General features: G+C 40.3%; 55 protein-coding genes (1 of these 55 running past the window's edge). 19 read left to right on the forward strand and 36 right to left on the reverse strand.

What is annotated here, in order from left to right:
* Positions 1-195: 195 nt before the first annotated feature.
* The 4 genes from AAEZ22_RS03440 to AAEZ22_RS03455 all read left to right on the forward strand — a co-directional run bounded on the left by AAEZ22_RS03440 (position 196) and on the right by AAEZ22_RS03455 (position 4648).
* Positions 196-1623 (forward strand): amidohydrolase family protein, encoded by a 1428-nt coding sequence (locus AAEZ22_RS03440; RefSeq protein WP_352296171.1) that lies wholly within the window; start codon positions 196-198, stop codon positions 1621-1623.
* A 93-nt stretch (positions 1624-1716) separates the two neighbouring features.
* Positions 1717-2571 carry a carboxylate/amino acid/amine transporter gene (locus AAEZ22_RS03445; RefSeq protein WP_011328843.1) on the forward strand — a complete coding sequence of 285 codons (855 nt, stop codon included), beginning with the start codon at positions 1717-1719 and terminating at the stop codon, positions 2569-2571.
* Positions 2572-2612: 41 nt separating this feature from the next.
* The gene (locus AAEZ22_RS03450) at positions 2613-3854 is read left to right on the forward strand and encodes a glycerophosphodiester phosphodiesterase family protein (protein WP_352296174.1); all 1242 of its coding nucleotides are present in this window, start codon (positions 2613-2615) and stop codon (positions 3852-3854) included.
* Positions 3855-3913: 59 nt separating this feature from the next.
* On the forward strand, positions 3914-4648 hold the full coding sequence (locus AAEZ22_RS03455) for a dienelactone hydrolase family protein (RefSeq protein ID WP_352296177.1): 735 nt from the start codon (positions 3914-3916) through the stop codon (positions 4646-4648).
* Positions 4649-4706: 58 nt separating this feature from the next.
* Here AAEZ22_RS03455 and AAEZ22_RS03460 read toward each other — a convergent pair whose 3' ends face one another.
* Positions 4707-5630, reverse strand: coding sequence for a LysR family transcriptional regulator (locus tag AAEZ22_RS03460; protein WP_011328846.1), 924 nt, complete (start codon positions 5628-5630; stop codon positions 4707-4709).
* Positions 5631-5773: 143 nt separating this feature from the next.
* Here AAEZ22_RS03460 and AAEZ22_RS03465 point away from each other — a divergent pair, with 143 nt between their 5' ends.
* The 3 genes from AAEZ22_RS03465 to yghU all read left to right on the forward strand — a co-directional run bounded on the left by AAEZ22_RS03465 (position 5774) and on the right by yghU (position 8067).
* The gene (locus tag AAEZ22_RS03465) at positions 5774-6457 is read left to right on the forward strand and encodes a type 1 glutamine amidotransferase domain-containing protein (RefSeq protein WP_086998826.1); all 684 of its coding nucleotides are present in this window, start codon (positions 5774-5776) and stop codon (positions 6455-6457) included.
* A 113-nt stretch (positions 6458-6570) separates the two neighbouring features.
* Complete coding sequence (locus AAEZ22_RS03470) at positions 6571-7155, forward strand: rhomboid family intramembrane serine protease (RefSeq protein ID WP_086998823.1); 585 nt, start codon at positions 6571-6573, stop codon at positions 7153-7155.
* Positions 7156-7227: 72 nt separating this feature from the next.
* Complete coding sequence (yghU, locus tag AAEZ22_RS03475; protein WP_011328849.1) at positions 7228-8067, forward strand: glutathione-dependent disulfide-bond oxidoreductase; 840 nt, start codon at positions 7228-7230, stop codon at positions 8065-8067.
* Between the two features lie 75 nt (positions 8068-8142).
* Here the strand turns inward: yghU and AAEZ22_RS03480 are convergent, their stop codons facing one another.
* From AAEZ22_RS03480 to AAEZ22_RS03510, 7 genes are all read right to left on the reverse strand, one after another.
* A complete protein-coding gene (locus tag AAEZ22_RS03480; protein WP_208834129.1) occupies positions 8143-8598 on the reverse strand; it encodes a hypothetical protein in 456 nt (151 codons plus the stop codon).
* A 12-nt stretch (positions 8599-8610) separates the two neighbouring features.
* The gene (locus AAEZ22_RS03485) at positions 8611-8889 is read right to left on the reverse strand and encodes an EF-hand domain-containing protein (protein ID WP_352296180.1); all 279 of its coding nucleotides are present in this window, start codon (positions 8887-8889) and stop codon (positions 8611-8613) included.
* Between the two features lie 209 nt (positions 8890-9098).
* Entirely contained in the window at positions 9099-9779 is a 681-nt protein-coding gene (locus tag AAEZ22_RS03490) for a response regulator (RefSeq protein ID WP_089368620.1), read from the reverse strand.
* 8 nt (positions 9780-9787) lie between these two features.
* On the reverse strand, positions 9788-11239 hold the full coding sequence (locus AAEZ22_RS03495) for an ATP-binding protein (RefSeq protein ID WP_011328853.1): 1452 nt from the start codon (positions 11237-11239) through the stop codon (positions 9788-9790).
* Entirely contained in the window at positions 11239-11769 is a 531-nt protein-coding gene (locus AAEZ22_RS03500; protein WP_011328854.1) for a hypothetical protein, read from the reverse strand. Before AAEZ22_RS03500 ends, AAEZ22_RS03495 begins: the two co-directional genes overlap by 1 nt.
* A 9-nt stretch (positions 11770-11778) precedes the next feature.
* The gene (locus tag AAEZ22_RS03505; protein ID WP_352296183.1) at positions 11779-13431 is read right to left on the reverse strand and encodes a YHYH protein; all 1653 of its coding nucleotides are present in this window, start codon (positions 13429-13431) and stop codon (positions 11779-11781) included.
* A gap of 33 nt (positions 13432-13464) precedes the next feature.
* Entirely contained in the window at positions 13465-14073 is a 609-nt protein-coding gene (locus tag AAEZ22_RS03510; protein WP_208834128.1) for a flavin reductase family protein, read from the reverse strand.
* Positions 14074-14193: 120 nt separating this feature from the next.
* Between AAEZ22_RS03510 and AAEZ22_RS03515 the strand changes: the two genes are divergently transcribed.
* The 4 genes from AAEZ22_RS03515 (at position 14194) to AAEZ22_RS03530 (ending at position 17528) form a co-directional block, all read left to right on the forward strand.
* A complete protein-coding gene (locus AAEZ22_RS03515) occupies positions 14194-15705 on the forward strand; it encodes a cryptochrome/deoxyribodipyrimidine photo-lyase family protein (protein WP_352296186.1) in 1512 nt (503 codons plus the stop codon).
* Entirely contained in the window at positions 15695-15829 is a 135-nt protein-coding gene (locus AAEZ22_RS03520) for a DUF2256 domain-containing protein (protein ID WP_352296189.1), read from the forward strand. Before AAEZ22_RS03515 ends, AAEZ22_RS03520 begins: the two co-directional genes overlap by 11 nt.
* A 127-nt stretch (positions 15830-15956) precedes the next feature.
* Complete coding sequence (locus tag AAEZ22_RS03525; RefSeq protein ID WP_197182172.1) at positions 15957-16385, forward strand: OsmC family protein; 429 nt, start codon at positions 15957-15959, stop codon at positions 16383-16385.
* 369 nt (positions 16386-16754) lie between these two features.
* Positions 16755-17528 carry an EAL domain-containing protein gene (locus AAEZ22_RS03530; RefSeq protein WP_352296192.1) on the forward strand — a complete coding sequence of 258 codons (774 nt, stop codon included), beginning with the start codon at positions 16755-16757 and terminating at the stop codon, positions 17526-17528.
* Positions 17529-17610: 82 nt separating this feature from the next.
* Here the strand turns inward: AAEZ22_RS03530 and AAEZ22_RS03535 are convergent, their stop codons facing one another.
* On the reverse strand, positions 17611-19104 hold the full coding sequence (locus AAEZ22_RS03535) for a dipeptidase (protein ID WP_352296195.1): 1494 nt from the start codon (positions 19102-19104) through the stop codon (positions 17611-17613).
* A 175-nt stretch (positions 19105-19279) separates the two neighbouring features.
* On the opposite strand from AAEZ22_RS03535, the gene AAEZ22_RS03540 reads away from it, so the two are divergent.
* Complete coding sequence (locus AAEZ22_RS03540) at positions 19280-19468, forward strand: DUF2986 domain-containing protein (protein ID WP_011328862.1); 189 nt, start codon at positions 19280-19282, stop codon at positions 19466-19468.
* Between the two features lie 147 nt (positions 19469-19615).
* Here the strand turns inward: AAEZ22_RS03540 and AAEZ22_RS03545 are convergent, their stop codons facing one another.
* On the reverse strand, positions 19616-21742 hold the full coding sequence (locus tag AAEZ22_RS03545) for a TonB-dependent receptor plug domain-containing protein (protein WP_352296198.1): 2127 nt from the start codon (positions 21740-21742) through the stop codon (positions 19616-19618).
* Positions 21743-22108: 366 nt separating this feature from the next.
* Between AAEZ22_RS03545 and AAEZ22_RS03550 the strand changes: the two genes are divergently transcribed.
* Complete coding sequence (locus AAEZ22_RS03550; protein ID WP_011328864.1) at positions 22109-23311, forward strand: MFS transporter; 1203 nt, start codon at positions 22109-22111, stop codon at positions 23309-23311.
* A gap of 60 nt (positions 23312-23371) precedes the next feature.
* Here AAEZ22_RS03550 and AAEZ22_RS03555 read toward each other — a convergent pair whose 3' ends face one another.
* From AAEZ22_RS03555 to AAEZ22_RS03570, 4 genes are all read right to left on the reverse strand, one after another.
* A complete protein-coding gene (locus tag AAEZ22_RS03555; protein ID WP_179807884.1) occupies positions 23372-24418 on the reverse strand; it encodes an NAD(P)-dependent alcohol dehydrogenase in 1047 nt (348 codons plus the stop codon).
* Between the two features lie 158 nt (positions 24419-24576).
* Complete coding sequence (locus AAEZ22_RS03560; RefSeq protein ID WP_086998780.1) at positions 24577-25290, reverse strand: DUF1499 domain-containing protein; 714 nt, start codon at positions 25288-25290, stop codon at positions 24577-24579.
* An 83-nt stretch (positions 25291-25373) separates the two neighbouring features.
* Positions 25374-26714, reverse strand: coding sequence for a DUF1501 domain-containing protein (locus AAEZ22_RS03565; protein WP_352296201.1), 1341 nt, complete (start codon positions 26712-26714; stop codon positions 25374-25376).
* A gap of 10 nt (positions 26715-26724) precedes the next feature.
* The gene (locus tag AAEZ22_RS03570) at positions 26725-28632 is read right to left on the reverse strand and encodes a DUF1800 domain-containing protein (RefSeq protein ID WP_179807882.1); all 1908 of its coding nucleotides are present in this window, start codon (positions 28630-28632) and stop codon (positions 26725-26727) included.
* Between the two features lie 170 nt (positions 28633-28802).
* On the opposite strand from AAEZ22_RS03570, the gene AAEZ22_RS03575 reads away from it, so the two are divergent.
* A complete protein-coding gene (locus AAEZ22_RS03575) occupies positions 28803-29018 on the forward strand; it encodes a hypothetical protein (protein WP_011328869.1) in 216 nt (71 codons plus the stop codon).
* A 135-nt stretch (positions 29019-29153) separates the two neighbouring features.
* On the opposite strand, the gene AAEZ22_RS03580 is transcribed toward AAEZ22_RS03575, so the two are convergent.
* Together AAEZ22_RS03580 and AAEZ22_RS03585 are read right to left on the reverse strand one after the other, a co-directional pair.
* Complete coding sequence (locus AAEZ22_RS03580) at positions 29154-30284, reverse strand: S-(hydroxymethyl)glutathione dehydrogenase/class III alcohol dehydrogenase (protein WP_011328870.1); 1131 nt, start codon at positions 30282-30284, stop codon at positions 29154-29156.
* A gap of 135 nt (positions 30285-30419) precedes the next feature.
* Entirely contained in the window at positions 30420-30746 is a 327-nt protein-coding gene (locus AAEZ22_RS03585) for a DMT family transporter (RefSeq protein WP_011328871.1), read from the reverse strand.
* Positions 30747-30913: 167 nt separating this feature from the next.
* Here AAEZ22_RS03585 and AAEZ22_RS03590 point away from each other — a divergent pair, with 167 nt between their 5' ends.
* Positions 30914-31780 (forward strand): LysR family transcriptional regulator, encoded by an 867-nt coding sequence (locus AAEZ22_RS03590; RefSeq protein ID WP_352296204.1) that lies wholly within the window; start codon positions 30914-30916, stop codon positions 31778-31780.
* 75 nt (positions 31781-31855) lie between these two features.
* On the opposite strand, the gene hrpB is transcribed toward AAEZ22_RS03590, so the two are convergent.
* Positions 31856-34282, reverse strand: coding sequence for an ATP-dependent helicase HrpB (gene hrpB, locus AAEZ22_RS03595; RefSeq protein ID WP_193038695.1), 2427 nt, complete (start codon positions 34280-34282; stop codon positions 31856-31858).
* Between the two features lie 149 nt (positions 34283-34431).
* A complete protein-coding gene (locus AAEZ22_RS03600) occupies positions 34432-34845 on the reverse strand; it encodes a group II truncated hemoglobin (RefSeq protein ID WP_011328874.1) in 414 nt (137 codons plus the stop codon).
* A gap of 265 nt (positions 34846-35110) precedes the next feature.
* Here AAEZ22_RS03600 and AAEZ22_RS03605 point away from each other — a divergent pair, with 265 nt between their 5' ends.
* Positions 35111-35308 (forward strand): CsbD family protein, encoded by a 198-nt coding sequence (locus AAEZ22_RS03605; protein ID WP_011328875.1) that lies wholly within the window; start codon positions 35111-35113, stop codon positions 35306-35308.
* A 64-nt stretch (positions 35309-35372) separates the two neighbouring features.
* Here the strand turns inward: AAEZ22_RS03605 and AAEZ22_RS03610 are convergent, their stop codons facing one another.
* Positions 35373-35984, reverse strand: coding sequence for a hypothetical protein (locus tag AAEZ22_RS03610; RefSeq protein ID WP_352296207.1), 612 nt, complete (start codon positions 35982-35984; stop codon positions 35373-35375).
* A gap of 345 nt (positions 35985-36329) precedes the next feature.
* Positions 36330-37304 carry a transposase gene (locus tag AAEZ22_RS03615; protein WP_352296210.1) on the reverse strand — a complete coding sequence of 325 codons (975 nt, stop codon included), beginning with the start codon at positions 37302-37304 and terminating at the stop codon, positions 36330-36332.
* A 137-nt stretch (positions 37305-37441) separates the two neighbouring features.
* Between AAEZ22_RS03615 and AAEZ22_RS03620 the strand changes: the two genes are divergently transcribed.
* A complete protein-coding gene (locus AAEZ22_RS03620; RefSeq protein WP_011328878.1) occupies positions 37442-37930 on the forward strand; it encodes an Sbal_3080 family lipoprotein in 489 nt (162 codons plus the stop codon).
* A 136-nt stretch (positions 37931-38066) separates the two neighbouring features.
* Here AAEZ22_RS03620 and metH read toward each other — a convergent pair whose 3' ends face one another.
* The 3 genes from metH to metA are packed head-to-tail and all read right to left on the reverse strand — an operon-like array spanning position 38067 to position 42726.
* Positions 38067-40697 (reverse strand): methionine synthase, encoded by a 2631-nt coding sequence (metH, locus tag AAEZ22_RS03625; RefSeq protein WP_352296213.1) that lies wholly within the window; start codon positions 40695-40697, stop codon positions 38067-38069.
* Positions 40698-40709: 12 nt separating this feature from the next.
* The gene (locus AAEZ22_RS03630; RefSeq protein ID WP_011328880.1) at positions 40710-41789 is read right to left on the reverse strand and encodes a homocysteine S-methyltransferase family protein; all 1080 of its coding nucleotides are present in this window, start codon (positions 41787-41789) and stop codon (positions 40710-40712) included.
* Positions 41779-42726, reverse strand: a complete 948-nt coding sequence (gene metA / locus AAEZ22_RS03635; RefSeq protein ID WP_182684505.1) for a homoserine O-acetyltransferase MetA — start codon at positions 42724-42726, stop codon at positions 41779-41781. Before metA ends, AAEZ22_RS03630 begins: the two co-directional genes overlap by 11 nt.
* Before the next feature lie 240 nt (positions 42727-42966).
* On the opposite strand from metA, the gene ettA reads away from it, so the two are divergent.
* Together ettA and AAEZ22_RS03645 are read left to right on the forward strand one after the other, a co-directional pair.
* Complete coding sequence (ettA, locus tag AAEZ22_RS03640; RefSeq protein ID WP_011328882.1) at positions 42967-44640, forward strand: energy-dependent translational throttle protein EttA; 1674 nt, start codon at positions 42967-42969, stop codon at positions 44638-44640.
* Between the two features lie 86 nt (positions 44641-44726).
* Positions 44727-45635 (forward strand): histone deacetylase family protein, encoded by a 909-nt coding sequence (locus tag AAEZ22_RS03645; protein WP_011328883.1) that lies wholly within the window; start codon positions 44727-44729, stop codon positions 45633-45635.
* A 154-nt stretch (positions 45636-45789) separates the two neighbouring features.
* On the opposite strand, the gene cyoE is transcribed toward AAEZ22_RS03645, so the two are convergent.
* The 13 genes from cyoE to AAEZ22_RS03710 form a co-directional block, all read right to left on the reverse strand.
* Positions 45790-46674 (reverse strand): heme o synthase, encoded by an 885-nt coding sequence (gene cyoE, locus AAEZ22_RS03650; RefSeq protein WP_192532400.1) that lies wholly within the window; start codon positions 46672-46674, stop codon positions 45790-45792.
* Positions 46675-46683: 9 nt separating this feature from the next.
* A complete protein-coding gene (cyoD, locus tag AAEZ22_RS03655) occupies positions 46684-47043 on the reverse strand; it encodes a cytochrome o ubiquinol oxidase subunit IV (protein WP_011328885.1) in 360 nt (119 codons plus the stop codon).
* Positions 47043-47690 (reverse strand): cytochrome o ubiquinol oxidase subunit III, encoded by a 648-nt coding sequence (gene cyoC, locus AAEZ22_RS03660; protein WP_011328886.1) that lies wholly within the window; start codon positions 47688-47690, stop codon positions 47043-47045. Before cyoC ends, cyoD begins: the two co-directional genes overlap by 1 nt.
* Positions 47687-49690, reverse strand: coding sequence for a cytochrome o ubiquinol oxidase subunit I (gene cyoB / locus AAEZ22_RS03665; RefSeq protein ID WP_179807874.1), 2004 nt, complete (start codon positions 49688-49690; stop codon positions 47687-47689). Before cyoB ends, cyoC begins: the two co-directional genes overlap by 4 nt.
* A 2-nt stretch (positions 49691-49692) precedes the next feature.
* Complete coding sequence (gene cyoA / locus AAEZ22_RS03670) at positions 49693-50607, reverse strand: ubiquinol oxidase subunit II (protein WP_086993897.1); 915 nt, start codon at positions 50605-50607, stop codon at positions 49693-49695.
* Positions 50608-50922: 315 nt separating this feature from the next.
* Positions 50923-51342, reverse strand: a complete 420-nt coding sequence (locus AAEZ22_RS03675) for a hypothetical protein (RefSeq protein WP_041454755.1) — start codon at positions 51340-51342, stop codon at positions 50923-50925.
* A gap of 452 nt (positions 51343-51794) precedes the next feature.
* A complete protein-coding gene (gene nqrM, locus AAEZ22_RS03680; RefSeq protein ID WP_011328891.1) occupies positions 51795-52007 on the reverse strand; it encodes a (Na+)-NQR maturation NqrM in 213 nt (70 codons plus the stop codon).
* 94 nt (positions 52008-52101) lie between these two features.
* Positions 52102-53133: an FAD:protein FMN transferase gene (locus AAEZ22_RS03685; RefSeq protein ID WP_352296249.1), complete on the reverse strand. Its 1032-nt coding sequence runs from the start codon at positions 53131-53133 to the stop codon at positions 52102-52104.
* Positions 53134-53292: 159 nt separating this feature from the next.
* A complete protein-coding gene (gene nqrF, locus AAEZ22_RS03690) occupies positions 53293-54525 on the reverse strand; it encodes an NADH:ubiquinone reductase (Na(+)-transporting) subunit F (RefSeq protein WP_011328893.1) in 1233 nt (410 codons plus the stop codon).
* 18 nt (positions 54526-54543) lie between these two features.
* On the reverse strand, positions 54544-55152 hold the full coding sequence (gene nqrE / locus AAEZ22_RS03695; protein ID WP_011328894.1) for an NADH:ubiquinone reductase (Na(+)-transporting) subunit E: 609 nt from the start codon (positions 55150-55152) through the stop codon (positions 54544-54546).
* 10 nt (positions 55153-55162) lie between these two features.
* A complete protein-coding gene (locus AAEZ22_RS03700; RefSeq protein WP_011328895.1) occupies positions 55163-55795 on the reverse strand; it encodes an NADH:ubiquinone reductase (Na(+)-transporting) subunit D in 633 nt (210 codons plus the stop codon).
* Positions 55795-56568, reverse strand: coding sequence for a Na(+)-translocating NADH-quinone reductase subunit C (locus AAEZ22_RS03705; protein WP_011328896.1), 774 nt, complete (start codon positions 56566-56568; stop codon positions 55795-55797). Before AAEZ22_RS03705 ends, AAEZ22_RS03700 begins: the two co-directional genes overlap by 1 nt.
* Positions 56561-57671, reverse strand: the 3' portion of a protein-coding gene (locus AAEZ22_RS03710) for an NADH:ubiquinone reductase (Na(+)-transporting) subunit B (protein WP_011328897.1). The gene runs 92 nt beyond the window's last position; 1111 of the gene's 1203 nt are visible here — the last part of the coding sequence; its start codon lies beyond the right edge, outside the window — the gene reads right to left on this strand; it ends in the stop codon at positions 56561-56563. The genes AAEZ22_RS03705 and AAEZ22_RS03710 overlap by 8 nt, the downstream gene beginning before the upstream one ends.

A 57671-nucleotide genomic window follows, 5' to 3' on the forward strand; every position in this document is an offset into this window, starting at 1 on the left:
TTCCACGATGTGTGAAAAAGAAACCATCTAAATATCCGTATAAAAAAAAGCCAGTCAGTGTTAACTGACTGGCATTAGCCCGCTTGCGGGCTTTTTTATTGCCATTAACTTAACCCACTTTTATAACCTTTTAACTCAAAGAAAATACCACTTTAAACAACTATGTTAATCTGAATAAAAAATTCAGGTGCCGCTATGAAACTCATATTAATACTCCCCATCACGCTTATTTTAGCTGCTTGTAACCAAGTGACTCAAAAACAACAAGCCGACATTATTATTAACCACGCCAATGTAATTAATATGATGACAGGGAAAATTACGGCTAATCAATCCATTGTTATCAAAAACTCTACTATTGTAGCCCGCGGCGGCAATGAGCTAAATTTACGTTACAGCGCTACGAGTCAAATTGATGCCAGTAGTCAATATGTAATGCCTGGGCTTTGGGATATGCATGTACACTTTGGCGGCGGTGAGCAACTAATAACAGAAAACAAACAGTTACTGCCGTTATATTTAGCCTATGGCATAACCACAGTGCGCGATGCAGCCGCTGATTTAAGTGAATCGGTATTACAATGGCGCGAGCAAATTAATCAAGGCACATTAATAGGCCCTACTATTTATACCTCAGGGCCAAAGCTAGAAGGTAAAGACTCAATTTGGCCTGGCGACTTAGAAGTAGAAACCAGCGCAGAAATGCACGCCGCCATTGATAAACTTGAGGCCATGAATGTCGATTTTATTAAAATTACCGACAGCGCTTTAACGCCACAGTTATACTTACAAGCAGTAAAAGAAGTTAAAAAGCGCGGTTATCAAATTTCGGGGCATATTCCTTTTTCGCTTTCGGTAACCGATGTGTCAAACGCAGGGCTTGATGCGATTGAGCATATGACCTACATGTTAAAAGCCGCCGCCGATAACGAACAAGAAATTTCTGCTAAGGTAAAATCAGGTATACTGAGCTACTCCAGTGCGCTGCCAATTATTACTGAGCATGTTGACAAAGCCACAGCAATGAAAAAATATCGCGTACTCGCAAAAAATAATACCGCTGTTGTGCCTACCTTAATTGGCGGCCAAATTACGGCCTACATTGATGAAAACGACCATCAGCAAGACGAGTACCTAAATTATTTAGGCAAAGGATTAAAAGCCACCTACCAATGGCGAGTTGATCGCGCAAATAAAGATACCCCTGAGCAAATAACACAACGCAAAGAGCGCTTTATAAAAACGGCAAAATTACTCCCTTGGGTGCAGCAAGCTGGCGTATCAATTATTGCAGGTACCGACGCCGGTTTTTTAAATTCTTATATTTATCCGGGATTGTCGTTGCATCAAGAACTCGCTATTTTTAGTGATTACGGGCTTACCCCGTTACAAACACTACAAAGTGCCACAATAGCTGGGCCTAAATTTTTAGGTAAAACGCAGCAATTTACCAGTTTAGAGGTAGGTAAAGTGGCAGATATTATTATTTTAGCGCGCAATCCGTTAGTTGATATTAGTAACACGCAATCATTACAAGGCGTTATTAGCCATAACCGCTACTACAATAAAAAAGCGCTAGAGCATTTAAAACTACAAGCAAAGCAATTTGTAAGTTCACAATAGTTACTTTTTAGTCCACTTGTTTTATCAAGTGGACTATTACCCTTTTTTATTATCTAGGTTAAACTCGTTGTTTTATTTGGAGTTATAAAAACCATGGCTTACTTGTTTGCCGTCACCCTATTATGGGCGTTCTCGTTTAGCTTAATTGGTGTGTATTTAGCAGGCCAAGTTGATGCATGGTTTAGTGTGCTAATCCGCATTGCACTGGCTGCATTAATCTTTTTACCGTTTTTAAAGGTTAAACAGACTCCTAAACCATTGGCGTTAAAATTAATGCTTATTGGCGCAGTACAACTTGGCGCTATGTACAGCTTTTACTATCACTCCTTTTTATATTTAAGCGTGCCTGAAGTACTACTATTTACAGTAATGACCCCGCTTTATATCACCCTACTAAACGATGCTTTAGAAAAACACTTTAACCCTCGCTTTTTTATTGTTGCTATTATTGCCATTGGTGGCGCGGTAGCCATTAGGTATGAAGGCATAAGTAGCGACTTTTTGCTTGGCTTATTATTAGTCCAAGCGGCTAACCTGTGCTTTGCCATTGGCCAAGTGGCCTATAAACGCTTAATGAGTAACAGTACCCTTGAGCACAAATCGGTGTTCGGTTGGTTTTTTATCGGCGCTTTGTGCGTTGCTTTAGTGTGCTACCTGCTGTTTGGCAATACCGATAAACTACCGACAACCACAACTCAATGGAGCGTGCTTATTTATTTAGGAATCGTAGCGTCTGGGTTTGGTTATTTTGTTTGGAACAAAGGGGCTACCTTAGTAAATGTGGGGGCGCTGGCGGTAATGAATAACTTACTGATCCCTGCTGGTATTATTGTTAATGTGCTTATTTGGAACAGAGATGCCGATTTATTCAGGCTAGCTATTGGTGCTGGAATTATTTTAGCTGCATTATTGGTGAATCAATACTTTAATAAAAGTGCCATAAAATAGCGCTACACTTACATTATCTTAATAATTTAAAGTTGTTTTAAATGCTCGATAAAATAATTTTAGTCGCCTGTTTTATTTTTATAATTACTGGCTGTAGCAATACACTAATTAACAAACAAAATACTCAACTGGGTACGCGTCCTTATTATTTAATTAACGATATGGACGCTGGTGATTTAAAGGCACAATTAGAATCGTGTAGTGAAGGCCCTTTTTATCGCACCGACTTTTCAATTGGGCATCGCGGTGCGTCTATGCAGTACCCTGAGCATACCAAAGAAGCCTACACTGCTGCTGCAAGAATGGGCGCAGGTGTTATAGAGTGCGATGTTACATTTACAAACGATAATGAGCTTGTATGTCGCCATTCACAATGCGATTTACACACCACAACCAATATTTTAGCCATTCCTGAATTAGCGGCTAAATGCAGCGAACCATTTATCCCCGCCGACGCTAAAAATGCAGTAACCGCCTCTGCAAAGTGCTGTACTAGCGACATTAGCTTGAGCGAGTTTTTAACGCTTAAAGGCAAAATGGATGGTGCAAACATGCAAGCAACTACTGCTAAGCAGTATATGCAGGGCACTCCCAATTGGCGCACCGACTTATACGCAACTAATGGCACATTAATGACGCATAAACAAAGTATTGCGTTATTTAAAGCACTCGGGGTAAAAATGACTCCTGAGCTTAAATCACCAGAAGTTAGCATGCCTTTTAAAGGCATGACACAAGAGCAATACGCGCAAAAAATGTTAGATGAATACATGCAAATGGGTATACCGGCATCGCGAGTATACCCGCAATCATTTAATCTTGATGACGTAAAATATTGGATAAACAACAATCCTGATTTTGCTGATCAAAGTGTCTATCTTGACGGGCGCGATAGCGATGCTGGGTTCGATCCAAGTAATCCACAAACATGGCAACCTAGCATGGATGAACTGGTTACTAATGGGGTGAAAATTTTAGCCCCACCTATTTGGATGATGTTAAAAATAGATAAAGAAAGCAATATTGTGCCATCACAATACGCAATTGCCGCTAAAGCTGCAGGCTTAGAGCTTATTGCATGGAGCCTTGAGCGCTCAGGTCCACTTAACCAAGGTGGTGGCTATTATTATCAATCAATTGCTGATGTAATAAATAACGATGGCGACATGATGAAAGTAGTTGATGTACTTGCGCAAGATGTTGGCGTAATGGCTATATTTTCCGACTGGCCAGCAACCGTAAGCTACTACGCAAGTTGCAATAAAATGCCTGCTAGTCTTTAACTAGTCGTATATTTTATCGCGCTCAGTTACCATATAAATTTATATAACTGAGCGCAATTATGATCATCGAACAACATAACGCCGACTTGCCTACCCCTACAGGGTTGATGCGAACCACTATATACCGCCCTCAGGCGCAAGGGTTGTTTCCTGCACTTATTTTTTACTCTGAAATTTTTCAGCAAACCGCCCCTATTGCCCGCAGCGCCGCTATTTTAGCAAGCCATGGCTTTGTAGTATTAGTACCTGAAGTATTTCATGAGTTAAATCCTATTGGCACTGTGCTCGCTTACGACGACGCAGGTAAAGACAAAGGTAATGCCGACAAATGGGCTAAACCTTTAGAGCATCACGATAGCGACACCCAAGCCATGATCGACTTTGTAAAACAACAAAACTATTGCACAGGTACGCTTGGTGTAATGGGTGTATGTATTGGTGGGCATTTAGCATATAGAGCCGCATTAAACCCTGAAATTAAAGCTGCATTTTGTTTATACGCAACCGATATTCACAGTAATACATTACCGGCAAAACCAGGTAATAACTCATTTGAACGTATAGCAGATATACAAGGCGAAATTCACTTTGTATGGGGTAAACAAGATCCACATGTGCCGCAAGAAGGCCGCACTAAAATTTATCAGCAATGCGTTAATACGGGTATAAATTACCAATGGCAAGAAGTAAACGCACAACATGCCTTTATGCGCGACGAAGGTGAGCGATACGACGCAGCGCTTGCAATAAGTATGTATCAACAAGCTGTGGCATTATTTAACCGCACTTTATAAATTAGATGTTTAAATTAATCCAAACGCTGGATAATAAATCTTTTAACCAGCGTGCATGTTAAATATTTTTTAGCATGCCTAAAGCAGTATGTTGTTTTACAAAGTAGGCTTTTAAATAATCTATAAATAGCCGCAATTTTTTAGAGCCTGCTGCGCCTGGCGGAAACACCCCATAAAGCTCAATATCTTTGCTTTTGTAATCGTCTAATATAATTTCTAACAACCCTGCTTGCACTTTAGGCCACGCATCGTACAGTGGAATACGGCCTATGCCATGCCCGGCTTCAACAAAAGCAGTACGGGCAGCAGCGTTATTGGTACTTAAACCGCCTTGCATTGTAATGTCGTGTTTTTTACCTTCTTTTGAAAGGGTTAACGTTTTACTGCCCAATTGATACACCACCCATTGATGCTGAGCTAACTCAACAGGGTTTTTAGGTTTGCCAAAATGAGCAAAGTAATCTGGCGAGCCACAAATACAGGTACTCATTGTTGTGAGTTTCGTTGCTTGTAAATTAGAGTCGCTTAGCGCCACCCCACGAATGGCAAAATCAAAACCATGCTTTATAATATCAACTACATCATCGCTAAGTTGTAGGTCTATGTTAATTTTGGGGTATTGGCGTTTAAAGCTATTAATAGCAGGCACTATTAATTGCATCCCTACATTTACCGGACAACTAATTTTGAGCAGCCCCTGAGGCTCACTTTTTATATTTTCTATTTGTTGATTTGCCGCATTGGCTTGCTCAGTAATTATTCTGCAGCGCTCGTAATACGCCACTCCCGCCTCTGTTAATGCCATAGTGCGTGTTGAGCGATTTAGTAGGGTAATTTCAAGTTGGGTTTCTAATTTTTTTAAATGGTAACTTGCCACCGCACGCGTTAAACCTAAATGCTTAGCCGCAGCGGTTAAACTACCCTGCTCTACAATTTGTGCAAACACCACCATACTTTTTAACTGCTCAAACGACACTTTCATAACATCTCCTAAATCCACTGCATTATTGTATCAATTATTGAACCAATAAAGTTAAATTTATCATCGTTGTTTAAAGCATTATTAGTGCATATAGTAGTTGGTAGCAAAATTAACTAATTTAAATCATCAAAAGGAATATTCTAATGGCTAAAAAAATACTTATGGTTTTAACCTCACATGCAGAATTGGGCAACACAGGTGAAAAAACAGGTTTTTGGGTAGAAGAATTCGCAGCCCCTTATTACGCATTTAGAGATGCAGGCGTTGAAGTCACTCTTGCATCGCCAAATGGCGGCCAGCCCCCGATAGACCCTACAAGTACTCTTGCTGATTTTCAAACTGATGCAACTAAACGCTACGACGCAGACAGCGCCGCACAAGCATTAATGGCCAATACCAAAGTGCTTAGTGAAGTAAATTCGACAGATTTTGACGCGGTATTTTACCCAGGCGGCCACGGCCCACTATGGGACTTAGTAGAAAACACCGACTCTATTGCACTTATTGAAAGCTTTATTAAAGAGCAAAAGCCAGTAGCGGCTGTTTGTCATGCCAGTGCCGTATTTTTGAATACTAAAGATGCCGATGGTAATGCACTTGTTGCTGGTAAAAAAGTAACTGGTTTTACTAACAGTGAAGAAGCGGCAGTACAACTTACCGACATAGTGCCGTTTTTAGTAGAAGACGAACTGATTAAAAAAGGCGGCGACTATCAAAAAACGGATGACTGGGGTGTACTTGTACTCGAAGATGGCCTAGTAATTACCGGTCAAAACCCAGCAAGCTCAGAACTTGCTGCTAAAAAGCTACTAACCAAACTAGGTTAATAACGATTTATAAGTAAAAAGCACAGCATTTAATGCTGTGCTTTTTTAATTGCTTTGCATTAGCAAATACAATTCCTATACTGGCAACTATTAAGCTCAACTAGGACTATTATATGGCAACCACACGGTCATTACTAACAAGCAAACGCTTCGCTATTTTTAGTATTGTTACAATTTGCTTTGTGTTACAGCTAATTAATAGCTTACCTGGCATTAACCTTAATGGTTTTGGCATTTATCCGCGCAGCATTAATGGCTTAATTGGCATACTGAGCGCGCCATTTTTACATGGCAGTTGGTGGCACTTTGCCAGTAACATGCTGCCTTTTATGGTTTTAAGTTGGTTAATTTGCCAATACAGCGTTAAGCGTTTTTATAACGTATTTATTTTTACCGCATTAGTAGGTGGTTTTTTAGTATGGGCACTTGGTCGTAGTAATATTCATGTTGGTTTAAGTGGCGTTATATATGGGTTGTGGGGTTTTATACTTTGCTATGGCGTAATTAGACGTTCATTTAAATCCATTGTTATTGCTGTTGTCGTTGCCCTACTTTACAGCGGATTTGTTTGGGGTGTACTACCACAGCGCTTGCATATTTCGTTTGAAAGCCACTTATTTGGAGCATTGAGCGGATTGTTTTTAGGCTATAAATTAGCAAAATCCGACAAACTTAAAAGTCAAAAAACTCGCCTTTAATTTATTTTAATGGCCACATTTATTAATACATATATTTTTTATATGTATTTCATTTAAACAGAGGTTATTTTTATGAGTGATCAAAATCAATACACCCCACCCAAAGTTTGGACATGGGACAGTGAGAGTGGCGGTAAATTTGCCAGCATTAATCGCCCCATTGCCGGCGCAACTCATGACAAAACCTTACCTATTGGCGAGCACGCATTTCAGCTTTATTCGCTTGCTACACCAAATGGTCAAAAAGCCGCTATTATGTTTGAAGAGCTGTTAGAGCTGGGCTTAACCGATGCAGAATACGACGCATATTTAATCAGCATAGGTGATGGTGATCAGTTTGGTTCTGACTTTGTTGATATTAATCCAAATTCAAAAATTCCAGCGTTAATGGATCATTCAACCACGCCGCCAACGCGTATTTTTGAATCGGGCTCTATACTGCAATACCTAGCAGAAAAGTTTGATGTGCTTATACCTAAAGATTTAAAAGCTAAAACTGAATGTCGTAACTGGCTATTTTGGCAAATGGGCTCAGCGCCGTACTTAGGTGGTGGCTTTGGCCACTTTTATAGTTATGCACCCACTAAAATGCAATATCCTATTGATCGTTTCACCATGGAAACCAAGCGCCAGCTTGACGTGCTAAACCGCCATTTAAGTGCAAACGAATACATGGCAGGAGATGAGTACTCAATTGCCGATATCGCAATTTGGCCTTGGTATGGCTCTTTAGTGCTTGGCGACATTTATGATGCAGCTGAATTTTTAGATGTTGCCTCATACACTCATGTTGTACGTTGGGCTAAACAGGTTTCAAAACGCCCTGGCGTAAAACGTGGTCGTCGCGTTAACCGCACATGGGGACCTGAAGAAGAGCAACTAGCAGAGCGCCACAGTAGTAGTGACTTTTAACCTTGCTGTTATTGATAAACTAAAAAATCAGCTGTAATAGCTGATTTTTTAGTTTAGGTGTTGCCTTATTTATAATTACGCTTTAACACTCAGTATCGAATCACCTTGTGATAAAGCAAACTTTTCTTGAACCGCCGATAAAATAGAACTTTTATCTTCGTCATTTAACTGGCTTGAATACTGCGCTAACAACTCATCTAAATAACTAACTACATCTTTAGTATTTACTTGCTCAATTGAATTTTTAGGCGGTGGTGGCGGGCGCTGACCTTCAGGTCGAGCATCATCACCTATGCTTTTAGCGTCAAACTCCAACTCGTCCATTAGCTCAGCCAACTCTTTTGTTGGCGCTATACCTTGCTCTTTAAGTGCAGCTTGAATACTTAGCGCGTTTTCTGCCGTTAAATTTTCGGCATCGAATTCAGCGAGTGTTTGTTTTACAAAGTCACTTTGTGCTGTTGTTAACTTTGCGGTTTGGCTACTTTGTTGCAGCACCAGGCTTGCAGAATTACTGCTAATATTATTAATCATTACAGTATCCTTTCAACGCTTACGACGAGGTGGTTTATGATCATTTACTTCTTGCTCACTAATTTCGCCATTACCATCTGAATCTATTTCGTCAAAAATTGTTTGTGCGTCTTCGCCGTGTGGTGGTTTTTTAGCGCTAAACTCTGCATAGCTAATTACGCCATCGCCATTGGTATCCATGCTTGAAAAATCAGGTTTAGATGGTTTGCTATCGCTGCCTCTTGCTGCAACATTTACTGAAAAAGCAACCGACAATAGTGTAATAATTGTAAGTGATGATAAGTGTTTCATGCTCGTAACCTTTTGTTTAATTAATAACAAAAGATTACGCTGTAAAAATGCAAATAATGTGCAAATAATGAGGAAGTCAAAATAATGTATATCGCTAATGCATAAATTTAAAATGATAGCAAAATGCTAATGCGAGTAAAAAGCTAAAGTGGTTATTAATTACTTACGTTAACGCATCGTATTATGCTAATTAATCAAACATTTTGTTGTTAATTACACTGCTGTGGATTTACAAAGCGATAACCAACACCATAAACCGATTGAATAACGCTGTCGGTTTTGGTTAATTCGTCCAGCTTTTTACGCAATTTTTTTATATGACTATCAATAGTACGCTGGCTCACAATACGTTGATCGGCGTACATAGTATCCATTAAGCTATCGCGCGAATAAATACGGTTAGGGTTGTTAAACAAGGGCTTAAATAACTGAAACTCAACATTGGTAAGCTCAATACTTGCTGCTTTGTATTTTACACTGTAGGTGCTTTCATCAAGTTGCATAACATTGGTTTTTGGCTCAACGTTATTCAAGCGCCTTAAAATAGCTTTAACACGCGCCACCAGCTCCGCATAACTAAAAGGCTTACAAATATAATCATCGGCTCCTAATTCAAGCCCAAGTAATCGGTCAATCTCCTCTACCTTTGCCGACACCATAATGATAGGCACATTAGAGAACTGCCTAATTGCTTTACACAATTCAATTCCGCTTTGACCAGGTAGCATTATGTCGAGCAAAATCACACTAGGCTTGTTAATTTCAAGCCAAGGTAGTACTTCATTACCATGATGTATTTGATGCGTTATGTAATGATGGCTTGTTAAAAAATCGCTTATTAAGTTAGCCAGCTTAACCTCATCTTCTACAATCAGTATTTGCTCTTGCATAGTGTCCTCTAAGCTTTAAATAAGGGTAATTTAATAATGATAGCAAGACCGCCTAAACTAGATTTTTCAGCTTTAATCTCGCCTTTATGACCTTTAACTATGTGCTGACAAATAGATAACCCCAAACCCGAACCGCCCTCTTGGCGATTTCGCGAACTATCTACTCGGTATAAATACTCAAATAAGTGCGATAAATGCGATGGCTCAACCCCCACGCCATTATCTTCAATAATAAGCTGTAAATACATTTGCCCTTTAATACTTATATTACTCGCCGTTAATGAAATAGTAGAGCATTGTGCGTAATGCACTGCGTTCATTAAAATATTATCGAATAACTGTAAAAGGCGTGTTTTATCTGCTTGAACGGTTATATTTTTTGCAGCATTTAATAGGTAGAGCTTTATATTATGTTGCTCAAGTATAACCTGATATTTTTGCTCAATAGTATTTAATAACAATGCCATATCAGTAGCTTGCATAGTGTAATGCATGCCCCCTAACTCTGCGCTATTGAGCATATGCAAATCGTCTATTAAGCGCTTTAAATGCAGGGCTTCGTCGTTGGCCGAGTTTATATTTTTTGCATTTGGCTCGCGTATGCCAAGTAGCATAGCTTCAAGCTCACCAAGCAAAATGCTCATTGGCGTTCTAAGCTCATGAGAAATATTGGCAAGCCAGCGTTTACGTACTTGCTCGTCTTTGGCGAGCGTAAATGCAAGCGTATTAAAATCCTCGCTTAACTGCCCTAGTTCGTCTTTTCGATCTAGGGTCAGCTTAGTCTCGTAATTGCCTTGCGTTAAGCGGTGCATACCGTTAGCTATTTGTTTTACTGGGCTAACTAAATGCCGAGATAATAAAAAGGTAACCAGTAATGTAAGCAGTACCGCCGCTAAAGCAATAAACCATAAGTAGTTTGTTTGCTGCTGTAAAAAATCAAGTTCGTAGCCATCAACTAAGCTATCTCTTTTGGATACAGCTAAATAACCAACCGCTTTATTATTCACTGTAATGGCTGTAGTCATATAGTTTAAATTACTTAAATACCTGCCCACTATTCGCTGTTTATTTTCGTCAAGCAAAGCATAATGAGCAATATTTTCAGGAGGTGGTCGGCGCGCGCCTAAAACAATATGCTCGGATGGTGGTGGCCGGCGCATCATTCGCCCTCTTGGATCAGGGCTTTTTGGTAACTTAGATAAAAACTGGCTGTTTTCTAGTTGCGATTCTATAAGCATTCTAAAGTTTTTGTCGCCGCCAATAACTAACTCCCACGAGGGCGTTTTTTGATACTGCTTTGCAAGTTGTAGCGTAAGTGGTTCTAATGCTTTTATCTCTTTTGCATTAACAAAATCAATAACGCCTTGCCCTATACTCCACTGTATAAGTATTACCATCCCTGCAATAACACTAAAGGTAAAACTAAATAGTATTAAAAAAAGTTTATTATGAATTTTCATTAATGCGTATTTTTAACCTTGCTAGGAAAGCTTTCAAATCGGTATGTTATAAACTCTTTGGTTTGATCATTAACATACAACGTAGCAACTATTTTTTTGCCCTGAGCGGTCCAATACATGTGACCATGATTATTTAAAGTAACCGATACGGTATTTATACCACTTTTAAATAAGTTAGCAGGTAAATGCAATGCATGTCCGTAAATTCGCTGTATTTTAACGCCATTAATATATAAATGAGCGTGGCCTTGTAAAAAACCGGTATTTTCGTTTGTTGTCGCGCTCATCATTTGTTGCATGTTCATGGCGCCCTCAGGAGGCACTGATAAATCATAACGCTGTGTATCTAGAATTAAGTTATAACCCGACATACTATCTTTTAATAACTTAAGGCTCAGTGCCGGTGTGGGTGCAGCGTTTGGTACTGCAATAGGCATATGGCTATGATCCATCATTTCCTGCTGCGCAAAGAGCTTAAAGCTCAATAGCACAGCAGTAGTTAGGATCAATGCGTATTTAAAATAGCGCATAGTTACTCCTTACCTTCTTGGTGGTGGACCCATTGTTTCGCCCGTATCACAGCGACCAATTGAATTATCAGCTAATTGACCTTTAAAACGTGGCCCAATTTGATAAGGGAACGAAGGCTGTAATTTACCATCGCTGTCTAACGAAAGTGTTATGTGGTAGTGATAACCTTTACCATCGTTGGTATCGTGGCCGTTATGCTCATCAAGTTGTGCACCTGCTACTGTTTTTTGGGCGTAGTAATAATCTTCAAAATAATAACCGTCGTCGGCATTTAATGTATTACCTGAAAGTGTTGTTACTTCTGCGCCAATAGCTGGGCCTGTATCGCTTATTTGTGTACCTTGGCTAATATCGTATTGATTGACTAAAGTACAGCTTCGCTCACCTTGCGTACCACAACCGCCCTCGCTTGTTGATGCACCATAATCGCGCATTTCCCAACCGCTTAATGCAAGTTGCCCGTTACTTTCATAAGGGCCATAAAGTGGGTAGCCATCAGCTGCAAAACCATAAATTGGTGAATGCGCATCGCCATCATCTTCAAGTAAATCAGCTAAGCAGCTCGTGTAAAAATGATGATGATATTCTCCGTTAGCAGCGTGTCCGCCACATACATCCACATCGTATTGTTCGGCAATTGGCGCTAACGTATACCAAACATTATTACCGTAGCTCATACCATCGCCCCAATTAAATATGCTGGTGCCATTAACCATTAAACCAACTGTACCTAGGCCAGTTTCACAGGTTTCGGTGTCAGGTAAATCGGTGGGTGTTATTGGAAAGTACGCTTCTACAGCTTGTTCAGTCGGACAACCAGGTCCTGGAGGCCAATAGCCTGCACCGCCTGTATCATTACAATTTTCAGTGCTGCTGTTATAACCTATGTCTTCACCAAAAGAGATTGTTTGCCCTACTGCTGCTGAGGTTACACCGTTATAAAAATCGGTGGCTGCACGTGGGCGGTTATTTAGCGCGTCTACTTGCTCTTGTGTAAGCGTTACGTCATATTTTGGAATATCTGTGGTTTGCACGTACATGTATTCAACGTGAGCATCATCTTGTGCAACGCTAACAACTTCAACTGATTGCACATCTTCAACCACTGCACCATTATTTTGTATATAAGTAGAAGTTGTATCCTTGTTAATTAGCCAACTAGCAAGCTTTGCACTGGTATTGCTAGTATAATCTGATGATGCACGCACAGTAATTGTTACACTATCTATAACAACATCATTAGTGCCATCATCTGCACTGAGTTCAAATATCAGTGCTTCGTCGGTTAATACCTCAGGTGCTACAAACTCTGTTGACGTTGCAGTACTTAAAGATAAACTAACGATTGTGCCCGATGTTTGCGACCAGCTAACCGATACTTCACCATCATCTTCAACCGTAGCGTTTAAATAAACGGTATCACCCGCATTAACTATTTGATCAATACCCGCATTAACTGTTGGAGCTGCATTACTGACTATTTCGCCTTCAATAGTTGCACTTGTTGAATCGCTATTACATGCGCTTAAAGCGATGCAAAGTGCACTTAATGCGAATAACTTAGCTACATTCGAGGTTTTTATTTTAGAGTGCGTTTTCAATGTTTGAACCTTTACATTAACGTTTAATAAAACAAAGTTAACAAGTAAAAGTGCAAACAATGTGCACAAACTAAGGAAGAATCTACATTAAAATTACAATTGTGGCCTTTTGAGCACAAATTTATCTTTGGTTGTACTAAAGTAATCGCCGCCCATTTTGCCCACTGCATTTAATAATTTGGGATCAATATAGCCATTACTCATCACGCTATCGTTTATACAAATACCCACTACATCCAATAACATCATTTTTCCGCCGCCAGGCTCATTGGAAATGCTAATAACCTCGCGTAACTTACATTCAAACCGTACTTTTGAACCGGCAACACTTGGCGCGTTAACTAACAGACTTGGAGCTTGGGCGATGTTAGCTGCATCAAATTCACTTATATCACTAGGATAATTTGCACAACTTTGATTCATTTTTTCAACTAGCTCTTGGCTAACTATATTAACCACACATTCTTTAGTTGCCATTAAATTACTGAGCGTATCTTTATTCGTTTTATCACTTGGGTTTACTTGCGTAACGCTTAAAACAGGTGGTTTGCAGCTAGCCACAGTAAAAAATGAATAAGGCGCAATATTCGCAATACCTTCACTATTTAATGTGCTTATCCATGCAATTGGTCTAGGGCTTATTGCACCTACTAAGTAAGAATAAACATTTTGACTGGTGTTTTCGGTTAGATCTAAAAACATACTTTTCCCTTTAATACATTAAAACTAAATCTTAATTCAAAGTAGTTACGTATAGGCTTGGCTGACTTAGCTAAATAACAAACTAATTTTTATCTCCATTTAAAGCAATAAACAAATTATATGAAAATAAACATAGTGTGGTTTAAACGCGATTTACGTCTTAGCGATCATCAACCATTAAAAAATGCATTTAGTAACGGCTTACCTACCCTACTACTTTATAACTTTGAGCCATTAATGCTTGAAGATGCACACTACAATGAGCGGCATTGGCGCTTTGTATATCAATCAATAGTTGAGTTAAATAATCAACTAACACGCTTTAATGCCTGCGTTTATATATTTAATTTAAACATGGGTGACTTACTTGAATCGTTAAAGACGCAGTTTGAAATAGTTAATATTTTTAGCCATCAAGAAATAGGTTTAAACAATACCTTTGAGCGCGATAAAGCCATTAAAGTGTGGTGCCAACATAACCACATTAATTGGCAGGAGTCGCAAACAGGCGCAGTAATTCGCGGCAAAAAAAATCGTAATAATTGGAACGAGCGCTGGCAGCAAACAATGCAAGCACCTATCGCGGTTCCTAATTGGAAAAGTATAAAAACAATTACCCTCAATAATTACCAAGCACCTGAGCTGCCAAGCGCTTACACCCAAAATCACGACAGTTTTCAACAAGGCGGCCCGCTGCAAGCACGCACTGTATTACAGAGCTTTTTTGCCGAACGTGGTAAAGGTTATCAAAAAGGAATATCAAGCCCAAGTTTGAGCCTAGTACATTGCTCTCGGCTTTCGCCGTATTTAGCCTGGGGGAACATTAGCCTTAGGCAAGTGTACCAAATGGCCTTTGACGAATATTATTCAAAACATCCTGATAAAAGAGGCTGGAAGCGCCCACTTGCTGCGTTTGTATCGCGCTTGCATTGGCACTGCCACTTTATGCAAAAGTTTGAAAGCGAATGCTCTATGGAGTTTTTAGCACTTAATCCGGGTTATCACGTATTTCCGTATCGTGATGACGAACATGTAAAAAGCGATATTGAACGCTGGGCGCAAGGTCAAACAGGTATTCCAATTATTGACGCTTGCATGCGCTGCTTAAAAGCCACAGGTTATATAAACTTTAGAATGCGCGCCATGCTTGTAAGCTTTGTAACGCATCATTTAAATATAAGCTGGCAACAAGCAAGCTTTCCTCTTGCTAATTACTTTTTAGATTTTGAACCAGGAATTCACTACCCGCAAATTCAAATGCAAGCCTCGGTAACTGGCATTAATACTATTAGGCATTACAACCCAATTAAACAATCGGAAGATCAAGACCCAACTGGCTCATTTATAAAAAAGTGGTGCCCCGAGCTTGAAAAACTCCCTATTGAATATTTACACCAGCCTTGGCAACAAACTCCAATGGAAGCGCTATTTAACGATTTTAAGCTAGGGGAAGATTACCCCGAGCCCATGCTTGATTTAACAGCTGCTTCAAAAGCAGCGCGCGAGCGCTTATGGCAATATCGCGAGCGAGCGGATGTTAAACGCGCCATAGGGAGTATTCTTAAAAAGCACGTTGCAATTACAGCAAAAACAAGCCAAGTAAAAAATAAAACCACTAACGATGGCTCATAAAAAGCAAAGCTTACCTCAAAAAACATGCCCCATTTGCAGTAAACATTTTACGTGGCGTAAAAAATGGCAACGCGACTGGGACAATGTTATTTACTGCTCAAAGCGCTGTAAGTGCAACAAGTAATAATAGCTGGCGCTTATCTTGCAATAACCTTATAAATACAACGCTTTTTAGCTATTTTGTGATTATTTTTGCAAATAACACTCACCTAGTATGAAAAGCTTACCGCCAATGCAATAAGGAGAAGATGATGACAATTAAAAAATCTGCAAACTCAAAATGGTCTGGTGATATTAAAACAGGTAAAGGCAGTATTTCTACGCAAAGTGGCGCGCTTAATAATCAACCCTACGGATTTAATACCCGCTTTGAAGATAAACCCGGCTCAAACCCTGAAGAATTAGTAGCTGCGGCGCACAGTGCATGCTTTAGTATGGCATTATCGCTAGCATTAGGTGAAGCAGGGTTTACCGCCGACAACATTGATACCAAAGCGGTGGTTAGCTTAGATGAAGTAGACGATGGTTTTGCTGTTACCCATATTGCGCTTGAAGTTAATGCTAAAATTGCTGATATTGCAAACGAGCAGTTTCAAGCTTTATGCGATCAAACCAAAAAAGGCTGCCCTATTTCTAAACTAATGAATGCTGAAATATCACTCACAGCAAACTTACTTTAAAGCCCTTAACCTAGCTTGCTAGTAATTACATAAATAATTACACCAATAGGCCAAGCATTATGCTTGGTCTACTTCCTAGTTAATCACCTTATTAATTAACCTTTTGATTAATTAAACAATTAACTCACTAAAGTAGTAAATACCTTTTCGTACTTTTATTATGTTTTGCGGAGTTATAATTGATACAAGGTAGATTTACTTAAATAAAAATGATCTTTCTAATACTGAGTAAATTTGTTACTTTTTATTAAAGCTGTTTTCGAATAACCTTCGTATATAGCAATTTTTATTACACTTGCTCCACCAGCTCTTCTATAGATAAAAGCGTAGCACAGTAATTACCCCCTCTAAATTGAAAGGACAATAATAATGGATGATAAAGCAAAAAATTGTGAAAAGGTCTCATGTAGTAATTGCGCAGATTTAGATGAGCTCGGATTTGATTTTACCATGGCTTTTCAACCTATTATTAACTGTAAAACCCAAAGTATTTACGGTTATGAAGCATTAGTTAGAGGGCTAAATAATGAGTCGGCTTATTCTATTATTTCTAAAATTACAGTCGATAATCGCTATACGTTTGATCAACTGTGCCGTATAAAAGCCATTGCATTAGCGGCAAAATTAAAAATAGACTCCATTTTAAGTATAAACTTTCTTCCTAATGCTATTTATAAACCTGAGCGTTGTATTCGCACTACATTAGAAGCCGCTGAAAAGTATAACTTCCCAACAAAAAATATTTTATTTGAATTTACCGAAGTTGAAAAAATTGAAGATACCGCCCATGTAAAACGCGTTGTTAACTATTATCAGTCTCTTGGGTTTAAAACAGCCACTGATGATTTTGGATCGGGTTATTCTGGCTTAAATTTATTAGCCGATTTTCAAACCGATATTATTAAGCTTGATATGGCACTTATACGCGATATAGATAAAGATGCAAAACGCCAAACAATTGTGACTCATTGCTTAAATATGTTTCGCGATCTGGGAGTTATAACATTGGCCGAAGGCATTGAAACATTAGAAGAATATACATGGCTTAAAAATGCGGGTATTGAGCTTATGCAGGGGTATTTGTTTGCTAAACCGGGATTTGAAAGCTTACCAGATGTAAACTTTGCTGACTTAAATTACTAACTTAAGTCAGTAATTTAAGTACCGGCTAATATTTATATTTAGCCGGTATTTTTATGCTCCTTTTATACTAAGGAGAGTAAAGTTACATATTACCTAGCTCTATCATCATCGCAGTGTACATGCGCAAGTTAAGCTTAAGCTGCTCAAGGGTAATAAACTCATGCTCAGAGTGTCCGGTGTAACGCTTACCTGGCATTGATGGGCCAAACGATACCGCATTATCAAATAACTTAGCGTTAGTACCGCCACCAATAGAGACAAAGCCGGCTTGTTGATCACCCGTAAAGTGCTTAAAAATATCAAGTAATTTTTGCGCATGCGGCGCGTCATCAAGTAGCATAGGCGTACCTATAATAGTTTTAACATCACTTAGTGTTACATTGTTAGTGGCTTGCCATTTTGCTAGTGCACTGTCTATTTGCTGCTTTAACACCAACTCTTCTTTGCCCATAGGACGGCGCGCATTTACACTAAGCGTTAGGGCATTTCCCTCTCGTTCAATCACAGTAGGTGCCACTGTCATTGGCCCCATAAAATCATGTTTATAGGCAATATCGCCAAACTGTTTGCCATGAATATCTAAACCAATTAGCTGATTTACAAAGTTAATTAACTGCCCATCGCTATTATTTTCAAGCACTAGACCTTTAAATATTTCGGCTAAATAAGCAATTGCGTTAACACCCGACTCTGGCTCTGATGAATGCGCCGATACGCCTTTTACACTAATTGCGACAGCAGTATCGCTTTGCTGAGCAAAGTTAAACTCTACTTGCTTAAGCGTACTGGCTTTGGCTTTTAATTGAGTAAGTAACTTAGCATCGGCATTATGCAGTACTAGGCTGGCGTCTTCTGGTATTTGGCTTACAAATGCACCACCTGCAACATCACTAACATAAACGCCTGTTTTTGCCGAGGTAGCATTGAACGTTGGCGCAATTAAACTCCAACCTTTTTCAGCCACCACTACCGGGTATGACGCATCAATTGTTACTGCGTACTTTGGCTGCTCATAGGTTTTCATAAACTCAGTAAGCGGGCCCCAATCAGACTCCTCAGCAAGGTAAATCATTAACTCAATACGGTTATTAAGCGTTATGCCTTTATCTTTAATGGCTTTCATGGCGTAAAGCGCTGTCGCTATTGCGCCTTTATCGTCTTCGGTACCGCGGCCAATTAAGCGCCCAGGCTCTGATGTTGTATCAATAATAAATGGGCTTTGCTGCCACTTACTCGCATTAGCTGGTTGCACGTCGCCGTGTGTTACTACGGTTACTTTATCGCTTTGCTCCCCAAGTCCAATTAATACTGTGTAGCCTAAATCCTGATAATCTAAACCCAGCTCGGCCGCTTTCATTTTGAGTAAGGCTTTAAAACCAATAAAGTCGGGATTTTGTGGTGCGCTAATATCGCTTTTATTCACAGTAGGAAATGATACTAAATTGGTTAGTGTATGTACCTGGGCGCTTTGGTAGGTATTTACGGCATAATTGGCAACACTATCAATATTTTTATTTAACTGTGCTTGGGCACTAAACGCAAATAATGCAACACTGGCTAACGCTAACTTTTTCAAAACAATTCCCATTTAATTAATCACTAAGAAACATAATTATAACCTTGTGCATCTCACACAAACAGCGCTTTGCGGTAAAGTCACATAACAACCAGTGCAATTAGTTAAATATTTATATAGTTGCTTTTATACTTGGTGCTATATAATGCGCGCCTTAAAATTATGAGTATTAAACATGAACCGTCGCAAAAAAATCGTTACTAAATTTCAAAAGAAAGACAAGCGCACCAATGCCAAATTACATAAAAGCAAAAAGCCAGGTTATGTATCAAAAGCTGAGCGCGAAAAACTTGAAAAACTTACTGACGAAAAAGTAGAACAAACAACTGAGCAAACCGCTGAACCTGAAGCTGAGCAACAATAAGCGCTTTTAGGCGCTTATTGCTTTAAGTTTTTACGGATCTATTGTGGTAAAAGTAGCGTATCGCTCAATAACCTACTACCACAGTGGTAACTATTAATTTAAAAGCCATAGTAAATTTATATAGCCTTTCTATTTACCGTTTCAACCTTAAAACGCGTAGCTTAATGCTAAATTTAATGATCTTCCTTGTCCTGCTAATTGTGTAAAGCCGGTTGCGTTATCTTGTTTAAACCCAGCAATGCTAACCCCACCTAATGGTAGTTGGTAATACTGATCAAATAAATTTGTTACCTCAACACTTAGCGTAAATGCATCCCACACTGTTTTAGAACTTAAATTAACTAAATGATAGCTATCGGTTTGGTTTTCAAAGCGGTTGTTATCTACTCTCGTTTTAGTATCGACCCATTGCCATAAAAGTGAGTTTTCAACATTACCAACTTGCTGGCTAATACCAAGCTGGGTTTGCAATGGTTTAATTTGATAAAGCGGCTGAGTGCTAGAGTTACCGTCGCGTTTGCCACGGGTGTTAGTTATATTTGCTTTTAACTGCCACTGACCTAACTGTTCAGATTGATAAATACTGGCACTTAAATCTACTTTAGCGCCATATAAAATGGCGTCTACATTAGTAAACTGCAAAATATTGCGACTATTACCGTCAATGCCTGAACTATTAAAGTTCCTTACTATGTCAGCATCAATATAATCACTCACATCGGTATACCAAATATTAGTGCTTAAACGCCAGCTGTCGTCTTTTGCCAATTTAGTATAAGTAGCACTCATTGTATGTGCGGTTTCAACGCCAAGATCTGGGGTGCCAATATAACCATTACCATCGCCGTACCAGCCAATCATGGTGGTTGCCATATTGCTACCCCCCCAACTGTATCGCTCGTATAAGTTTGGCGCGCGATTTTTACGAGCAATACCAAGTTGCAGTTCATCAACGTTAGTTATTTGGTAATTAATTAATACGTTTGCATCAACTACAGTATCGGTTTTATTTCTACTCCCTGCATTAAACGTATTTGCTGCTATAGCGTCACTTGGCCCTATATGCATACCGCCCATGTGCATACCTGTGTTATATGCCTGTACTTCACTTACTTGGGTATTTATATTTTCAATACGCACACCCGTGTTTAACCATAGTTTTTTACTATTTTGGCTTTCATATTCTGCAACAAGTGCAATGCGTTCACGCTTTCCATTATTAATATTTTTATAGTCGTTTGGCCCCATCATGGCCGAGCCTGTAATACTTGGCCACCAATCATCAATACTATAATGGTAATATTCTTGAGCTAGCAATATGCTGCTATCGTTATCTAAATTTATACGCCATTTTAACTGGCTGCTTATATCTTCTGCGTCGGTTTTCATTGGCATCATGCCGATTTTTTCTGCACTAAAAAATCCCATATCGTGTTTTACGCTATGCCAATTTACTTGTCCTGCAAACTCGCTGCTCGCAAATGCTCGTTTGTATTGCGCTGTAACCCCGTAACTGGTGTTATCTGTCATATCCATATACTGATTAGCAAAGCCTTGATACGGAATTTTTTGATGACTAAGCTTAACTACAACCTGCTGTTTATCGTCGCGTATAGCTGCGGTTAAACTGTGATTTTGGGCGCGATACAACGTATCAAGCACTACATCGCCGTTCCCGTCTTCATAGCTGTTTGCATCACTAAACGAGCCCTGATAATTAACGCTAAGTGTATTACTTGCTAAACGTGCACCTACTCCAAAATTACGACCATTGTCAGCAGTGCTGTACTTTGCCGATACATAACCAGAATGCCATGCTAAATCGCTATTTTGAGTGTATTGCGGTGCAATAGAGTTAACACTTATTACACCTGCTATATTATCGCCACCTGCACTTACCGGTGATACACCGGCAACCACATGATAAGACGTAACTTGGTTCGCCGAAATGTAAGACAACGGCGGATTCATTTGATTAGCGCATGCCGCCGTTATTTCTGCGCCATCAACTAATACTTTTACTCTGTCGCCCATTAAACCATTTAAAATAGGTAAATTAGATACGCCACCAGCTGCTGAAAAATCGACACCTAAATCACTTAATAGCGACTCTGTAGAGCCAAGTACTAAATGTTTATTTTGAGCATCCCCATGTACTTCAATCACTTCTAAAGATGTATCGTCGGCAAATACTAAAGGAGATAAAAGCCCACTTGTTAAAAACACTAAAGGTGAGAGTAAGTAAGGTGTACGGTATATTATTTTATGCGCCATTATTTTATTCTTTGGACTGCTATTATTAATGACGTAATTATACTGGATTCACCTTACTTGCATGCGCGACATAATGTCGCACTTTATTAACTATAATCAGCATTTTTAGCCAAGCTTATCTTTTTATATTAGGTTATTTGCCTCTCTAAATTAACCACACGACATTAAGATTTTATTAAAGTAATTAATTTACCTTTAACGGCCAGCTAATAGATGACGCCCTATGTTATTTGGCTTAAAATGGCCGCCTATTTATTCCCAGCATTTACAACAACACTTCTTTTGCTTTTTTCGCAGCAACAACACTTTACAGTTTGCTTGTTGCCCTAGTTTTTATGAATTAAACATTAATCTCAAAGGATTTTTATGACCGCTAATGTAGCGCCGCCATCTAATCAACTTAACCGAACAGCTATATTAATCGTGCTTGCGCTCGGTACTTTTATTTTAGGGTTATCTGAATTTTCGATGATGCCTATGCTGCCACTGATCAGTGAAACTTTTGGCTCAACGCCTTCGCAAAGTGGCTACGCTATAAGCGCTTATGCTTTAGGTGTTGTTGTTGGTGCGCCCATTTTAATGTTAACTACTGCGAATATGAGAAAACGCAAAGCGCTGCTTATATTTTTAAGCTTAATGTGTATTTCTAATAGCTTAAGCGCTTTTGCAACGTCACTTGAGCAATTGGTATTGTTTCGCTTTTTAAGTGGCTTGCCCCATGGTGCTTATTTTGGTGCAGCTATTTTATTAGCCTCTGAAATTGCCCCTGCAGGTAAGCGTGCAAGCTTTATGTCGAAAGTTTTTATGGGTTTGACCATTGCCACCATTGTTGGCGTACCTGTGGTAACTTTAGTAGGACAAAACTTAAGCTGGCGTTACTGCTTAGCCGGTGCAGGTGTTTTAGCTTTTATTGCTTTTATTTTTGTATATAAAGTTGTGCCAAATATTGAAAACACTAAACCATCTAATTTACTTAATGAGTTTGGAGTATTAAAAAACAAGCTGGTTTGGTCTATTTTGGGTATTGTAATTATTGGTTTTGGTGGGGTATTTTGTATTTATACCTATGTTGCCGATACTATTTTAGAAGTAACCGAAACAGCGCCCTACACCATTTCGATTGCTATGGTGATGTTTGGTATTGGCTCAACATTAGGTAATTATGTATTAGGTAAAGCGGCAGATAAATCAGCAATTAAAACAACTGGCTTAGTACTAGTTTGCACTATTGTATTTGCCTTTGCTTATGTAACCGCAAGCTATAACATTTGGCTGCTTTATGGGGTTATATTTTTTATTGGCTGCAGTTTAGGTTTAGCAACGCTAGTACAAACCTTACTAATGGATGTGTCTCCTAATGGGCATGCCATGATAGGCGCGTTAGTACAGTGTGCTTTTAATGTTGCTAATGCAATTGGCCCTTGGGTTGGAGGCATTGCAATTGCGCAAGGTGCCGCGCCAAATCAAACAGGCTATGTTGCCGCTGCTCTTTTTGTTGGTGGGTTTATTATGTGGTTACTTAGCTACTTACAAATGAGCAATAAATCGTTTGTAGCAAAAGAGGCTTAATAGTTAACTAAAAAGAGCCGCTAATTTGCGGCTCTTTTTATTTTTAATTACTAAGTGTAATTAAACACTTAACGATGCCATATCAATAACAAAACGATAACGAACGTCAGACTTTTCCATTCGCTCATAAGCTGTATTTATTTCATCAATATTGATCATTTCACATTCGGGTAATACATTATGCTCGCCACAAAAATCAAGCATTTGCTGCGTTTGTGCAATACCACCAATAAGTGAGCCTGCAATACGGCGACGCCCCATTAATAATGGCACTGTGCTTAGCTCATCAACCGGGCCAACCTGACCAACAATAACCAGCGTACCATCAATATCTAGCAGTGGTGTGTAAATAGATAAATCGTGCTTTACCGGTACGGTATCAATAATAACGTCGAAGGCTGACTGCGCACTTTTCATTGCATCATCGTTTGACGACACTAAATAATGCTGGGCACCTAGTTTAACCGCATCGTCTTTTTTAGACTCACTACGGCCAACTACCGTAACGCTTGCGCCCATAGCGACAGCGTTTTTAACCGCCATATGGCCAAGACCACCTAAACCAACTACAGCAACACGACTGCCTTTTTTAACGCCCCACTTATGTAATGGCGAGTAGGTAGTAATGCCTGCACACAACAGCGGTGCAACACGCGACAGCTCTAAGTTTTTAGGTACTGAGAGTACGAACTCTTCACGCACTACAACATGTTTAGCATACCCACCTTGGGTCATATCGCCGTTAACACGATCTGTTCCTGCGTATGTGCCTACCATGCCTTCACGGCAAAACTGCTCTTCGTTATTATCGCACTGATCGCAACTTTTACATGAGTCGACCATACAGCCAACAGCAACCGTATCGCCTTGCTTATATTTTGTAACGTCGCTACCTACCGACATAACCTTACCAACAATTTCGTGTCCGGGTACTAACGGGTAGCGACTACCGCCCCAATCATTACGTACCGCGTGCAAGTCTGAATGACAAACTCCACAGTATAATATTTCAATTTCTACATCGTTATTTCGTAAATCGCGGCGCTCAAAAGAAAACTCGGTGAGTTCTGAACCTTGGCTTTTTGCTGCATATCCTACTGTTTTCATAATAACTCCATAGTATGTTAAAAATATAAATACCAAATAAGTATACTTGCTTAGCTGTGAACACTAACTGATGATAAAAAACCCAAGCCGTACGCTTGGGTTCCATTTGATTGTTGGTAACTTAATTGTTAGTAACTTAACATTTAGGTTTGCCCTAATTATTTTGCCAGTACCGCGTTTAATTCATCTACAAATGTATGAATACGCTCTGCATTTTTACCTAAATCACTGCGACCAATACGCGACTTACTACGAATATCAACAAAACGCTGAGAGCCTTCATCTTTAATACGCACCACTATATCGTCTTTAAAACCAAACCAGGTGGTGGTCTCGGTTGCTTCAACAATCCCTTGGCTAGCATCGCTATTAACTAACTCCCAACCCAAATTTTTAATCGCTTGCACTGTAGCCACTACTAGCTCACTTTTTGGGTAAGCATAATTAAGGGTAGTCAGTTCTGGGTAAGCTTTAAGCTGTTGCGCAGCCGTTTCTGCCCCGGCATAGGTCACTGGGTTTGGCGCATCGGCACGCAGTGGTGCAATAGCTACAAACTTTGGTGGATTAACTACGTCTGTCGAAATATCATGAATTGGCGGCACACTTTTCGCTTTATCCATCATATTAAGCGGCATAAAAATAGCAATACCCGCAAATATAACAGCCACTACAGTGCTACTTACAGTGGCTGTTTTACGCATAAATATAACCTGCACCAAAAGTAATACAAGCGCAGCTCCCCCCACGTAAACACCAAACCTAAATCCAGCAAATGCAGTGCCTAACTCAACAACACCAAATTTATATAATGGCCCGGGTAATACAACCATTAAAAAGGCGATTAAACTCACCAAACTTACTAAAACTTTCATTAATTTACTCCATTACATGAATTTTTTATTCGCAAACAGTTTTATACTGTTTGCGATGGAATTTGGGTTACATTAATAACGAATTAAACCATAAAATCTAATGTCGACTGATTAAAGTATCTTAAGTTTGGAAATATATCACCTAATTCTGATGCAGGAACACCAAACCACTTAGCTAGTGTGGCAAAATATTGCTCATTTGCAACACTTGGTATTAATCGCCCTCGGCCGGTATCTTGTGGTCCGCCTAAATGTTGAGTTAATAACTCCCCATATATATTGGCGCCTTTAACTGCGCCTCCCATAACGATTTGGTTTCCTGCCCAACCATGATCCGTGCCATCGCCATTAGATGTTAGCGTACGGCCAAAGTCCGACATAGTAAACGACGTTACTTTGTCAGCCATATTCAGCTCATTCATCGCACTATTAAACTCGTTAAGTCCTTGTGCTAGTGTGCTAAGCAATGCAGGGTGAGTATTCAATTGATTATCGTGTGTATCAAACCCTCCCATAGAAACAAAAAACACTTGGCGCTGCGTACTTAACTTTGCTTGCACACTAATCGCCTTAGTTACCGCAGCTAGTTGCTTCGACAACCCTGTATCGCTAAATGAGGTAATAAGTTCAGGGGCGGCTTCAAGCGCACTATTCATTGTTTGGGTATTTCTAATCGCCGAATTAAAACTATTAGCGTAAGCACCCGTTAATGGATGATTCGTATTACCCATTATACGGTTCATAATATTGGTTACATGCTCAGTTCTTGGCTGATAACCGCCAAAAGCGTTTACTTTACTTATACCGCTTTTATTAAGCGAAAACGCCTTAGTTTGCGCGCCTGTTTGCCAAAGATTGGTGCCATCGAGCGATATGTTTGCAGCAAACTGATCTTGCTGATTTAAGCGCTCTAGCAAACGCGCTCCCCAACCATTATTTAGCGATTCCTTTTCACGACCATACATCCACGCTGCTTGTTGATTGTTATGTGAAAACAAGTGTTGAGGCAGCGGTACTGCTTTATTTTTATAATCGTCAAGCGTGGTTGGTGCAAGCAAAGTACCTACTCCGCCAACAAATGCCAAGTTAGCCGAATCAAACACACTTTGCATGGGTGCAAGCGCTGGGTGCAGCCCTACACCACCAGCAAACGACGAATTAGTATTAAGCGCAATAGGCGAAGCAACCGCCAAGTTTTGCCTGCTTTTTTCATACAAATTTCGTTGCTCGCCCTCTAACGGCATTAGCATATTTAGTGAATCGTTACCGCCATATAAAAATATACATACTAGGGCTTTATAATCACCCAATTCAATAGCATTTGTTGAACCCGCTAATGCTTGAAGTTGTAAGCTGGTTAGCGCCGCTGCCGACACCCCGCCTTTTAAACATAATGACAAAAATTGCCTTCTATTTATGCTCATTATGCCTCTCCTAATACTGCAAATTAAATTCAGGTGAAATAGCAATCATATAAAGTAAATACGATACCCGCTGACGATCTTGATTATCAATAAAATAGGCACTTAAATCGAGTAACGCCTGGCGTGTTTCGTGGCTCATTGAACCGGCAAAATACAACACATTGTACTGATCAAGTAACGACTCTATGCCATAATTTTTTAGATGGTTCATATCGTTTTTAATATAGACGTATAGTAATTTTGGACTTAAAGATGTTTTTCCTTCAGCCGCATTCCACACTAAATCTGCAAAGTGCTTATTCATTATGCCAATTATTGTAGAGTCATTTGCTATTTGTAACTCTGGAGCAACTAAGCCATCACTACGTAAATAAACAGGTTGGTAATCGGGCCTGTAAAAGTTAAATACTGAGGGCGACTTCATTGGCCCCTGTCCATAGGTATTGTATAAACCCCACGTGTTGTAATAACCGTTACCGGTTTTAGCATCTAGATTTCGCCAAAACTGTATTGTGGTTATCAGTGGCTCTTTTAGTTTCCCTTGATAATTTAAAACACTGCCAAAATGGCGTGCCTCATCATCTAAATAAATAGCCTTTATTACCGCGGCTAAATCTCCTCGTACTCCAGCGCCGTTATCATTAAAAACACGAGCAACACGGGTAACATATTGCGGTGTTGGGTTTGAGGTAATTAAACGCTGTATGAGTTGTTTACTAATAAATGGCGCTACATTATTGTGATTAAATAGGTTATCGAGCGCTATTTGCAGTGTTTCTTCTGGTCCGTAGCCCTCGGGGATAATTTCGCCATTTAACAATGTTTTTTGTTTACTAGAGTGATACTCGCTAAACGCTTTCATTGGATTTACATAATCACGTTTTTTTTTCTTAAAAGTTTCACTAGCTGCAAATGTCCACCCAGTAAAAACGCGCGCAAATCCTTCTATTTGAGCCTGACCGTAGGTGGCAATTGTATTACCTTGCGCATCAAGCTTTGGAGTAGCGTCTAAATTTAACTCTTCAAGGCCTATTGTAAATAACTGCATTACTTCGCGGGCGTAGTTTTCATCTGGGCGAATATTAAGCTCATCATTTGCCTTTTCATTCCCTAAATGGCTTAAAAAAGTACCCATAATTGGCGACAGCGTTACGTCTTCTAGTAGCTCTCTATAGTTACCAAAAGCATGTTTAAGCAAAATATCGTAGTAAGTGATCATGCCCTCGGGCTGATTACCTACATTACTACTTGCATCCGACACAACCAATATTTGACTCAATGCAAAGGCAACACGTTGGCGTAGTTGATCGTCGCTATGCAACACCCCCTTCCACCACGCATCAATCCTATTAATATACTGAAATTTGTTTTCATCAGGGCTTTTCACTAAATAACTACGATGGTAGTTAATTGGTAACGCCATTTGTTGCTCAAGCCACTGCTGTTCGCTTAACCCTTGAGCTTGGCGTATTTCACTTAATGTGGGGCCCATACTGCCTTGCTGTAATATACGTGCGGCAGCAGTTTCATCCATACTATTACGCGCAACAAAACTCACAGTTTTAACGTTGGTAGCCCCTTCATTATCGGTTGCCGTTACGCTAAAAGCGTACTCCATTGCTGCATGACTTTGCGCATCTGGTAAAGTAATAGTGATACTACTGGCATTTACAGGTGCATTAAGTACTTTAAGCCCCGCAGTTTGTTCCCACACAACACTACTGATAACGCCATCGGCATCGCCAACTGTTGCATTTAAATCAATAGTTTGACCTTTAACTATATCGTTTTTGATATTGGTTATTGATAGGGAGGGGATTTTATTTGTGCTTATAACTGGTGTCTCATCTGAGCCAGAGCCACCGCAAGCACTGATAAACAAAGCAGAGCTTGCTAGTAAAAAAGTTCTATAGTACATGTAAATTTGTTCTCACCTTTAATTAAAGCACAACAGTGCTTACTGCAATTAACACATCAATTGAAACATAAAAATTACATACTTACTCTTTATTTTTTGTAACCGAAACTTGACTAATTAGCAAAAATGCACAAACTACGGGGGTTAAACTAGCCAGAGCCTTATTATTTATGAAAACAGAAATTAGCTATCGTTTTGAATCTTCTCAAGTTGCCAACCGATTTATACATCTACTTAAAAATTGGCCCATTAATGATGTAAAAACAAAATTATTTAATGGCGGCAATTGCGTAAAGGTTAATTATGACTATGACGAGAGTGGTTTTGACTACACAGTTGCAGAGCTTGACGATTTAGCCGAAACACACGGCGGTAAAGAAATTTAAAAACAATGCTTATATATTTTGAAGTGTTTTTGGCTGGATCTACTTTTTTAAAACGGATGGATTGTTGATTAGTAACTATAAATTAAACAAAAAAAGCACTATGGTTTAATTAAACCATAGTGCTGCTGTTTATCGTTATTTATCGAAATGAATAACAGTGCGAATACTTTCGCCTCTGCGCATTAAATCGAACGATTCGTTAATATCTTCAAGTCCCATTGTATGGGTAATAAAGTCACTTAACTTAAATTCACCCGCTAAATAACGTTCTACATAATCAGGTAATTCGCTGCGACCTTTAACCCCACCAAATGCTGAACCTCTCCATACTCTACCCGTTACCAATTGGAACGGACGGGTTGAAATTTCTTGCCCCGCACCAGCAACACCAATAACCACAGACTCGCCCCAGCCTTTATGGCAGCACTCTAGCGCAGAGCGCATTAGGTTAACATTACCAATACACTCAAACGAGTAATCAACACCGCCATCGGTCAACTCTACAATTACATCTTGAATTGGTTTGTCGTAGTCTTTAGGGTTAATAAAGTCGGTAGCGCCTAGTTTTTTTGCTAATTCAAACTTACTTTCGTTAATATCTATAGCAATAATTCGGCTCGCTTTAGCCATAGTTGCGCCAATAACTGCCGACAGGCCTATGCCACCAAGGCCAAATATGGCTACTGTTGCGCCTTCTTCAACTTTTGCAGTATTCATTACCGCGCCCATGCCGGTTGTAACACCACAGCCTAATAAACACACCTCTTCTAATGGTGCAGATTTATTAACTTTTGCTAACGAAATTTCTGGTAATACCGTGTATTCAGAGAAAGTTGAACAACCCATATAATGAAAAATTGGCTGGCCGTCTTTGTAAAAACGAGTGGTGCCATCAGGCATTAAGCCTTTACCTTGAGTTTCACGAATTTTTTGACACAAGTTAGTTTTACCCGATAAACAAAACTTACACTCGCCACACTCTGGTGTATATAAAGGAATAACGTGATCCCCAACTTTTACACTCGTTACGCCCTCGCCAACTTGCTCAACGATACCACCGCCTTCGTGGCCTAAAATAACCGGAAAAATCCCTTCAGGATCATCGCCAGACAAAGTAAAAGCATCGGTATGACAAACTCCAGAGGCAATAACTTTAACTAATACTTCGCCCTTGCGCGGCAGCATTACGTCAATTTCTTCGATAGATAAAGGCTGTTTTGGACCCCATGCTATGGCGGCTTTCGATTTTATAAACTTATCTGACATCTCGTTCTCTCTTAATTAATAAATTATTTAATATAAATGAACGTAAACACGTATTTTAGTTTAGTTCAGTTACCTTAATAATGCGCTGCTGCATATTATTTTTGGCTTAGAATTATGCTATTCATTTTAAAGCAATTAATGGCTATGCCCTTGCGATAGGTTAATCATTGCAATGCCTATGGCCACCAATGCCATTCCTAACCAAGTGGATAGATCTAAATGCTGTTTATATACAAGGGTAGATAGTAGCGTAACGGTAACAATAGCTAACCCTGCCCACATCGCATGCACAATACCTACAGGCATGCCTTTCATTGCTTGGCCTAAAAAAACAAACGCAGCCAAATGGCCCAATAACACCACTATGCTGGGCAGTAACCTAGTAAAGCCATCTGTTTGTTTTAATGCCACATGCGACATTGCTTCTGCAATAACACCTAAAAATAAAAATACCCAACTCATATTTTTTCCTATTTATTTTGCGAGCTGTTGTATTAATGTCGATAACGTTATATCGACGATTTAACTTATTCACAGCATGTTTGTGTTGATGGCTGCTATTATATTTGTTTCTGTAAAAATGATAATATGCTATTTTTGAAATTAACTTGTACATATAGGTAACAATCATGCAGTGGGAAGGTATTAGTGAATTTGTACACGTTGCTGAAAATGCCAGCTTTACGCAAGCCTCAAAAAAAATGGCAATATCTACAGCGCAAGTAAGCAGGCAAATTAGTGCGCTCGAAAACCGGCTGAATGTGAAGCTGTTTTATCGTACTACGCGCAAAGTGTCGTTAACTGAAGAAGGCCGAGTGTTTTATCAGCATTGCCGCAGCGTGCTTGATGGCTTAGATGCTGCAGAGCGGGCTATAACTAATTTACAAACAACGCCCCAAGGTAAAATAAAGCTTACGGCTTCGGTAATTTATGGAGAGCAGCAAGTACTGCCTTTGGTTTCTGACTTTATGCTGCAATATAGTGAGGTCGCGGTTTCTGCTTACTTGAGTAATCAACAAATTGACTTAGTTGAAGGCGGATACGATTTAGCTATACGTATTGGTAAGCTGGCCGACTCGTCAATGATGGCAAAAAAACTCGGAACCAGAACCAGTTATGTGTGCGCATCGCCAGAATATCTGGAAAAACACGGCATACCACATGCAATTTCTGAACTGAGTAAACATAGTTGCCTACTAGGCACGCTTGATTATTGGCACTTTATGGAATCGGGAAAAGAAAAAAACATTCGCGTTGCCGGTAAGCTAAGATACAACAGTGGCTATAGCCTAGCGGATGCAGCATTAAAAGGATTAGGAATAGTACAACTGCCCGATTACTACGTGCAAAATCACCTGCAAAGTGGTGAACTAATTACCTTATTAGATAGCTATCGGGTGCCTGATGAAGGCATTTGGGCCATATACCCTCATAATCGTCACTTATCGCCAAAAATAAGGTTATTGGTCGACTATTTAGCAAAGCATCTTAGTTAGTATTTACGTACTTGAATAATATTAATCTCGAATTTAACTGTGAGGTTAATATTATTACTTCAACTAAGTACACGCTCACATTTTACTTTTCACTTTGTTAGTTGCAATACTGGTTGCAGGGCTATCGGGCCAAAAATGCTTGGGGTAACGCCCTTTCATTTCTTTTTGTACATCGCGATAACTGGTATTCCAAAAGTGCGCTAAATCTTGAGTAAGTTGCAACGAGCGTTTCCCCGGCGACAATAACTCCATCAGCAGTGGCAATTTCCCCTGCGCCAACAACGGCGTGCTGGTCATACCGTATACTTCTTGCATACGTACACTGAGCTTTGCAGGGCCTTCAAGCTGATATTCAATCCTAATATTAGAGCCGCTCGCTACCGTTAAACGCAGTGGCAGTAAGCTTTTTAAGGCACTTTGTTGTTGCCAGTCAAAACAATTTTGTAATGCCTCAAAGTAGTTAAACTTTTTAAGCTGCTCCAGGGTTTTAATATCTTGTAAAAATACACCTAGCCACTGCGGTGCCGTTTGAATAAGTTGTTGCTCGTTAATTTTCGGAAACTTTTCGCTCATTAGCTTACTTGCTAAGCTCATTCTAATTAATAGTTGCTCAGCGTCTTTTTGTTCATTAAACAGTGCAAAGCCATGTTTAGTAAATAAATTTAACCATGCTTTGGCGCGCTCACTTTTATCGAGTTTTTGCGCACTTGGCTGGCTAGTAAGCGTAATAGCGCCAAGTTTCACTTCATCTTGATGGATAAAGCGTGCGGTTTTTTCATCAAACTCACAGCGAGTTTGCATGCTAAATAAATGCGGCAAATAAGCTTGCAGCTCAAATGGGCTAAGTGATGTGGCACTAAAAATACGCCCGCCTTTGTGCCCGCCCATAGTGGCAATTGCAAGGTAGTCGTCGTTATGCCAGTAATCGCGGTTTAGCTCAGCGCCTGCACCATTGGCAAGTAAGTATCCACTGCCACGCTTTTTCGCGATTCGATCGGGGTAAGCAAGCGCCACCAGCAAGCTTAAGTGCCCGGTATTTAAATCGCCATTTGACTCTTTTACTTTTAAGCGAGTTTGCCAATATTTTAATTGCTGCTTGAATACCGGATGCGGCCGTTGTTGTTGGCTATGCAGCGCTAAGCTTAGCTCATTAGCAGTATTAACTCGGCTTTCAAGTAATGCCACCAAATAAATAGCGAGTCGATAAATACCGGGGAGTGCTTGCTCTAATGCCTGCGCTTTTAATAGCATATGCGCCAAACGAATATCAGCGCCAAAGCCTAACATTTTACTGCCAAGCGGTGTGAGCTTGCCTTTGCTGTCTATGGCTTCAAGCATGCTAAGTAAGTTACTTGCCTGTATGCCTTGCTGCTCAGTAGGCTTATCAAGCAAGGTTAGCTCCTCAATGCTTGCCCCCCACTGCTTAGCTTCTAGCATTAGTTGGCTTATGTCTGATGTGAGTATTTCGGGATTGTCGTGACTATTACGGCGCTCAAAAGTTTGCTTAGAGCCAAGCCTATAAACCACACCTGGCTCTATTCGCCCTGCACGCCCTGCACGCTGCACTGCCGATGAGCGCGATATGCTTTGTGTTGTGAGTTCAGTAACACCGGTTTTTAAATTAAAGGTCGCGGCGCGGCGTTTACCGCTATCAATCACAATCCTTATGCCTTCAATGGTTAAGCTAGTTTCGGCCACATTGGTAGTAAGTACCACCTTGCGCATTCCTTCAGGCGCAGGAGCAATAGCTGCTTGCTGGTTGGCTTTATCTTGCTCGCCAAATAGCGTTGCCACTATACAATTGTTTGGTAAGTCAGTGAGTGCTTGTTGTACCCTGAGTATTTCGTGCTGCCCTGGTAAAAACACCAACGCGCTGCCTGTTTGCTCACTCAGTGCTTGTTTTATTATAGTGGGGATTGCATCAAGCCAGCGGCTTTCATCTTTTATGGGTATATATACTTCATCTATTGGATAGCTGCGCCCATTTGATTGAATTACAGGGCAAGCAAAAAACTCAGTGTAGCGCTGGGTATCAAGGGTTGCCGACATCAACATTATGGTTAAATCTTCGCGCAGCGCACTTTGGGTCTCTAACGCAAATGCCAATGAAGTATCGGCTGCAATGGAGCGCTCATGAAACTCATCAAATATCAGTAAATCAACATCGCTAAGCTCAGGATCGTTTTGCAGCATACGAGTAAGCATGCCTTCGGTAACTATTTCAAGGCGCGTATTAACACTTACTTTGCTCTCACCTCTTATACGCAGGCCAACACTTTGGCCAACACTCTCGTTTTGACACTTTGCCAAGTAACTAGCAATATTACGCGCAGCTAAACGACGCGGCTCTAGCATTACAATACGTTTAAAGTGCCCATCACGCATAAGTTGCAGCGGCAACCAAGTAGACTTACCTGCACCCGGCGGCGCTTGCAGTAGCGTAATTGGGTTGCTTTGTAATGTTATTACGAGTTGTTGATATATGTTTTGAACCGGCAGCACAGCTATTTACCCTAAATTGCTTTACCGGCATTGTAACAAAAAACCGCAGCGTGACTGCGGTTGATGTTTAATAATTAATACTCTTTTACAAGCAACTAAGCTCAATAGGTTGCCCATTAGCTACCCACTTTCTACCTATTAACTCTCTACTAGCTACCCGATACCATTCTAATTCGCTCTGCGGGTACGCGCAATTGCTGCATTAAATACACTTTAAACGACTCTGCATAAGGCTGATCATCTACGGCTTTTTGCATGCATAATAGCCAAGCTTCACTTTCGGCAACGCCTACCGCCAAGTGTTTATGCGCCTGGGGAATGTTAATGCTGCCAAAATGCTCCGCGTACAGCTTAGGTCCGCCCATCCAACCTGACAAAAAGTAAGCTAACTTTTTACGCGACTGCGACAAGTCTTTACTGTGCATATCTCTTATGTGCTTAGCCTCTTTTAACTGTTGCATATAATCATAAAATGCATCAACCAGCTGGGTAATACCTACTAACTCCCCCGCCATTTTGTAAGAGCAATCTCCTACGCCATATTCACACACTTTAGTATCCATAACTCACTCATACCGTCTGTTTTATCGCAACATAATAACTTAAAACCTATATTGGATAAGCAATTATTACAAACTGCTATGTATATTTTGTATGCATTTAAAGAAGGACCACATAATTACACCCACCTTTTAGCCTTACTCTATTTATGATTGATATTAAGCTACTGATATTAATTACAAAAAATATTTATGCTTTTTTTTGGTATACGACTTGCTACTTTATAGTTGACTGTTAATTTCACTAATCTAAAGTAAGGAGCTACTTATGAACAGCGATCGTATCAAAGGTAATTGGAAAGAACTTAAAGGTAAAGCGCAACGTAAATGGGGCGACATAACCGACGATGATTTAGATAAAATTGAAGGTAGCCGCAAAGAGTTAGTTGGCAAAATTCAACAGCAATACGGTAAGTCGAAAGAAGAAGCCGAACGCGAAGTTGATGAATTTGAAAAAGACCATTAATTTTAAGCTATTAGCTACTTTAAAATAAACCGCCTTTGTTGGCGGTTTTGTTTTTGGCTAAACATTAATGAGCACTTATCACATCTTCAGCTAATAGTAGCTCATCGCCTTTATATACTTCGAGCCAACCTGGCGGTGATGTATCGCAACCAATAATAGTTACCTGTAACACATAACTATAACGACCATTTTTAAACGTATAATTATGATTGCCACCACTGCCTTCAAATGTAATATCGCCATTTAGTAAAACCATATCAGGCTTGTCGCTTGGCTTTTTATCAATACCCCACACTGCATAACGAAAATTATGATCGCCTAAATCATCAACACGAATATGGTAGTTAGCTGTTTTCCAATCGAGTACTGGCTTTTCAAAAGTATTGATACTTGCATGCAAAGATTGCTTACCTTGTTCAATTAAGCTTTTAGCCAGTACCTGCTCTTTTACATTTTGCGTATTTACAGCAATAATTTTACCGTCGGTATCTACCCACATAACGCCGTTATTTAGCATAATGCCGCGCCAACCTACACAATCCCAATCGGTATCAATGTTTGAACTGGCAATAACTGCGGTGAGTTCATCGTCAAACACTTCATCAAAGCGGTTAATAAGCTCAGCCTCATCTTTAATGTCAGGTATAGGATATAGAAACATAGAATGAAGAAACATAGAATGACACCCACCCTAATAATTAATCCCTTTGGAGAAGAAACATAGAATGACACCCACCCTAATAATTAATCCCTTTGGAGAAACATAGAATTACACCCACCCTAATAATTAATCCCTTTGGAGAAACATAGAATGACACCCACCCTAATAATTAATCCCTTTGGTGTTTATCTAAATAAACATTGCTGAGCTTAAAATCCCCTTAGCTTTGACAATCTCTCTGCTTATTAAAATAATATTCAAATAACGCTGTATTTAACTGCTTTTTATTCATTTTTAGGCATGCGAAATACTGTGCTTTCACAGTGAGATGGAATTACGGAGAGTTTTTGAAGTAACGCTTTAAGCCAGTAGCTTTTCGCAATTACTAACGTTGGCGCGCCGCTTTCTGTTTAGGTGTTCGCAGTATCCTTCGTGCGACGCTGGGCGACCTACTGCACCATGAAATACGCGACTAAATTGTGTGGTGAGTTTTAGCCAGTTTTCGGGGGTAATGTTTACTCTTTGTAACAGGGGTAAAGTGCTGCTTTCGATATAGCCTGCTTTACCTTCGCGTATACAACGCCCGGTTAATTCTACTAGTTCAAGGTAAGATTTAAGCGCAAAGGGTAATCCTTTTGCCATGTGCTTTTTGGGTTTACCTGAAAAACGCAGGAGTTGCTTCGGTTGCTTACCTACAGTGGCACTTTCAATGCGTATTTTTACGCTGGTATGCTCTGATGTTTCTGGTGTTGTTGCTGCCTTTGCTCTTATTGGGTTTAAGTCAACATATGCCATACAGGCGATTAATGCGGCTTCATCTAAGAGGGCTTGTGATTTAAAACGTCCCTCCCAAAACCGTCCGGTACAGTTATCTTCTTTATTAGCTCTGCGCGCAATGTCTTCATTTAATAAGCGCATAAACCAACTGATATTAGCTAAGCGTTCTCGGTACTCAATGATTGTTTCATTTAGAAAGAGCCATTCAATTTTACTTAGCTCTTCACCTTGCAGGTATTTGTTAGTGAGTACAGTGCCTTTACAAAGCCTGTGCCACCGCTGAATAATGGCTTTATCGGTTAGTCGCTTGGCTTTTTTATCATCAACATAGAGTACTAAGTGGGTGTGATTACTCATTACTGCATACGCGCACACATCGATACAAAATACGTTAGCGAGGGCAAGTAATTTGCTTTCAACCCACCCTCTGCGATGTTCATACGATTGATTAGTAAAGTTGTCTACGCCGCATAAAAATGCACGGCGTACACAGCGCGAAATACAGTGGTAGTATTTTGTATCGACCAAACTAACCTGACGTTTTCTTGCGATAGCCATGTGACACCCTGCTTAATTATTGCACTAAAAAGAGCATAGTTAATTACACTGATATTACAAATATTAAGGTGGGTGTCTGTTCAATTTTTACCATGGTATTATTTATAAGATCTATATAATTATTGGAAATTAATTTAATGTTAAGATGCTTCACCGCTATATCTACAATATTGTTACTCTCTGGTTGTGCTAACAATGCAATTGTTGAGCTTCAAAAACTAGATTCAAAAAGTTTAACAAACAAAAATATACAAATAATCGATGATGGTAAAACTAAAGATTCAATTAAACATATCATTGCTGGCAAGTTAGATAAATACGGCTTTAAATATCAAATTGTCGATATTTCACAGTCTAACTCTAACGTAACAAATAACCCTAAGCTGACTTACTCTGCAAACTGGTGGTGGGACATGGCTAGTTATATGCGCTATTTGAACATTGAGATAAAAGACAACAGCCAAACTATCGCACTGGTAAAAATTGACACCGTGAAGTGTGGTGGTTTTGACAAGTTTGGTTCAGCCCAACGACGCACTGAGATCACCTTAGATTTACTCCTAAGTGACTTGAGCAAAGAAGAAGCCAATGAACTGATTTGTCTTGGTGGCCAACCCAAAAACTAATCTAAAAAATTGAATAATAAAATTAATGTGTTGTGGCCAATTAATTCTAGACACTGAATTAATTGGTCACAATAGTTGTTAAAAACGAGCCTAATTTGGCTCGTTTTTGTTTTACTGATAGCTGACCGCTTCGCTTTTACTCCGGCTCATACCCCAAGTTAGGCGATAGCCATCTTTCAGCTTCCTCTAACGTCATATTAGTTCGCTTAGCGTAGTCTTCTACTTGATCGCGTTGTACTGCGGCTACTGCGTAGTATTTTGCCTCTGGGTGTGAAAAGTACCAGCCCGAAACAGCAGCCCCTGGCCACATGGCGTACGAGCTGGTTAGCTGCATGCCAATACGTTTTTCGGTGTCGAGCAACTGCCAAATTTTCTTTTTCTCGGTGTGTTCTGGGCACGCTGGGTAGCCTGGCGCAGGGCGAATACCTTGGTAGTTTTCACGTATTAGCTCATCGTTTTCTAAGTTTTCATCTGGTGCAAAACCCCAGTATTCTTTACGTACTTGCTCGTGTAGGTACTCGGCAAACGCTTCGGCGAGCCTGTCGGCAACGGCTTTAATCATTATTTTGTTGTAGTCGTCTTGCTGGGCGTCAAACGCATTAGCTAGGTCGTCTTCTTCCAACCCCCCCGTTACTGCAAATGCGCCAAAGTAATCTGGCGTACCTTTTGGGGCTATATAATCAGCTAGGCAGTAGTTAGCAAAGTCGGTTTTTTCGGTTTGCTGGCGTAAATGGCACGAGGTAGTTAACACCTCTTTGCGTGTTTCGTCTGTGTATATTTCTATGTCGTCGCCAACGCGGTTTGCCGGAAATAAACCAATTACACCCAGTGGTTGCAAACTGCCTGCTTTTTCAAGGTCGTCTAACATGTCGTTGGCGTCTTTAAATAAGCTTTGCGCTTGCTCGCCAACTACTTCATCGGTCATTATGCGCGGGTATTTACCAGCAATTGACCAGGTCATAAAGTATGGCGTCCAATCTATGTATTTACGCAAAGTAGTAATTGATACGTTTTTAAACTCTTGCACGCCAAGCTGTTTAGGCACTGGTGGTGTGTAGTTATCCCAATCGAGTTTTGCAGCGTTATCGCGAGCACGCTGAATTGTCACTGGTTTTGAGCGTGGTTTTTTACGCGCTTGTTGCTCGCGTACTTTCACGTACTCGGCTTGTGTTTTTTCTAAAAAGTCACTTTTGTGCTCTTTCGATAATAAGTTTGAAACCACACCCACTGCACGGCTGGCGTTACTCACATACACTACGCCTTTATCGTACTGAGGCTCAATTTTAACGGCGGTGTGCGCTTTTGATGTAGTAGCACCACCAATTAACAGCGGCAGTTCAAAACCACGACGTTTCATTTCTTTGGCTACGTGTACCATTTCGTCAAGCGATGGGGTAATTAGCCCCGATAAACCAATAATATCAGCTTTTTCGTCGATTGCGGTTTGCAGTATTTTATCAGCAGGCACCATTACGCCTAAGTCGATTACTTCGTAGTTATTACATTGCAGTACTACGCCAACAATGTTTTTACCTATGTCGTGTACGTCGCCTTTTACCGTGGCCATTACAATTTTTCCGTTGGTTGAACCTTCTTCTTTTTCAAGCTCAATGTAGGGGTCTAGGTAGGCTACGGCGCGCTTCATTACACGGGCCGATTTAACTACTTGTGGTAAAAACATTTTACCTGCACCAAATAAGTCACCTACTACGTTCATGCCGTCCATTAACGGGCCTTCAATTACGTGAATAGGTTTAGCGGCAGCAGCCCGGCACTCTTCGGTATCTACTTCTATGTATTCGGTAATTCCTTTAACAAGGGCATGCTCAAGGCGTTTTTCAACGCTCCAACTGCGCCATTCTAAATCTTCAACGCGCTCGGCTTGTGCCATACCTGAGTATTTAGGCGCAAGCTCTACTAAACGCTCGCCTGCACCGGGGTCGGTATTGAGTATTACGTCTGTAACGGCTTTGCGTAGTTCTTCTGGTATGTCGTCGTAAACCGCCAGTTGCCCCGCGTTAACAATCCCCATATCCATACCCGCTTGAATAGCGTGATATAAAAATACTGAGTGAATAGCTTCACGTACTGGGTTATTACCGCGAAACGAAAACGACACATTCGACACCCCACCCGACACTTTACAGTGCGGCAAATTTTGCTTTATGCGCCGTGTGCCTTCAATAAATTCGACTGCGTAGTTGTCGTGCTCTTCTATCCCTGTGGCTACGGCAAATATATTTGGGTCAAAAATAATATCTTCGGGCGCAAAGCCAACTTCTTCTACTAATATTTTATAGCTACGCGCACATATTTCAAACTTTCTATCGGCGGTGGCGGCTTGGCCGTCGGTATCAAAGGCCATAACTACAGCCGCTGCACCAAAACGTTTAATGGTTTTGGCTTGACGAATAAACGGCTCTTCGCCTTCTTTTAACGAAATTGAGTTAACAATGGCTTTGCCTTGAATACACTTTAAACCGGCTTCTATTACTTCCCATTTAGAGGAGTCGACCATTATAGGTACGCGAGAAATGTCGGGTTCTGAGGCAATTAAATTTAAAAACTTAACCATGGCGGCTTTTGAATCCAACATGGCTTCGTCCATGTTTATATCAATTACCTGCGCGCCGTTTTCTACTTGCTCGCGGGCAACAGTTAGCGCGGTTTCATAGTCTTCTTCCATGATCAAACGTTTAAACATGGCGGAGCCGGTTACATTGGTACGTTCGCCGACATTAGTAAATACAGCTATTTTTTGAGTCATGTTGGCGGCTCCTTAATTTAAGTTACAGGCTTCGAGGCCCGATAAACGCATGCGTACTTCAATTTCTGGCAATTGGCGTGGCTTAACGCCTTCAAGCCCTTTTGCAAAGGCGCGAATATGCGCAGGTGTGGTGCCGCAGCAACCACCTACAATATTAATAAAGCCCGACTTTCCCCAATCAATAATTTCGGTTGCCATTTCTTTTGCTTCTAGGTCGTAGCCACCAAATTCGTTAGGCAAGCCTGCATTTGGATGCACAGAGGTAAAGGTTTCGCATACACGCGACAACTCTTGCACATATTGGCGCAGTAAATCTGGGCCTAAGGCGCAGTTAAGGCCTATAGAAAGCGGTTTAATATGGCGAATAGAGTTATAAAAGGCTTCGGTAGTTTGCCCCGAAAGCGTACGCCCAGAGGCATCGGTAATAGTGCCGGAGATCATAACTGGTAATGTGCGCCCTGCTTGCTCAAACGCTTCCTCTACTGCAAACGATGCAGCTTTAGCATTGAGGGTATCGAATATGGTTTCGATTAAAATAATATCGGCGCCACCTTCCATCAGTGCCAAGGTCGATTCTACATAGGCAGTAACTAAACGATCAAAGGTAACATTACGATAACCCGGATCGTTTACATCGGGCGACAATGAACAAGTTTTTGACGTTGGCCCAAGTACGCCCGCTACATAACGTGGTTTTTCGGGTGTTTTAGCACTAAACTCATCGCAAAGTAGCCGTGCCAATTTTGCCGACTCTAGGTTTATTTCACGGCTTAAATTAGCCATGTCGTAATCTTCCATCGAAATGGTGGTGGAGTTAAAGGTATTGGTTTCGATAATATCGGCACCGGCAGCTAAAAAGCTACGATGAATATCGGTAATTATTTTAGGCTGCGTAAGGCTTAGTAAATCGTTATTACCGCGAATAAGTACATGCCAATCTTTAAAGCGCTCACCGCGATAGTCTTGCTCTTCTAATTGGTGTGCTTGGATCATAGTGCCCATAGCGCCGTCTAAAATTAAAATTCGCTCTTTTAACGCTGCACTTAGTTCGTCGTGCTTATTTTGGTCATTATTAAGAGGGTTATTCGGCATAGTTGTTAGTCCTTACGTCTTGGCTAACTAAATTAATATCATAGGGTGTAGTTTGGTACACGTAATAATTTAACCAGTTCGAAAAAAGTAAAAAAGCATGGCTTTGCCACGTTTTTGAAGGTTGTTTAGTTGCATCATCATCTGGAAAGTAATTTTCGGGCTTGGGCGCATTGTCGCTTTTTTCGCAATCGCGTTGGTATTCAGCTTTTAACGAGTCGGCGTCATACTCTGGGTGGCCGGTAATAAACACTTGGCTGCCCGACTTATTTTTAACTAAGTAAGCACCTACTTTCTTAGAACCCGCTAGCACAACTAGTTCATTGCAAGCATTTATTTTATTTACATCTACATGGCCATAACGCGAATGCGGTACTAAAAAGGTGTCGTCAAAGCCGCGCGTTAACGCCCCATGTTCAAAGTAACATTGGTGCGTAAATACGCCGCACAGTTTATCGGTTTTTAAATCGCGCTTTATTTTATAATGATGATAAAGCGCTGCATGCGCTGCCCAACACGAAAAAAGTGTAGACGTAACATGCTGCTCAGCCCAATCTAAAATTGCGGTAAACTCATCCCAATAAGCTACATCCTGGTACTCTAAATGCGCTAGCGGCGCGCCGGTAACTATTAATGCATCGTAGTTATTGTTTTTTACTTCTGAAAAATAACGATAAAAGGTGTCTAGGTGCTGCTCTGAATTACTGCTACTGCGATGAGTGTCTAGACGCAGTAGTTCTACATTTACTTGCAAGGGCGAATTGGCAAGCAAACGAATAAACTGTACTTCGGTTTCAACTTTATTAGGCATTAAGTTAAGAATAGCCAAACGCATGGGGCGAATTTCTTGCGTTTTTGCACGAGTTTGTGGCATTACAAATACGTTTTCTTGGCGCAGGCGAGCAATAGCTGGTAGCTCGTCTTTTACTGTAATTGGCATCCTTTTACTCCTATTCATCAAAACCGAAAACTTATTATGAACAGATAAGAAAAAATATCAACCAATAGATGTATAGATGTCTAAATATCCAAATGAAATTTTTTCATCCTATTTTATAATCGTTTTTGTGCACTTTATAGTTTGTTTGTCGGTTTAAAATTGGCCATTCGTTGACTGCCTCACCCGTCAACCACTACAATAGAGCATTGTAATTTTTATTATTATTTGAAGGTTTTTTCCATGGTTTTACCTGATAAATTTATATTCTCGATGAGTCGAGTTTCTAAGGTTGTGCCACCTAAGCGCACTATCTTAAAAGACATCTCGTTACACTTTTTCCCGGGCGCTAAAATTGGTGTGCTTGGTTTAAACGGCTCTGGTAAATCAACATTGCTACGTATTATGGCCGGTGTTGACCAAGACTTTGAAGGTGATGCCTTTCCACAACCAGGCACTAAAATTGGTTACTTACCGCAAGAACCTGTTTTAGACGAAAGCAAAACCGTACGCGAAATCGTTGAGCAAGCTGTTGGCGAAGTTAAATACGCGCTTAAACGCCTTGACGAAGTGTATAACGAATACGCCATGGAAGACGCTGACTTTGACGCACTTGCAAAAGAGCAAGGCGAGCTTGAAGCGGTTATTCAAGCGCACGATGGTCACAACATAGACAACGTTTTAGAGCGCGCTGCCGATGCACTACGTTTACCTGAGTGGGATGCTAAAATTGAGCACCTTTCGGGTGGTGAGCGCCGCCGTGTTGCTATATGCCGACTGTTACTTGAAAAACCAGACATGCTTATTCTCGATGAGCCAACTAACCACTTAGACGCTGAGTCGGTTGCCTGGTTAGAGCGCTTCTTACACGATTACGAAGGCACAGTTGTGGCGGTAACGCATGACCGTTACTTCCTAGATAATGTAGCAGGTTGGATTTTAGAGCTTGACCGTGGTGAAGGTATTCCATGGGAAGGTAACTACTCTTCGTGGTTAGAGCAAAAAGATGCGCGCCTACAACAAGAGCAAAAATCTGAAAAAGCACGTCAAAAGTCAATTGCGCAAGAGCTTGAATGGGTTCGTTCAAACCCTAAAGGCCGCCAAGCTAAGTCAAAAGCACGTATGGCGCAGTTTACCGAAATGCAGCAGTCTGATTATCAAAAACGTAACGAAACCAACGAAATGTTTATTCCGCCTGGCCCACGTTTAGGGGATCAAGTGCTTGAAATAACTAACTTACGTAAAAGCTTTGGCGACCGTGTATTAATCGACGATTTAAGCTTTAGCATGCCAAAAGGTGCCATTGTGGGCATTATTGGTGCTAACGGCGCGGGTAAATCAACACTGTTTAAAATGATCAGCGGCGAGCAACAGCAAGACAGCGGCAACATCACCATAGGTGAAAGCGTACACATTGCAACGGTTGATCAGTTCCGTGACGGTATGGACGAAAGCAAAACTGTTTTCCAAGAAATATCTGACGGGCAAGACGTACTTAAAATTGGTAATTTTGAGTTCCCAAGCCGTGCTTACGTTAGCCGTTTTAACTTTAAAGGTAACGATCAGCAAAAATTTGTTAAAGACCTATCGGGTGGTGAACGTAACCGTTTACACCTTGCTAAGTTATTAAAAGCTGGCGGTAACGTGTTACTACTCGATGAGCCAACTAACGACTTGGACGTTGAAACACTACGTGCACTAGAAAACGCTATTTTAGAGTTTCCTGGTTGTGTAATGTGTATATCGCATGACCGTTGGTTCCTTGACCGTATTGCTACACATATTTTAGATTACCGCGACGAAGGCCAAATTAACTTCTTTGATGGTAACTACACTGAGTACGAAGAGTGGCTTAAAAAGACGTTAGGTGCTGAGGCAACTCAACCTAAGCGTATTAAGTACAAAAAGATTGGTTAATAGCTAATTTTAAGCTCTAGGCAATAATTAAGCCCTGCATTTATGTAGGGCTTTTGTTTTATAACTATAACTACAAATAGAATTTTATGACCCTAAATCCTCACTTGCCGTTAGTTTATCATCCTAATTACTCGTTTAGCTTTGATCCTAAACATCGCTTTGTAATGAGTAAATTTGCACATTTATACCAGCACGTTAAGCAGTTAGGATTAGTTGGCGATAACTTAGTACAGCCGTTATTAGGTACGCCAGAGGCACTAGAATTAGTACACTGCGAAAACTATATTCACGACCTATATCATAATCAATTAGACGAAAAAGCCATGCGCCGTATTGGTCTACCTTGGTCAAAAGAGCTAATGGCGCGTACCTTTACAGCCCCACAAGGTACACTACAAACCGCTCGCTTAGCCCTTAAACACGGTATGGCATGCCATTTAGCAGGCGGTACACACCACGCGCATACTGATTTTGGCTCAGGCTATTGCATGGTTAACGACTTGGCTTTTACTACGCAAACATTAATTGAGTCGGGTGAGGTTACTAATGTACTTATTTTTGATTTAGACGTACATCAAGGCGATGGCACCGCGGCCATGCTGCAACATCAGCCTTATGCGTATACCTGCTCGATTCATTGCGAAAAAAACTTTCCGTTTCGTAAATCCCCTAGCGATTTAGATATTGGTTTAACTAACAATATGCAAGACGCTGAGTATTTAGGCATAGTTGACGACACCCTGCAATTTTTGCTCAAAGAGCTAAACCCCGATTTAGTGTTGTACGATGCGGGAGTTGATGTGTGGCAACAAGACGGTTTAGGCAAACTCGATATTAGCTGGCAAGGTATAGAGCAGCGCGACCATCTCGTACTTAAACGCTGCCTTGAGCACAACACTCCGGTAGCTACGGTTATTGGCGGCGGTTACGACAGAGATCACCAGCGTTTAGCTCAGCGTCATGGCATTGTAGTTGAGCAAGCAGCACGTTTTTAATAGTTTTAGAGTTTTGGTATAAATACATATTGCAGCGGGCGTTAAAACGAAAAAAGGCTCCTCGAATATCTCAGAGCCTTTGTTAACTTTGGAATTAACTCGGTACTATTAACTCGGTACTATTAACTAGGTGTATTAATTAGGTATGATTAAATTAACTAAGTACGAGTAACTGCGGCGCTATGCTTTGATAATCTACCGCCATAGCAATACTAAGTGCGGTAATATTAATAATTGAAAACGCGAATACTTGACGCGCCCAGCCGCTTATATCTATATTACGACGATAGCCCCGCAGCGCCATTAACAGCCACCAAAAACTAGTAATACAGGCAACCGCCATAAAAGCAGCACCGGTATAACCACTAATAGGTAGCAGCATTACAACCAAGGCATATATGGCAATATAAAGCACAATATGGCGTTTTGCTTTATCAATACCTTGCGCTACAGGTAATACAGGAATACCCGCTGCTTGGTAATCTTTAAAGCGAAAAATAGCAATGGCGTATGAGTGCGGCATTTGCCACAGGCTAAACATTACCAGTAAAATTAATGCCCCCATATCAAACTCCCCTGATACTGCGCAGTAACCAACAACCGGTGGCACAGCCCCCGATAAACTGCCAATAAAAGTGCCATAAACTGAGTTACGCTTCATGTAAAGGCTATAAACCCCTACATAAATAAAGTAACCAAAGACGGCAAAAAATACTGCTGCAGGAGTGGTATAAGCTATTAATAAACCAAAGCCTATAATCCCCAATACCACCCCATGACATAAAGCAGCCATTGCAGACATTTCGCCCGTTACTGTTACCCGGGTGCGAGTACGCGCCATGGCAATATCTATATCTCGGTCAATCACATTATTAATAGCACAACCTGATGCAACCACTAGCGATAAGCCAATTAAGGTAGCAACCATTAGCCATGGGTTTATATCACCGCGGGAGGCTAGTAAAAACCCGCCCGCTACGCTGATTAAGTTACCCATAATAATACCTGGCTTAGTTACTGATAAATAACGACGAAACATCTTTAGCTCCTAATACATCATCATTGCGTTAGATTCGTAAATAATCCAAACAGATAGCCCAACCACCATAACAATAATTAGGGCACTGAATAAAAACGAGAAGGTACTTGCACGGCCATCTTCGGTAATAAAATTAAGGTGTAAAAAGTATTTTAAATGTACCCAAATTTGTACTACGGCTAGAGTAATAATGCTGTAAAGCGTGGTTGCTTTTGAAAAGTCGCCACTCATTACCATATAAAATGGTATAGCGGTTAAAATTACCGACAATACAAAACCAATTAAATAACTTTTAACACTGCCATGAGATTCATCGTGGTGATGCTCATTTTGCATTTGCTTTAAAGCATGTGTTTCGCTGTGGCTCATTACATTGCTCCCATTAAATAAACTAGGGTGAATACACAAATCCACACAATATCTAAAAAGTGCCAAAACAAGCTTAAGCAGCTCAAACGCGTTACGGTTGCTTTACCTAAGCCACGTTTAGCAACTTCAATCATCATTACACTCATCCAAATTAAACCTGCGGTTACGTGTAAACCATGCAAGCCAACTAATGCAAAAAACGAGGTTAAAAAAGCACTTTTTTGTGGACCATTGCCATGCACAATTAGGTGATTAAATTCGTAAACTTCCATACTAATAAACACCACACCTAAACAAAAAGTAACCGCTAACCATATTAAGGTCAGCGCCTTTTTTTGCCCTTGCGCGGCTATCATTGCAAAACCAAAGGTAATACTACTAATAAGCAGTGCGGCAGTTTCTACTGCTACAAAGTCGAGCTCAAAAATATCTTTACCCGATACGCCGCCAGCGGTGTTCATAAACAACACCGCGTAGGTAGCAAAAAACGAGGCAAACAATAGGCAATCGGTCATTAAGTAAAGCCAAAAACCAAAAGTAGTATTACTAGAGGTATCATGATGCGCGTGAGCATCATGATCCTGTTTGGTATTTACAATTGCAGAGTTTAAAGTTACTGACTCTTGACTAACAGACAAGGTACTCATGCGTTTAGCTCCTTATCAGTGGCTAAAATAGTGGCACTTAAGTTATGTGCTTGTTCAATACGTGCTACTTCGTCGGGCTGCACATAGTAGTCAACATCGCTTGCATAACAACGTTTGATAAATATAGCTATGCCTCCTACTAAACCTGCCGCAGCTAACCACCAAATATGCCAGATCATGGCAAAACAAAATGCGGTTAAACTAGCAGCCATAAGTACCCCTGCCGAAGTGTTTTTAGGCATATGAATTGGGCTATAGCTTATTTTACCTTGATAAGCTTGGCCTTTTTCTTTCATGTCGGTCCAGGCATCAATATCGTCAACATGCGGTATTTGGGCAAAGTTATAAGCCTGTGGTGGTGACGATGTTGACCATTCAAGCGTGTGACCGTTCCATGGATCGCCGGTAGCATCGTCAAGTGCTTCACGGTCTCTAAAGCTCACATACAATTGAATTACTTGGCAAATAATACCAAACATAATAATGACTGCGCCTACTGCAGCTATGTATAACCAAATATTCCAATCTGGGTTATTGGTGTGATTTAAACGACGGGTCATACCTAAAAAGCCTAATACGTACAGCGGCATAAACGCGACAAAAAAGCCAATAATCCAACACCAAAATGCGCCTTTACCCCAGCCTTCATTTAGCTTAAAGCCCATTGCTTTAGGGAACCAAAATGCAAAGCCAGCAAGGTAGCCAAATACCGCGCCACCAATAATAGTATTATGAAAATGTGCGATTAAAAACAAACTGTTATGCAGTACGTAGTCGGCACCAGGTATTGCTAATAGCACCCCGGTCATGCCACCTACGGTAAAGGTAACCATAAAGCCAAGCGTCCACAATACGGGTACGGTTATACGTAAACGGCCACGGTAAATAGTAAATAACCAGTTGAACAATTTAACCCCGGTTGGTACGGCAATAACCATGGTCATTACCCCAAAAAACGCATTAACGTTGGCGCTCGAACCCATGGTAAAAAAGTGATGTAACCACACAATAAAGCCTAAAATAGAGATAGCACCACTGGCGTAAATCATCGACTTATAACCAAATAGACGTTTGCTGGTAAAGGTAGAAATTATTTCAGAGAACACACCAAATGCTGGCAGCACTAAAATATAAACCTCTGGATGACCCCACGCCCAAAATAGGTTGATGTACATCATGGCGTTTCCGCCCAGATCATTGGTAAAGAAGTGAAAATCGAGATAACGGTCAAGCGTTAGCATGGCCAATACGGCTGTTAAAATAGGGAATGATGCGGCAATTAAAATATTAGCCCATGTACAGGTCCAAGTAAAAACCGGCATTTTCATTAAGCTCATACCTGGTGCACGCATTTTAAACACGGTAACTAAAAAGTTCACTGCGGTTAATAATGTGCCAAGCCCTGATATTTGCAACGCCCATATATAATAGTCGACCCCCACCCCGGCACTAAAAGTTAGCTCCGAGAGCGGTGGATAAGCCACCCAACCTGTTTTTGCAAACTCACCAAAAATAAGTGACAAATTAATTAAAATAGCGCCACTGGCAGTAAGCCAAAAGCTTAAGTTATTTAAAAATGGAAAAGCGACATCACGTGCGCCAATTTGCAATGGCACTATAATATTCATTAAACCTATCATAAATGGCATGGCCATAAAGATGATCATAATAACGCCGTGTGCGGTAAATATTTGGTCGTAATGTTCTGGTGGCAAATACCCAGGAGCTCCACTGGTAGCAAGTGCTAACTGAGCACGCATCATAATGGCATCAGAAAAACCACGAAATAGCATAATTAACGCTAATAAAATGTACATTACGCCTAAGCGTTTATGATCAACCGAGGTGATCCAGTCGCGCCACAGCACGCCCCATTTTTTATATTTTGTAATAAGCCCGGCAATAATAAGCCCAGCTAATGCAATAACGGCCATGGTTACCATAATAATGGGTTCATGAAACGGAATTGCATCCATTGAAAGTTTACCTAAAAACAACATGGTTATTCCTCGCCTTGGCTGTGAGATGAGTGCGTTGAATGCTCGCCCATTGCAGGGTGCTTTTTATTCATATCGCCGTGTGCGCCCATATATTTCATCACTATGGTATGAAATAAGCCTGCTTCAACGTCGCCGTAATAGGCCACCTGGTTGTTTTCGCTCGCTTTAGCCAGCTCAACATAATTTGCATGAGTAAGGTTATTACCTTGTGCTTTTATATCGCTTACCCATTTGTCAAAACCGGCTTGGGTAGGAGTAGCAATGGCATTAAACTTCATACCGGTAAAACCTGCACCACTGTAATTGGCCGAAAAACCTTTAAAAGTACCCGGTTCATTGGCGATTAAATGCAGCTTGGTTTCCATGCCAGCCATTGAGTATATTTGACTCCCCAATTGCGGAATAAAAAATGAATTCATGGTGCTCTCTGAAGTGATTTTATATTCAACCGGTACATTTGCCGGAAACACTAATTCGTTAACCGTAGCAATGCCTTGCTCCGGATAAATAAATAACCACTTCCAGTTTAGCGATACCACTTCTACAGTGAGGTGCTTGCCTTTGCCTTCAATTGGCTTGTAAGGGTCTAACGCTTGTGTAGACTGCCAAGTAATAACACCTAAAATAACAACAATAACAATAGGAACAGCCCACACAACAGCTTCAATCTTATTAGAATGAGCCCATTTGGGAGCGTAAATTTCATGAGTTTGTGTGTCTCTATATTTCCAAGCGAAATATAAAGTCATCACAATAACGGGGATCACTACCAGTAACATAAGCACAGTAGCTATGATGATTAAGTTTTTCTCATCAATGCCTATCTGCCCTTTTGGATCGAGTATCCCGCCTTTACAGCCTGACAACGCCAGTACTGTACTAGCTAAAGCAATATTACAGAGGTTACGAATTATCAAGGGACTATCCTACAAACCTAAAAGTTCTAAGGTGCTGCTTTAAAATAGCGCTAAGCAACGGTTTATCGGTAAACCCAAGTTAGCTAATATCAAATTATAAAAAATAAGGGGGCTATTCAAAATCTAAAGCTCATGCCAATAAAGACCTAGCAACAAACCCAGCTTTCTAAACGCATTTATATAACGTAATAAAAGTTAACTTGGGTGAGTGGTGGTTGGCTGAAATGTGTTTAAAAAACACTGAGCTACTTTGTTTACAACAGGCTAATTATTTACAGCAAGACAAAATAATTAAACCAATAACAAGGGGTAACCTTACAGACAACCTGTAAAGCTAGGTGGAGCACGACAACCATGTGCGGCTTGCACTGGTTGGCTAACTTTAGCCTCGCTAAAAGCAAAGGCTGCTTTACGGAGGATTATTCCAGCACGACGTGCTGAAAATGTATGAAACAATAACCAACAAAGGCCAATAAGTAACTGGCTAGAAATAATCGGATAAGCTAAAAATTCAGCAATTGTTAGTAATAACGGCTCTACAAAAGTGTTATCGCTTAACAAAGCTTCAAGGCTAAATGCATCCTCTGCAGCTCCGCTTAGCAGCATTAGGGTATTAAATACGACTAATGTTATAGCCACGCACACGCCTTTCCCAGCCTTATTCAAGCGCCCACACAATGCACTCTCGCCAAAGGCAAGCTGAACATTAGTATGATTACAAGATAGTGCGTTCAAAGACATTAACCTACTTAAATGACTAATAACAAAAATAACTCAATACGCAAATAATGAAAAATAACAAATCACACCTGCTGTAAGCCTAAAATCAGCTGCTAAATACAATTAGATCCGACTAGCACAAACTTGCTAAGTGGAAATTGATTTGCATCAATCAAACTTTCAAAACTTACTGAAAGTTCGAACGTGAGTATAACAAAGCGAGTGGGCTGCACAAGAAAAAATAATAAATATTTAGCATTTTTACTTCATTAATTTTTATACCTAATCAAATTTTGCTTATTTATATTGATAAAACAACGTCCAGTTCAATAACAATTTAATTAGCCTTAAGTTAGTTTTCGTTTTATATGCGTTATTACTCTGCTATTAATAACGCATATAAAAAAGCCCTCAATAATTAAATATTGGGGGCTTTTTTTACACGTATGTTTTAAATAAAAAATACGTTACATAATTTGATTTTCTTTCCAAACTTGCTCTTTTGCCATGCGCTGTTTACGTTTATCACATGGATCATCGCAATCGCAGGCTTTATCAATACCTACGGCACCTAGGCCACCACAACTACCAGCCATAGATTTTTTTTGTACAATCATGCCCACAGCCATCGCTGCCACAATCAAAATAAGTAAAGTAAAAGTAAGAAGAAAAAGTGACATTGCTTAGCCCCTATTGTTCAGCAATAAATTAGGCTCAAACATATTTGAGCAACTGTTATTATATACCTTAGTGATTAAAATATAAACCTAAGCGTTATAAATAAGGCTTAAATGCAGGGCTTGAATATGTTATTAAACCCTCATCTGACTTTCCTATTAAATACACTGGTAAATCATGTTTTTGTGCATAAGCTTGGGCTTTTTTCATACCCATTACGGTTAATGCCGTTGCAAGCCCGTCTGCTGTCATAGCACTTGGGTGCAATACTGTTACCGATACTAAATCGTGACGGCTAGGCATACCTGTTACTGGATCGATTAAATGGCTGTATGTTTCACCTTCCATTTCATAAAAAATACGGTAATCGCCCGATGTAGCAATACCATTGGTACCGGGCGCTAAAACTCGATGCACTTCACGCTCACCTGGCTGTGCATCAGGTTGTTCAATGGCTATTTTCCAGTCTTGATTATTGGGTTTAACACCGCTTATACGCAGCTCGCCACCAATTTCTACCATATAGTTACTAATATTATGGCTTTCTAAAAGTTGCGCTACTTTATCTATGCCATAACCTTTAGCGGTTGCCGAAAACGTCAGCTCTAAGCCATCAACGGTTTTAGCCAAACCTTGCTCGGTTAAGGTAAGTTTATCAACGCCAATTTTTGCCAACATTTTTGCTAGGGCTGCATCGCTTGGGCGCTTAGTTGGTTTTTTATTAGGGCCAAAACCCCATAAATCAATGAGCGGCCCCATAGTAACATCGAGAGTTTTAGTTGATTCGCCTAATCGAATTGACTCAGTAACAACCGCTCTAAAGTCTGCACTTATTGGCATTACTTCATTGGCTGGTAAACGGTTAAAAGTGTTTATTTCAGAGTCAGGTATGTACGTTGACATAGACTGATTTATATCTTGTAAAACAGCATCAACTTCCTCTTTAAGCACTACTACGTCGCGCTGAGGCTGCTCATCGTAAAATTTAATATGGTAAGTAGTACCCATTGTTTTACCTTCTAGGTAAAAGCTCTCTGGCTGTGGTTTTTCATTACATCCACTAAGTAAAAAAATCAGCGATATTAAAAACAAGGCCATTATGCCTTGGGGAATACTTACACGATTCATCACAACCCTACTTCCATTAATTTAAGAATAAAACTTTATGAATAAAAAAGCCTCGTAGCATAATATGCTACGAGGCTGATATTTTAACCAAAACTAAGTTGTTTTGATATAGATCTTGTTGACCTTTAAGGGTTGAAATAGGTTCAACCCATTTAGCTATTAGCCACCGAAATCATCTAGTAAGATATTCTCGTCTTCAACACCTAAATCTTTAAGCATAGTAATAACTGCCGCGTTCATCATTGGAGGACCACACATGTAGTACTCACAATCTTCAGGGGCTTCGTGATCTTTAAGATAGTTCTCAAATAACACGTTATGGATAAAGCCTGTGTAGCCTTCCCAGTTATCTTCTGCTTGCGGATCTGAAAGCGCGGTGTGCCAAACGAAATTATCGTTTTCAGCAGCTAGGCCGTCAAAATCTTCAACATAGAACATTTCGCGTCTAGAACGTGCACCATACCAAAAGCTCATCTTACGCTTAGAGTTCAAACGTTTAAGTTGATCAAAGATATGAGAACGCATTGGCGCCATACCAGCACCACCACCAACGAAGATCATTTCTGCGTCAGTATTTTTAGCGAAGAACTCACCAAATGGACCAGAAATAGTTACTTTATCGCCTTTAGTTAGTGACCAAATGTACGAAGACATTTTACCACATGGCAGGCTTAGGTTTCTTGGCGGTGGAGCAGCAATACGCACGTTAAGCATAATGATGCCTTCTTCTTCTGGGTAGTTAGCCATTGAGTAAGCACGAATTGTTTCTTCGTCTACTTTTGACTCCAGGTCGAAGAAACCAAAATGATTCCAATCACCACGATATTCTTCTGGAACATCGAAATCTGCATATTTAACATGATGAGCTGGCGCTTCGATTTGGATGTAACCACCCGCACGGAACGGCACTGACTCGCCATCTGGAATTTGTAGTACAAGTTCTTTAATGAACGTTGCTTTGTTATCGTTAGAGATAACTTCACAATCCCATTTTTTAACACCGAAAATTGACTCTTCAAGCTCAATTTCCATGTCATTTTTAACATTTACCTGACACGCTAAACGACAGCCTTCGCGGGCTTCACCTTTAGAAATGTGATCAAGTTCAGTTGGCAGAATATCGCCGCCACCTTCTTTAATGTGTACACGACACTGACCACAAGAGCCACCGCCACCACATGCAGAAGATACGAAAATACCTGACTCAGATAGCGCGCCTAATAGCTTGCTACCTGCTGATGTTTTAATGGCTTTGTCTGGGTCGCCATTAATCCCAATGATGATATCGCCACTTGCAACTAACTGAGATTTAGCACCTATGATCACTAAAACTAGTAGTACAACGATAGCGATGAAAACACCAACTCCTAAGAAAATATCAGTATAACCCATGATTTATCCTCGCTACCTTTACAGTGAAATACCAGAGAATGACATAAAGCCAAGAGCCATTAAGCCAACAGTAATAAAGGTAATACCTAAACCACGTAAGCCATCTGGAACGTCTGAATATTTCATTTTCTCACGGATACCTGCAAGTAATGTAATTGCAAGTGCCCAACCAACACCAGCGCCAATACCATAAACCACAGACTCGCCGAAGTTATAGTTACGCTCAACCATGAAAGATACCGCACCAAAAATTGCACAGTTAACTGTGATTAGTGGTAAGAAGATACCTAACGCGTTGTAAAGTGCTGGGAAGAACTTATCTAATGCCATTTCCAAAATTTGCACAAGTGCTGCAATAACACCAATGAAAGTTAAGAAACGTAAAAAGCTAAGATCTGCATCTGGGTAACCAAGCCACGTAAGTGAACCCGGTGCTAACACTGCATGGTAAACTAAGTTATTAACTGGTACCGAAATACCTAATACAACAATAACCGCTACACCTAGGCCAATTGATGTGGTTACTTTTTTAGATACTGCTAAAAAAGTACACATACCTAAGAAGAATGATAACGCTAAGTTTTCAATAAAAACGGCTTTTACAAATAAACTAATATAATGTTCCACTGTGTGCCCCTTACGCTTTAGCTTCTACTTGGTCTTTCTTATAAGTACGTAGTACCCATATGAATAAACCAATGATGAAGAATGCACTCGGTGGTAATATCAATAGACCCATAGGTTGATACCAACCACCATTTTGTACTAATGGGATAATATCAACACCGAATAGTGAACCCTTACCAAATAGTTCACGAATGAAACCAACGGTAAGTAGTACTACTGAATAACCTAAACCGTTACCAATACCGTCAAGAAACGACATAAGTGGCGGTGACTTCATTGCGTATGCTTCAGCACGACCCATTACAATACAGTTAGTAATAATTAGACCGATAAATACCGAAAGCTCTTTTGCCGTAGCGTAAGAAAATGCTTGTAGTACTTGGTCAACAACAATTACCAAAGATGCAATAATCGTCATTTGTACAATAATACGTACTGACGATGGGATCTGGTTACGAATAGTCGAGATAAAGAAGCTAGAAAACGCGGTTACCAAGGTCAAAGCAATTGACATGATTAATGCGTTTTTTAAGCTAGATGTTACCGCTAGCGCAGAACAAATACCAAGTACTTGTAGTGCGATTGGGTTGTTAGCTAAAACCGGGCCAAATAGGACCGCTTTCATTTCTTTAGTATCAGCCATTATTTCAATGCTCCTTTACGTACTTCCGCAAGGAATGGACCAAAGCCATTGTCACCAGTCCAAAAGTCAACTGTATTATCAACACCGTTAGACGTTAAAGTTGCACCCGATAGACCATCAATTTGATGCTCATTGCTAGCGCCACTTTTTACAACATCGATAGGTAATTCTTTACCTTCCCATTTTGCAGTCCACTGTGGATTTTGGATTTCGCCACCTAAACCAGGTGTTTCACCATGCTTATAAAAGATAATGTTTTTGATTGTTTCGCCATCATTTTCAAGCGAAAGGAAACCATACATTAAGCCCCATAAACCGTAACCTTGAATAGGAACAATAATAGTGTCAACTGACCCATTATCTGCTCTAGAGATGTATACAGGTGCCTCTGTCGTTACGCGCTGAATGCCCGCAATGTCAGTAATGCCTTTTTCAGCAAGCGCAAAGCTTAGCTTAGGGTCAAATTTGCTTTTTTCAAAGTCAAATGCATTAACCTTAGCCTGAACTTCTTCACTTGAGTCGCTTGCAAAAGACTCACCCGTTTTCATATTAACTAAGCGTACTTCGATTTTGTTGTTGAATGTTTCAGAAACATTTTCAACTTTTCCGATTCCCGCTGCAACTAAGATATTACTTTGAATATCTTTCGCTTTATTAGCTTGCTGTAAAGGACGAAGCTGTACAGCAGCAAACGATACGATAATTGCACACACTAAACATAGCGCAACAACTACTGCTAACGTTTTACCGATTGATTCGTTATTACTAGACATTACGTGCCAACCTCCGTTTGATATTAGCTTGCACTACAAAGTGATCGAACAGTGGAGCAAATAAGTTAGCAAATAAGATTGCTAGCATCATACCTTCTGGGAAAGCAGGGTTCACAACACGGATCATAACAACCATAAAACCAATAAGCGCGCCATAAGCTAACTTACCTTTATCGGTAAATGCAGCAGACACAGGGTCGGTAGCCATAAAGAACATACCAAACGCAAAACCACCTAGTACAAAGTGCCAATGCCAAGGCATAGCAAATACTGGGTTAGTCTCAGAGCCAACTGTATTTAGCAGTAATGCAGTGATTACCATACCGAAAAATACACCTAGCACTATACGCCAAGAAGCGATACGCACGTAAATAAGGAACAAGCCACCCACTAATAATGCAAGTGTTGATGTTTCGCCTACAGAACCTTGAATGAAACCGTAAAACGCATTCCACCATAACTCCATGTTTGAAAAATCAAGTGTGCCAACAAACGCTTGACCAAGCATAGTCGCACCAGAGAACGAATCTACTGCTGTCCATACTGTGTCACCTGAAATTTGTGCCGGGTATGCGAAGAATAAAAACGCACGACCAGCTAACGCAGGGTTTAAGAAGTTACGACCTGTACCACCAAAGATTTCTTTAGCAATTACAACACCAAATGTAATACCAAGCGCAACTTGCCATAAAGGAATAGTTGCTGGCAAAATAAGTGCAAATAACACTGATGTTACGAAGAAACCTTCGTTAATTTCGTGTTTACGCACTGAAGCAAATATAACTTCCCAAAAACCACCTACAGCAAAAGTAACTGCATAAATTGGTAGGAAGAAACACGCTCCATAGAACATTTTAGCGCCCCAGCCTGCATCAGCGGTTAATTGACCGCCTAACAGTTGAAACAAATCAACTTGCCATATATTAGCTAGTTCAAAACCTTGTGCTAAAGCACCAGCGGCCTGATGACCAATATTGAACATACCAAAAAACATAGCAGGGAACGTTGCCATCCACACTAAAATCATCATGCGTTTTAGGTCGATGTTGTCACGAACGTGTGTCGCGCCTTTATTTACGTAGCCTGGTGTATAAAAAATAGTT

The organism is Pseudoalteromonas sp. 20-MNA-CIBAN-0454 (assembly GCF_040308685.1).
Classification (GTDB): Bacteria; Pseudomonadota; Gammaproteobacteria; order Enterobacterales; family Alteromonadaceae; genus Pseudoalteromonas; species Pseudoalteromonas nigrifaciens.

What these genes read in the sequence shown, in the direction of transcription:
- AAEZ22_RS03440 (WP_352296171.1), top strand. Translation starts at nt 196, where the DNA reads ATGAAACTCATATTAATACTCCCCATCACGCTTATTTTAGCTGCTTGT.
- AAEZ22_RS03445 (WP_011328843.1), top strand. Translation starts at nt 1,717, where the DNA reads ATGGCTTACTTGTTTGCCGTCACCCTATTATGGGCGTTCTCGTTTAGC.
- AAEZ22_RS03450 (WP_352296174.1), top strand. Translation starts at nt 2,613, where the DNA reads ATGCTCGATAAAATAATTTTAGTCGCCTGTTTTATTTTTATAATTACT.
- AAEZ22_RS03455 (WP_352296177.1), top strand. Translation starts at nt 3,914, where the DNA reads ATGATCATCGAACAACATAACGCCGACTTGCCTACCCCTACAGGGTTG.
- AAEZ22_RS03460 (WP_011328846.1), bottom strand. Translation starts at nt 5,630, where the DNA reads ATGAAAGTGTCGTTTGAGCAGTTAAAAAGTATGGTGGTGTTTGCACAA.
- AAEZ22_RS03465 (WP_086998826.1), top strand. Translation starts at nt 5,774, where the DNA reads ATGGCTAAAAAAATACTTATGGTTTTAACCTCACATGCAGAATTGGGC.
- AAEZ22_RS03470 (WP_086998823.1), top strand. Translation starts at nt 6,571, where the DNA reads ATGGCAACCACACGGTCATTACTAACAAGCAAACGCTTCGCTATTTTT.
- yghU (WP_011328849.1), top strand. Translation starts at nt 7,228, where the DNA reads ATGAGTGATCAAAATCAATACACCCCACCCAAAGTTTGGACATGGGAC.
- AAEZ22_RS03480 (WP_208834129.1), bottom strand. Translation starts at nt 8,598, where the DNA reads ATGATTAATAATATTAGCAGTAATTCTGCAAGCCTGGTGCTGCAACAA.
- AAEZ22_RS03485 (WP_352296180.1), bottom strand. Translation starts at nt 8,889, where the DNA reads ATGAAACACTTATCATCACTTACAATTATTACACTATTGTCGGTTGCT.
- AAEZ22_RS03490 (WP_089368620.1), bottom strand. Translation starts at nt 9,779, where the DNA reads ATGCAAGAGCAAATACTGATTGTAGAAGATGAGGTTAAGCTGGCTAAC.
- AAEZ22_RS03495 (WP_011328853.1), bottom strand. Translation starts at nt 11,239, where the DNA reads ATGAAAATTCATAATAAACTTTTTTTAATACTATTTAGTTTTACCTTT.
- AAEZ22_RS03500 (WP_011328854.1), bottom strand. Translation starts at nt 11,769, where the DNA reads ATGCGCTATTTTAAATACGCATTGATCCTAACTACTGCTGTGCTATTG.
- AAEZ22_RS03510 (WP_208834128.1), bottom strand. Translation starts at nt 14,073, where the DNA reads ATGTTTTTAGATCTAACCGAAAACACCAGTCAAAATGTTTATTCTTAC.
- AAEZ22_RS03515 (WP_352296186.1), top strand. Translation starts at nt 14,194, where the DNA reads ATGAAAATAAACATAGTGTGGTTTAAACGCGATTTACGTCTTAGCGAT.
- AAEZ22_RS03520 (WP_352296189.1), top strand. Translation starts at nt 15,695, where the DNA reads ATGGCTCATAAAAAGCAAAGCTTACCTCAAAAAACATGCCCCATTTGC.
- AAEZ22_RS03525 (WP_197182172.1), top strand. Translation starts at nt 15,957, where the DNA reads ATGACAATTAAAAAATCTGCAAACTCAAAATGGTCTGGTGATATTAAA.
- AAEZ22_RS03530 (WP_352296192.1), top strand. Translation starts at nt 16,755, where the DNA reads ATGGATGATAAAGCAAAAAATTGTGAAAAGGTCTCATGTAGTAATTGC.
- AAEZ22_RS03540 (WP_011328862.1), top strand. Translation starts at nt 19,280, where the DNA reads ATGAACCGTCGCAAAAAAATCGTTACTAAATTTCAAAAGAAAGACAAG.
- AAEZ22_RS03545 (WP_352296198.1), bottom strand. Translation starts at nt 21,742, where the DNA reads ATGGCGCATAAAATAATATACCGTACACCTTACTTACTCTCACCTTTA.
- AAEZ22_RS03550 (WP_011328864.1), top strand. Translation starts at nt 22,109, where the DNA reads ATGACCGCTAATGTAGCGCCGCCATCTAATCAACTTAACCGAACAGCT.
- AAEZ22_RS03555 (WP_179807884.1), bottom strand. Translation starts at nt 24,418, where the DNA reads ATGAAAACAGTAGGATATGCAGCAAAAAGCCAAGGTTCAGAACTCACC.
- AAEZ22_RS03560 (WP_086998780.1), bottom strand. Translation starts at nt 25,290, where the DNA reads ATGAAAGTTTTAGTAAGTTTGGTGAGTTTAATCGCCTTTTTAATGGTT.
- AAEZ22_RS03565 (WP_352296201.1), bottom strand. Translation starts at nt 26,714, where the DNA reads ATGAGCATAAATAGAAGGCAATTTTTGTCATTATGTTTAAAAGGCGGG.
- AAEZ22_RS03570 (WP_179807882.1), bottom strand. Translation starts at nt 28,632, where the DNA reads ATGTACTATAGAACTTTTTTACTAGCAAGCTCTGCTTTGTTTATCAGT.
- AAEZ22_RS03575 (WP_011328869.1), top strand. Translation starts at nt 28,803, where the DNA reads ATGAAAACAGAAATTAGCTATCGTTTTGAATCTTCTCAAGTTGCCAAC.
- AAEZ22_RS03580 (WP_011328870.1), bottom strand. Translation starts at nt 30,284, where the DNA reads ATGTCAGATAAGTTTATAAAATCGAAAGCCGCCATAGCATGGGGTCCA.
- AAEZ22_RS03585 (WP_011328871.1), bottom strand. Translation starts at nt 30,746, where the DNA reads ATGAGTTGGGTATTTTTATTTTTAGGTGTTATTGCAGAAGCAATGTCG.
- AAEZ22_RS03590 (WP_352296204.1), top strand. Translation starts at nt 30,914, where the DNA reads ATGCAGTGGGAAGGTATTAGTGAATTTGTACACGTTGCTGAAAATGCC.
- AAEZ22_RS03600 (WP_011328874.1), bottom strand. Translation starts at nt 34,845, where the DNA reads ATGGATACTAAAGTGTGTGAATATGGCGTAGGAGATTGCTCTTACAAA.
- AAEZ22_RS03605 (WP_011328875.1), top strand. Translation starts at nt 35,111, where the DNA reads ATGAACAGCGATCGTATCAAAGGTAATTGGAAAGAACTTAAAGGTAAA.
- AAEZ22_RS03610 (WP_352296207.1), bottom strand. Translation starts at nt 35,984, where the DNA reads ATGTTTCTTCATTCTATGTTTCTATATCCTATACCTGACATTAAAGAT.
- AAEZ22_RS03615 (WP_352296210.1), bottom strand. Translation starts at nt 37,304, where the DNA reads ATGGCTATCGCAAGAAAACGTCAGGTTAGTTTGGTCGATACAAAATAC.
- AAEZ22_RS03620 (WP_011328878.1), top strand. Translation starts at nt 37,442, where the DNA reads ATGTTAAGATGCTTCACCGCTATATCTACAATATTGTTACTCTCTGGT.
- metH (WP_352296213.1), bottom strand. Translation starts at nt 40,697, where the DNA reads ATGACTCAAAAAATAGCTGTATTTACTAATGTCGGCGAACGTACCAAT.
- AAEZ22_RS03630 (WP_011328880.1), bottom strand. Translation starts at nt 41,789, where the DNA reads ATGCCGAATAACCCTCTTAATAATGACCAAAATAAGCACGACGAACTA.
- metA (WP_182684505.1), bottom strand. Translation starts at nt 42,726, where the DNA reads ATGCCAATTACAGTAAAAGACGAGCTACCAGCTATTGCTCGCCTGCGC.
- ettA (WP_011328882.1), top strand. Translation starts at nt 42,967, where the DNA reads ATGGTTTTACCTGATAAATTTATATTCTCGATGAGTCGAGTTTCTAAG.
- AAEZ22_RS03645 (WP_011328883.1), top strand. Translation starts at nt 44,727, where the DNA reads ATGACCCTAAATCCTCACTTGCCGTTAGTTTATCATCCTAATTACTCG.
- cyoE (WP_192532400.1), bottom strand. Translation starts at nt 46,674, where the DNA reads ATGTTTCGTCGTTATTTATCAGTAACTAAGCCAGGTATTATTATGGGT.
- cyoD (WP_011328885.1), bottom strand. Translation starts at nt 47,043, where the DNA reads ATGAGCCACAGCGAAACACATGCTTTAAAGCAAATGCAAAATGAGCAT.
- cyoC (WP_011328886.1), bottom strand. Translation starts at nt 47,690, where the DNA reads ATGAGTACCTTGTCTGTTAGTCAAGAGTCAGTAACTTTAAACTCTGCA.
- cyoB (WP_179807874.1), bottom strand. Translation starts at nt 49,690, where the DNA reads ATGTTGTTTTTAGGTAAACTTTCAATGGATGCAATTCCGTTTCATGAA.
- nqrM (WP_011328891.1), bottom strand. Translation starts at nt 52,007, where the DNA reads ATGTCACTTTTTCTTCTTACTTTTACTTTACTTATTTTGATTGTGGCA.
- AAEZ22_RS03685 (WP_352296249.1), bottom strand. Translation starts at nt 53,133, where the DNA reads ATGAATCGTGTAAGTATTCCCCAAGGCATAATGGCCTTGTTTTTAATA.
- nqrF (WP_011328893.1), bottom strand. Translation starts at nt 54,525, where the DNA reads ATGGGTTATACTGATATTTTCTTAGGAGTTGGTGTTTTCATCGCTATC.
- AAEZ22_RS03700 (WP_011328895.1), bottom strand. Translation starts at nt 55,795, where the DNA reads ATGGCTGATACTAAAGAAATGAAAGCGGTCCTATTTGGCCCGGTTTTA.
- AAEZ22_RS03705 (WP_011328896.1), bottom strand. Translation starts at nt 56,568, where the DNA reads ATGTCTAGTAATAACGAATCAATCGGTAAAACGTTAGCAGTAGTTGTT.